49 protein-coding genes, 1 tRNA gene and 2 pseudogenes (1 of these 52 cut by a window edge) are annotated in these 57,244 nt (G+C 71.0%); 17 read left to right on the forward strand and 35 right to left on the reverse strand.

The annotated features are described in order from the left end of the window. From ACIRF9_RS23720 to bldG, 6 genes are all read right to left on the reverse strand, one after another. Positions 1-1,737 (reverse strand): protein kinase (locus ACIRF9_RS23720; RefSeq protein WP_403825584.1); only part of this gene is annotated, 1,737 nt, incomplete at its 3' end. A gap of 182 nt (positions 1,738-1,919) precedes the next feature. Next, complete coding sequence (locus ACIRF9_RS23725; protein WP_403825587.1) at positions 1,920-3,452, reverse strand: methyltransferase; 1,533 nt, start codon at positions 3,450-3,452, stop codon at positions 1,920-1,922. Between the two features lie 208 nt (positions 3,453-3,660). Then, positions 3,661-4,260: a small secreted protein gene (locus ACIRF9_RS23730; protein ID WP_403825590.1), complete on the reverse strand. Its 600-nt coding sequence runs from the start codon at positions 4,258-4,260 to the stop codon at positions 3,661-3,663. A 193-nt stretch (positions 4,261-4,453) separates the two neighbouring features. Further along, positions 4,454-6,859 carry a sodium-translocating pyrophosphatase gene (locus ACIRF9_RS23735; protein ID WP_403825593.1) on the reverse strand — a complete coding sequence of 802 codons (2,406 nt, stop codon included), beginning with the start codon at positions 6,857-6,859 and terminating at the stop codon, positions 4,454-4,456. 309 nt (positions 6,860-7,168) lie between these two features. Continuing rightward, positions 7,169-7,600 carry an ATP-binding protein gene (locus tag ACIRF9_RS23740; protein ID WP_403825597.1) on the reverse strand — a complete coding sequence of 144 codons (432 nt, stop codon included), beginning with the start codon at positions 7,598-7,600 and terminating at the stop codon, positions 7,169-7,171. A 108-nt stretch (positions 7,601-7,708) separates the two neighbouring features. Continuing rightward, positions 7,709-8,050: an anti-sigma factor antagonist BldG gene (bldG, locus tag ACIRF9_RS23745; protein ID WP_403825600.1), complete on the reverse strand. Its 342-nt coding sequence runs from the start codon at positions 8,048-8,050 to the stop codon at positions 7,709-7,711. 80 nt (positions 8,051-8,130) lie between these two features. Here bldG and ACIRF9_RS23750 point away from each other — a divergent pair, with 80 nt between their 5' ends. After that, complete coding sequence (locus ACIRF9_RS23750; RefSeq protein WP_403825603.1) at positions 8,131-10,797, forward strand: DEAD/DEAH box helicase; 2,667 nt, start codon at positions 8,131-8,133, stop codon at positions 10,795-10,797. Here ACIRF9_RS23750 and ACIRF9_RS23755 read toward each other — a convergent pair. The 7 genes and pseudogenes from ACIRF9_RS23755 to ssd all read right to left on the reverse strand — a co-directional run. Next, positions 10,736-11,128 (reverse strand): annotated as a pseudogene (locus tag ACIRF9_RS23755) (Rv3654c family TadE-like protein); the annotation flags it as partial. The gene ACIRF9_RS23750 and the pseudogene ACIRF9_RS23755 sit on opposite strands and share 62 nt — an antisense overlap. Positions 11,129-11,343: 215 nt before the next feature. Further along, positions 11,344-11,715, reverse strand: a pseudogene (locus ACIRF9_RS23760) (TadE family type IV pilus minor pilin); the annotation flags it as partial. Further along, positions 11,702-11,911, reverse strand: a complete 210-nt coding sequence (locus tag ACIRF9_RS23765; RefSeq protein WP_403825606.1) for a DUF4244 domain-containing protein — start codon at positions 11,909-11,911, stop codon at positions 11,702-11,704. The pseudogene ACIRF9_RS23760 and the gene ACIRF9_RS23765, both read right to left, overlap by 14 nt. 150 nt (positions 11,912-12,061) lie before the next feature. Further along, positions 12,062-12,847, reverse strand: a complete 786-nt coding sequence (locus ACIRF9_RS23770) for a type II secretion system F family protein (protein WP_403825609.1) — start codon at positions 12,845-12,847, stop codon at positions 12,062-12,064. A gap of 35 nt (positions 12,848-12,882) precedes the next feature. Beyond that, positions 12,883-13,731, reverse strand: coding sequence for a type II secretion system F family protein (locus tag ACIRF9_RS23775; RefSeq protein ID WP_403826411.1), 849 nt, complete (start codon positions 13,729-13,731; stop codon positions 12,883-12,885). A 1-nt stretch (position 13,732) separates the two neighbouring features. Further along, complete coding sequence (locus ACIRF9_RS23780; protein ID WP_403825611.1) at positions 13,733-14,944, reverse strand: TadA family conjugal transfer-associated ATPase; 1,212 nt, start codon at positions 14,942-14,944, stop codon at positions 13,733-13,735. Between the two features lie 127 nt (positions 14,945-15,071). Further along, positions 15,072-16,172: a septum site-determining protein Ssd gene (ssd, locus tag ACIRF9_RS23785; RefSeq protein ID WP_403825614.1), complete on the reverse strand. Its 1,101-nt coding sequence runs from the start codon at positions 16,170-16,172 to the stop codon at positions 15,072-15,074. Between the two features lie 582 nt (positions 16,173-16,754). Here ssd and ACIRF9_RS23790 point away from each other — a divergent pair. Then, positions 16,755-17,588 carry an HAD family hydrolase gene (locus tag ACIRF9_RS23790; protein ID WP_403825616.1) on the forward strand — a complete coding sequence of 278 codons (834 nt, stop codon included), beginning with the start codon at positions 16,755-16,757 and terminating at the stop codon, positions 17,586-17,588. A gap of 342 nt (positions 17,589-17,930) precedes the next feature. Here ACIRF9_RS23790 and ACIRF9_RS23795 read toward each other — a convergent pair whose 3' ends face one another. Continuing rightward, positions 17,931-18,755: an oxidoreductase gene (locus ACIRF9_RS23795; protein WP_403825619.1), complete on the reverse strand. Its 825-nt coding sequence runs from the start codon at positions 18,753-18,755 to the stop codon at positions 17,931-17,933. Between the two features lie 101 nt (positions 18,756-18,856). On the opposite strand from ACIRF9_RS23795, the gene ACIRF9_RS23800 reads away from it, so the two are divergent. Further along, positions 18,857-19,837, forward strand: coding sequence for an ATP-binding protein (locus tag ACIRF9_RS23800; RefSeq protein ID WP_403825622.1), 981 nt, complete (start codon positions 18,857-18,859; stop codon positions 19,835-19,837). Between the two features lie 15 nt (positions 19,838-19,852). Here ACIRF9_RS23800 and ACIRF9_RS23805 read toward each other — a convergent pair whose 3' ends face one another. Next, positions 19,853-21,115, reverse strand: coding sequence for a hypothetical protein (locus ACIRF9_RS23805; protein ID WP_403825625.1), 1,263 nt, complete (start codon positions 21,113-21,115; stop codon positions 19,853-19,855). Between the two features lie 335 nt (positions 21,116-21,450). Here ACIRF9_RS23805 and ACIRF9_RS23810 point away from each other — a divergent pair, with 335 nt between their 5' ends. From ACIRF9_RS23810 to ACIRF9_RS23835, 6 genes are all read left to right on the forward strand, one after another. Then, positions 21,451-24,645 (forward strand): SulP family inorganic anion transporter, encoded by a 3,195-nt coding sequence (locus tag ACIRF9_RS23810; protein WP_403825628.1) that lies wholly within the window; start codon positions 21,451-21,453, stop codon positions 24,643-24,645. A 282-nt stretch (positions 24,646-24,927) separates the two neighbouring features. Then, positions 24,928-26,883, forward strand: a complete 1,956-nt coding sequence (gene acs / locus ACIRF9_RS23815) for an acetate--CoA ligase (protein WP_403825631.1) — start codon at positions 24,928-24,930, stop codon at positions 26,881-26,883. Positions 26,884-27,116: 233 nt separating this feature from the next. Then, entirely contained in the window at positions 27,117-28,577 is a 1,461-nt protein-coding gene (nhaA, locus tag ACIRF9_RS23820) for a Na+/H+ antiporter NhaA (protein WP_403825634.1), read from the forward strand. 71 nt (positions 28,578-28,648) lie between these two features. Beyond that, the gene (locus ACIRF9_RS23825; RefSeq protein WP_403826413.1) at positions 28,649-29,137 is read left to right on the forward strand and encodes a phage holin family protein; all 489 of its coding nucleotides are present in this window, start codon (positions 28,649-28,651) and stop codon (positions 29,135-29,137) included. Further along, positions 29,134-30,084 carry an alpha/beta fold hydrolase gene (locus ACIRF9_RS23830; protein ID WP_403825637.1) on the forward strand — a complete coding sequence of 317 codons (951 nt, stop codon included), beginning with the start codon at positions 29,134-29,136 and terminating at the stop codon, positions 30,082-30,084. Before ACIRF9_RS23825 ends, ACIRF9_RS23830 begins: the two co-directional genes overlap by 4 nt. A 127-nt stretch (positions 30,085-30,211) precedes the next feature. Then, a complete protein-coding gene (locus tag ACIRF9_RS23835; RefSeq protein WP_403825640.1) occupies positions 30,212-30,394 on the forward strand; it encodes a hypothetical protein in 183 nt (60 codons plus the stop codon). A 28-nt stretch (positions 30,395-30,422) separates the two neighbouring features. Here the strand turns inward: ACIRF9_RS23835 and ACIRF9_RS23840 are convergent, their stop codons facing one another. From ACIRF9_RS23840 to nth, 3 genes are all read right to left on the reverse strand, one after another. Further along, positions 30,423-31,622, reverse strand: coding sequence for a MarP family serine protease (locus ACIRF9_RS23840; RefSeq protein WP_403825642.1), 1,200 nt, complete (start codon positions 31,620-31,622; stop codon positions 30,423-30,425). Between the two features lie 13 nt (positions 31,623-31,635). Then, positions 31,636-32,298, reverse strand: a complete 663-nt coding sequence (locus ACIRF9_RS23845; protein ID WP_403826416.1) for an NUDIX hydrolase — start codon at positions 32,296-32,298, stop codon at positions 31,636-31,638. A gap of 216 nt (positions 32,299-32,514) precedes the next feature. Then, on the reverse strand, positions 32,515-33,333 hold the full coding sequence (gene nth / locus ACIRF9_RS23850; RefSeq protein ID WP_403825645.1) for an endonuclease III: 819 nt from the start codon (positions 33,331-33,333) through the stop codon (positions 32,515-32,517). A gap of 316 nt (positions 33,334-33,649) precedes the next feature. Between nth and ACIRF9_RS23855 the strand changes: the two genes are divergently transcribed. Continuing rightward, positions 33,650-34,324, forward strand: a complete 675-nt coding sequence (locus ACIRF9_RS23855) for a Crp/Fnr family transcriptional regulator (protein WP_029382547.1) — start codon at positions 33,650-33,652, stop codon at positions 34,322-34,324. A gap of 107 nt (positions 34,325-34,431) precedes the next feature. Then, positions 34,432-35,253 carry a nucleotidyltransferase domain-containing protein gene (locus ACIRF9_RS23860; RefSeq protein WP_403825649.1) on the forward strand — a complete coding sequence of 274 codons (822 nt, stop codon included), beginning with the start codon at positions 34,432-34,434 and terminating at the stop codon, positions 35,251-35,253. A 31-nt stretch (positions 35,254-35,284) separates the two neighbouring features. Here ACIRF9_RS23860 and ACIRF9_RS23865 read toward each other — a convergent pair whose 3' ends face one another. The 4 genes from ACIRF9_RS23865 to ACIRF9_RS23880 are packed head-to-tail and all read right to left on the reverse strand — an operon-like array spanning position 35,285 to position 37,667. Next, complete coding sequence (locus ACIRF9_RS23865) at positions 35,285-36,115, reverse strand: MBL fold metallo-hydrolase (protein ID WP_403825652.1); 831 nt, start codon at positions 36,113-36,115, stop codon at positions 35,285-35,287. Continuing rightward, positions 36,112-36,987, reverse strand: a complete 876-nt coding sequence (locus ACIRF9_RS23870) for an NUDIX hydrolase (protein WP_403825655.1) — start codon at positions 36,985-36,987, stop codon at positions 36,112-36,114. The genes ACIRF9_RS23865 and ACIRF9_RS23870 overlap by 4 nt, the downstream gene beginning before the upstream one ends. 60 nt (positions 36,988-37,047) lie before the next feature. Next, positions 37,048-37,512 (reverse strand): RidA family protein, encoded by a 465-nt coding sequence (locus ACIRF9_RS23875; RefSeq protein ID WP_403825658.1) that lies wholly within the window; start codon positions 37,510-37,512, stop codon positions 37,048-37,050. After that, positions 37,509-37,667 (reverse strand): DUF4177 domain-containing protein, encoded by a 159-nt coding sequence (locus ACIRF9_RS23880; protein ID WP_020129281.1) that lies wholly within the window; start codon positions 37,665-37,667, stop codon positions 37,509-37,511. The genes ACIRF9_RS23875 and ACIRF9_RS23880 overlap by 4 nt, the downstream gene beginning before the upstream one ends. Positions 37,668-37,854: 187 nt before the next feature. On the opposite strand from ACIRF9_RS23880, the gene ACIRF9_RS23885 reads away from it, so the two are divergent. Beyond that, positions 37,855-38,832, forward strand: coding sequence for an ArsA-related P-loop ATPase (locus ACIRF9_RS23885; RefSeq protein ID WP_403825663.1), 978 nt, complete (start codon positions 37,855-37,857; stop codon positions 38,830-38,832). A 10-nt stretch (positions 38,833-38,842) separates the two neighbouring features. Beyond that, a complete protein-coding gene (locus tag ACIRF9_RS23890; RefSeq protein WP_403825666.1) occupies positions 38,843-40,192 on the forward strand; it encodes an ArsA family ATPase in 1,350 nt (449 codons plus the stop codon). A gap of 14 nt (positions 40,193-40,206) precedes the next feature. Here the strand turns inward: ACIRF9_RS23890 and wblA are convergent, their stop codons facing one another. Next, on the reverse strand, positions 40,207-40,545 hold the full coding sequence (wblA, locus tag ACIRF9_RS23895) for a transcriptional regulator WblA (RefSeq protein WP_208117087.1): 339 nt from the start codon (positions 40,543-40,545) through the stop codon (positions 40,207-40,209). Positions 40,546-40,952: 407 nt separating this feature from the next. Between wblA and ACIRF9_RS23900 the strand changes: the two genes are divergently transcribed. Beyond that, positions 40,953-43,226 (forward strand): transglycosylase domain-containing protein, encoded by a 2,274-nt coding sequence (locus ACIRF9_RS23900; protein ID WP_403825669.1) that lies wholly within the window; start codon positions 40,953-40,955, stop codon positions 43,224-43,226. Between the two features lie 153 nt (positions 43,227-43,379). Here ACIRF9_RS23900 and ACIRF9_RS23905 read toward each other — a convergent pair whose 3' ends face one another. Next, positions 43,380-43,844, reverse strand: a complete 465-nt coding sequence (locus ACIRF9_RS23905) for a GatB/YqeY domain-containing protein (protein ID WP_403825672.1) — start codon at positions 43,842-43,844, stop codon at positions 43,380-43,382. A gap of 143 nt (positions 43,845-43,987) precedes the next feature. On the opposite strand from ACIRF9_RS23905, the gene ACIRF9_RS23910 reads away from it, so the two are divergent. The 3 genes from ACIRF9_RS23910 to ACIRF9_RS23920 all read left to right on the forward strand — a co-directional run bounded on the left by ACIRF9_RS23910 (position 43,988) and on the right by ACIRF9_RS23920 (position 45,974). After that, on the forward strand, positions 43,988-44,914 hold the full coding sequence (locus ACIRF9_RS23910) for a metallophosphoesterase (RefSeq protein ID WP_403825675.1): 927 nt from the start codon (positions 43,988-43,990) through the stop codon (positions 44,912-44,914). A 158-nt stretch (positions 44,915-45,072) separates the two neighbouring features. After that, positions 45,073-45,858: a Pr6Pr family membrane protein gene (locus ACIRF9_RS23915; RefSeq protein ID WP_403825678.1), complete on the forward strand. Its 786-nt coding sequence runs from the start codon at positions 45,073-45,075 to the stop codon at positions 45,856-45,858. A gap of 42 nt (positions 45,859-45,900) precedes the next feature. Beyond that, a tRNA-Pro gene (locus ACIRF9_RS23920) sits at positions 45,901-45,974 on the forward strand. A 122-nt stretch (positions 45,975-46,096) separates the two neighbouring features. On the opposite strand, the gene ACIRF9_RS23925 is transcribed toward ACIRF9_RS23920, so the two are convergent. The 11 genes from ACIRF9_RS23925 to ACIRF9_RS23975 all read right to left on the reverse strand — a co-directional run. After that, entirely contained in the window at positions 46,097-47,602 is a 1,506-nt protein-coding gene (locus ACIRF9_RS23925; RefSeq protein ID WP_403825680.1) for a LacI family DNA-binding transcriptional regulator, read from the reverse strand. Between the two features lie 692 nt (positions 47,603-48,294). Further along, positions 48,295-49,842, reverse strand: a complete 1,548-nt coding sequence (locus tag ACIRF9_RS23930; RefSeq protein WP_403825683.1) for a YfjI family protein — start codon at positions 49,840-49,842, stop codon at positions 48,295-48,297. Next, positions 49,839-50,111 (reverse strand): hypothetical protein, encoded by a 273-nt coding sequence (locus tag ACIRF9_RS23935; protein WP_403825685.1) that lies wholly within the window; start codon positions 50,109-50,111, stop codon positions 49,839-49,841. Before ACIRF9_RS23935 ends, ACIRF9_RS23930 begins: the two co-directional genes overlap by 4 nt. 77 nt (positions 50,112-50,188) lie before the next feature. Next, positions 50,189-51,097 (reverse strand): bifunctional DNA primase/polymerase, encoded by a 909-nt coding sequence (locus ACIRF9_RS23940; RefSeq protein ID WP_403825687.1) that lies wholly within the window; start codon positions 51,095-51,097, stop codon positions 50,189-50,191. Continuing rightward, positions 51,094-51,897: a hypothetical protein gene (locus ACIRF9_RS23945; RefSeq protein ID WP_403825690.1), complete on the reverse strand. Its 804-nt coding sequence runs from the start codon at positions 51,895-51,897 to the stop codon at positions 51,094-51,096. The genes ACIRF9_RS23940 and ACIRF9_RS23945 overlap by 4 nt, the downstream gene beginning before the upstream one ends. A 149-nt stretch (positions 51,898-52,046) precedes the next feature. After that, positions 52,047-52,355: a hypothetical protein gene (locus ACIRF9_RS23950; RefSeq protein WP_403825693.1), complete on the reverse strand. Its 309-nt coding sequence runs from the start codon at positions 52,353-52,355 to the stop codon at positions 52,047-52,049. Positions 52,356-52,588: 233 nt separating this feature from the next. After that, positions 52,589-54,706, reverse strand: coding sequence for a hypothetical protein (locus tag ACIRF9_RS23955; RefSeq protein WP_403825696.1), 2,118 nt, complete (start codon positions 54,704-54,706; stop codon positions 52,589-52,591). Between the two features lies 1 nt (position 54,707). Then, entirely contained in the window at positions 54,708-56,294 is a 1,587-nt protein-coding gene (locus tag ACIRF9_RS23960) for a hypothetical protein (protein ID WP_403825699.1), read from the reverse strand. A gap of 79 nt (positions 56,295-56,373) precedes the next feature. After that, positions 56,374-56,676 carry a hypothetical protein gene (locus tag ACIRF9_RS23965; RefSeq protein ID WP_403825702.1) on the reverse strand — a complete coding sequence of 101 codons (303 nt, stop codon included), beginning with the start codon at positions 56,674-56,676 and terminating at the stop codon, positions 56,374-56,376. A 29-nt stretch (positions 56,677-56,705) separates the two neighbouring features. Then, on the reverse strand, positions 56,706-57,089 hold the full coding sequence (locus ACIRF9_RS23970) for an RRQRL motif-containing zinc-binding protein (RefSeq protein WP_403825705.1): 384 nt from the start codon (positions 57,087-57,089) through the stop codon (positions 56,706-56,708). Continuing rightward, positions 57,089-57,244: the end of a DUF2637 domain-containing protein gene (locus tag ACIRF9_RS23975; protein WP_403825708.1), read on the reverse strand. Its footprint extends 723 nt past the window's final position; the window shows 156 of its 879 coding nt (coding positions 724-879); the start codon falls outside the window, past its right edge; the stop codon is at positions 57,089-57,091. Before ACIRF9_RS23975 ends, ACIRF9_RS23970 begins: the two co-directional genes overlap by 1 nt.

Genomic DNA, 57,244 nt, shown 5'->3' on the forward strand with positions numbered 1-57,244 from the left:
GACACCCGGCGTGCTCGAGCCAGGCGTGTACGGGCCCGGCGGGACACCCGGCGTGCTCGAGCCAGGCGTGTACGGGCCCGGCGGGACACCCGGCGTGCTCGAGCCAGGCGTGTACGGGCCCGGCGGGACACCCGGCGTGTGAGGGCCAGGCCGCACACCAGGCGTGTTGGAACTCGGTGTGTACGGGCCCGGTGGGACACCCGGTGTGTTCGAGCCAGGCGTGTACTGGCTCTGTGGGACACCTGGCGTGTAGGGCCCCGGCGGCACGCCCGGGGTCTCCGGGCTCGCGGGTCCTGCCGAACCTTGCGAGGGAGCGCCCGCTCCGGCCGCCGCACCCCTGCCCGGCGTCGCTGCCTCTCCGGGCGAGGAGGCCCATCCCGGCGAAGCGCCTCCTGCTGGGGACGCGCCCCCACCCGGCGTGGCACCCCCACCCGGGGTAGCGACCCCACCCGACGTGGCACCCCCGCCCGGGGTAGCACCCCCACCCGTCGTAGCGCCCCCGCCCGGGGTATTGCCCCTACCGGGCGTGGCCGGTCCCTCATAAGGCGCCGGACCACGCCCGGCCAGCGGTGCGGCCGACGCCCCGGGCCCGAGGCCACCGACCCCCGACCCTGGATCACCGACCGCCAGCCCGAAGCCACCAACACCCGCCCCAGGACCACCGACCGCCGCCCCGGAACCGCCAACACCCGCCCCAAGACCACCAACCGCCGCCCCGGAACCGCCAACACCCGGCTCGAATCCGCCGACCCCAGAGCCAGGACCACCACCCCGTGGGCCGCCCCCCGGGCCGCTGTCGGCCGCGGCCGCAGGCGGGTCGGCGTGCCCCGAGGGCCACCCCTGGGCAGCCGCCTCCCCCGCTGCCCGTGCCGCCCGCACCACCTGTTCCAGCCCCCGCCCCACCGCCTCCGGCGACGACCGACGGACGGGGTCCTTGACCAGTAACCCCAGGATGACCGAGGTGAGTTGGCCGGCACGGGCCGGTGGGGTCGGGTCCTCGGAGAGGAGGGCCGTGAGGGTGGCGTAGTCGCCGTGGCGGTCGAAGGGCCCACGGCCCTCGACGGCGGCGTACAGCGTGGCGCCGAGGGAGAACAGGTCGGCGGCCGGGGTCGGCGGCTCGCCCCGTGCCCGCTCCGGGGCGAGATAGCCCGGGGTGCCGAGGATGCCGGCGGTCGCGGTGAGCCGGGGTTCGCGGGACTCGGGCTGGAGGGCGATGCCGTAGTCGGTGAGCAGCACGCGCGCGTAGGAGTCGCCCGTAGCGTCCGGTGAGAGAAGGACGTTGGCCGGTTTCACATCCCGGTGGAGGATTCCGATGCGGTGCCCGGCGGTGAGCGCGTCGAGGACGGCGAGCCCGATGCGGGCCACCTGTGCGGGCGGAAGCGGCCCTGAACGCCGTACGGCCGCCTGGAGGTCGATCGCGTCGGGGACGTACTCCATGACGATCCACGGCAGGCCCTCGTGCACCACCACGTCGTGCACGGTCGCCACGTGCGGATGGCCGCGCAACCGGGCCGCGTGCCGGGCCTCGCTGCGGGCCCGGGCGACGCGCTGAGCCGGCTCGGTCGCGTCCGTGGCCATCTCCGGGAACGCGATCTCCTTCATCGTGACCTCGCAGGCCAGTTCCTCGTCGTACGCGAGCCAGACGCGGCCCATGCCGCCCGCGCCCAGCGTCCGCCGCAGCCGGTACCGGCCGCCCACGATCCGGCCCGCACCCCGGTCCGGCGTCTCCCCCGCCATCGCGCCTCCCCGAGACAGCGCGCCTCCCCCGAGTGCGCGCGAAGTTTGTCCCCTTGAAGGTAGCTTCGCACGCACCACTGACAGGAGCCATTTTCCGCAGCAATCCTGCCAATCCCGTCAGATCGGGCGCAGGGGTATCGGGAGCTCCGATCCGTCTCAGGCGGGGCGGGCGGCGGCCGGGTTCACTGCGCCGGTTCCAGGAAGCCCTGCTCCACCAGCAGCCGGATCTGGGCGGGCGTACGGTCGCGCAGCAGCACCGGGTCCTCGCCGACCAGTTGGGCGATGGCGTCCAGAATGCGGCCCGCGCTCAGCGAACCGTCGCACACGCCCGCGAAGCCCGCGCCGACCGTGTCCACCTTCGTGGCGCGGCGCATCCCCCGGTGCTGACGCAGCACGACGTGCTCCGGGTCCTCGGCGCCGGGCATGCCGACCTGCTCCTGGACGATCTCGCCGGCCAGCCTGAAGTGCCCGGCGAGCAGGGCCGCGTCGTCGTGCGCGCGCAGGTAGTCGAGCCGCTCGAAGTGGGTGCGGACCGTGTCGCCGAGCGGCTGCTCGACCGGGTGCGGCCACTCCTCCACGGTGACGACCGACTCGGCGGCCGCCGTCTTTCGCAGCGTGATCCAGCCGAAGCCGACGGCCTTCACCTTGCGCGCCTCGAACTCGTCCAGCCACGCGTCGTACCGCGCCTGGTACTCGGCCGGGTCTCCCCGGTGGTCGCCGGAGTCCCTCAGCCACAGTTCGGCGTACTGCGTGATGTCCTGCACCTCGCGCTGCACGATCCACGCGTCGCAGCCGCGCGGCACCCACGACCTGAGCCTGTCCTGCCAGTCCTCCCCTTCCACGTGCTGCCAGTTGGCGAGGAACTGCGCGAATCCGCCCTCGTTCAGCCGTTCCCCCGCCCCTTGAACGAGCGAGCGGCACAGATCGTCCCCGCTCATCCCGCCGTCCCGGTATGTCAGCCGGGCGCCCGGCGAGATCACGAACGGGGGGTTGGACACGATCAGGTCGTACCGCTCGTCGTCCCGGAGCGGTTCGAAGAGCGAGCCCTCGCGCAGTTCGGCGGCGGGGGCGCCCGACAGGGCGAGCGTGAGCGCGGTGATGTGCAGGGCGCGCGGGTTGAGGTCGGTCGCCGTCACGCGCGTGGCGTGCTGTGCGGCGTGCAGCGCCTGGATCCCGGAGCCGGTGCCGAGGTCGAGGGCGGACGACACGGGCGTACGGACGGTGATCCCGGCGAGGGTCGTGGAGGCACCGCCGACCCCGAGGACCACCCCCTCGTTCCGGCTGCCGATGCCGCCGGCGCCGCCGACCGCGCAGCCCAGGTCGGACACGATGAACCAGTCCTCGCCGCCCGGCCCGCCGTACGGCCGTACGTCCACGGTCGCGGCCACCTCGTCGGCGCCGACCCGGACCAGCCAGCCGCTCTCCACGCACGCGTGTACGGGAAGGAATTCCTCCACGCGCGCGTGCGGCACGGGCTGCTGGAGGAGGAAGAGGCGGACGAGCGTCTCCAGCGGCGTGTCCCCGCGCGTCGCCCGGAGGGCGGGCACGGTCTCGCTGCGGGCCAGAGCCGCGTACGCGGGGGCGCCGAGCAGGTCCAGCAGGCCGTCGGCGGTGAAGGAGGCCGCGAGGAGCGCCTCGCGCAGCCGGGCGGCCACGTCGGGGCGGTCGGCGGAGGGCAGGGGGGACAGGGTGGCGTCGTCACTCACGCCCCCCATTGTCTCCGCTCACCCTCCCCGGCGCGGCCCCGGGAACCAACTCGCCCCGGCCCGCACTCAGCCCTCACGTCAGCCCTGCGACGCGCACGTCAGCCCTCGGAACGCGTACCTCAGCCTCGCGTCCCGTCCCGGCCGGCGCACACCTCGGCCCCGACCGGCGCGCACCTCGGCTCTCGCGACGCGCGCCCCAGTCCTCGCCCCGCGCCCCTCAGCTCGTCGTCGCGCGGGCCGAAGCGGACGCGGCGACCTTCTTGCAGCTCTCCTGCTTGGCCATGGCGTCCTTGACGTCGCCCTGCTCCAGGTTCTTCAGCGCGGTGTTGCCGGTCTTGCTGAGCGTGCCGAGCTGCGTGGCGATGTCCGCCAGGCCGTCGGCGAACTTCGCCTGGTCCTTGGTGTTCAGCGCGTCGACCTGCTTCTTGAGGTCCGCGTAGGAGGTGGAGAGCGTGTTGAGCGCCGCGACGGCGTCCGTCTGCTTCTTCGCGCCCCCCTCGACACCGGGCGGCGTGCCGGCCTTCTGCACGGCCTGGGCGAGCGCCGCGTAGGCGTCGGACATGTCCTGGAAGGCCTGCGAGTCGGTCTTCTGGACGTTCGCGGGGGCGTTGTTGTCCGTGGCGGCCTGCTTGATCGCCGCGTTGGCCGCGTCGACCTTCGCGTCCTGTGCGGGCAGCGCGTCGCAGACCTTCTTGGCCCAGGCGTCGAGCTCCTTGTTGCCGTCGTCGCTGCTGCATCCGGACAGCGCCAGTACCAGTACCGCACCGCCGGACAGTGCGGCCGCGAGCTTCTTGTTCACCGGTTTGGTCCCTTCCATGGCCCTCGGCCCCGGAACATACACGCCAACCGGGCGACAGCCCCAGGCCGAATGTCCGCTCCATTCGGCTTTGAAGCCATTTGCACCAAGAGAGAGAAGGCTCACGGCCCCGGCACACGAGCACCACAGCGGGCGGGCGACGCGTCAACCCGCGTCGCCCGCCCGCCCTTTGAACTGGGCCCCGGCGGCCCGCCTACGAAACCACCGCAGGATCGGCCGACTTGGACGACGACTCGGCGTTGTCTTCGTCACCCATGGCGATGCCGCGGCGCTTGGAGACGTACACCGCGCCGACGATCACCACGAGGGCGAGGACCGCGATCACGATCCGTACGCCGATGTTCTTGTCGTCGCCGTAGCTGAACTTGATCACGGCGGGCGCGATCAGCAGCGCCACCAGGTTCATGACCTTGAGCAGCGGGTTGATCGCGGGACCCGCGGTGTCCTTGAAGGGGTCACCGACGGTGTCGCCGATCACCGTGGCCGCGTGGGCCTCGCTGCCCTTGCCGCCGTGGTGGCCGTCCTCGACGAGCTTCTTGGCGTTGTCCCACGCGCCGCCGGAGTTGGCGAGGAACACCGCCATCAGCGTGCCCGCGCCGATCGCGCCCGCGAGGTACGCGCCCAGCGCCCCGACGCCGAGCGTGAACCCGACGAAGATCGGCGCCATGACGGCGAGCAGACCGGGCGTGGCCAGCTCGCGCAGGGCGTCCCGGGTGCAGATGTCGACGACCTTGCCGTACTCCGGTTTCTCGCTGTAGTCCATGATCCCGGGGTGCTCGCGGAACTGCCGCCGCACCTCGAACACCACCGAACCCGCCGACCGCGAGACCGCGTTGATCGCCAGCCCCGAGAAGAGGAAGACGACCGCCGCGCCCGCGATGAGGCCGACCAGGTTGTTGGGCTGCGAGATGTCCATCATCAGGCTCATCGGCGCGCCCGCCCCGGAGAGCTTCTCGCCGACGTCCTGCGCGCCGGTCGTGATCGCGTCACGGTACGACCCGAAGAGCGCCGACGCCGCGAGGACGGCCGTGGCGATGGCGATGCCCTTGGTGATGGCCTTGGTGGTGTTGCCGACCGCGTCGAGGTTGGTGAGCACCTGCGCGCCCGCGCCCTCGACGTCGCCGGACATCTCGGCGATGCCCTGCGCGTTGTCGGAGACCGGCCCGAAGGTGTCCATCGCGACGATCACGCCGACCGTGGTGAGCAGGCCGGTGCCGGCCAGGGCCACCGCGAACAGCGCCAGCATGATCGACGTACCGCCGAGCAGGAACGCCCCGTACACGCCGAGGCCGATCAGCAAGGCGGTGTAGACGGCCGATTCGAGGCCTACGGAGATTCCGGCCAGGACGACCGTGGCGGGGCCCGTCAGGGACGTCTTGCCGATGTCCCGGACCGGGCGGCGGGTGGTCTCGGTGAAGTAGCCGGTCAGCTGCTGGATGACGGCGGCCAGAAGGATGCCGATCGCCACCGCGACGAGGGCGAGGACGCGCGGGTCGCCGTCCTTGCCGAGGATCGCCTCGTCGGTCACCCCGTCGAGATCCGCGTAACTGCCGGGCAGGTAGACGAAGACGGCGACGGCCACCAGCACGAGCGAGATCACCGCGGAGATGAAGAAGCCCCGGTTGATCGCGGACATGCCGCTGCGGTCGGTCCGGCGGGGGGCGACCGCGAAGATGCCGATCATCGCCGTGATCACGCCGATCGCGGGCACGAGCAGCGGGAAGCCGAGTCCGGCGTCGCCGAAGGCAGCCGTGCCGAGGATCAGCGCGGCGACCAGGGTCACGGCGTACGACTCGAAGAGGTCGGCGGCCATGCCCGCGCAGTCGCCGACGTTGTCGCCCACGTTGTCCGCAATGGTCGCGGCATTGCGCGGATCATCCTCCGGAATGCCCTGTTCGACCTTGCCGACCAGGTCGGCGCCGACGTCGGCGGCCTTGGTGAAGATGCCGCCGCCGACCCTCATGAACATCGCGATGAGCGCCGCACCGAGACCGAAGCCCTCCAGCACCTTCGGCGCGTCGGCCGCGTACACCAGCACCACACAGGAGGCGCCGAGCAGACCGAGCCCCACCGTGAACATGCCGACCACACCGCCCGTGCGGAATGCGATCTTCATTGCCTTGTGCGAGACGGCGGTGAGATCCTTTTCCGGTTCACCTGGTCCCGGAGTCGCTTCGCGGGCCGCCGCGGCGACCCGCACATTGCTGCGCACGGCGAGCCACATGCCGATATAACCGGTGGCCGCCGAGAACGCCGCACCGATCAAGAAGAACAATGATCGTCCGGCGCGTTGATTCCAGTCGTCCGCGGGTAGCAGCATGAGCAGGAAGAACACCACGACGGCGAATACGCCGAGCGTGCGCAACTGCCGGGCCAGATAGGCGTTGGCGCCTTCCTGGACGGCGGCCGCGATCTCTTTCATGCTGTCGGTACCCTCGCCGGCCGCGAGCACCTGGCGCAGCAGGACGCCCGCGACCACGAGCGCAGCCAGCGCGACGACCGCGATGACCACCACGAGCAGGCGGTTGCCGTCGGTCAGCACTGCGGCTGCGAAGGTTGTGGAGTGGTCCAACCGATGAGGGGTAGAAAGCCCCGCCATTCGTCCTCCTTGACGCTTGGGCTGAGCTCACGATGTGGACGGATTGTAGGTACCGGAACCTGATCAAAACAGTGCGCGGTAAACAGAATTCGCCTACACGTCCAGTAATGCCTTCGAAGCATTCTCCGATCATTGACGAGATCATTGACGGGATGATTGATCGTGAATTACTTCACGAAATGCGTGAGCTGATTCGTCGGCTCATGATTCACTTCGTGGAACAACTGTAAGCACGAGTACCCGGGGGCGCGCATGCCAAAGGGCCCCACCGGAGTGGGGCCCTTGGGGTACGGGGACAGTCGGGTCGGCTCAGCCGAGCGTCGCCGCCGCCGGTGTCCTCGGCCAGGTCATACGGATCAGCCCGCCGTGCTCGCCGGCGGTGACCTCCACGTCGTCGACGAGGCCGCTGATGACCGCGAGGCCCATCTCGTCCTCCTCGGCCTCCGCGTCGTCCGCGGCGGAGCCGGGCACCCGGTCGCCGGGGGCGATACGCGGTGCCTCGTCACCCACCTCGATGGAGAACTGCTTCTCCTCCTCGATGAGCGCCACCTTCACCGGAGCGGTGATGTTGCCGCTCTGGTGGAGGCCGACGGCGCGCGTGCAGGCCTCGCCGACGGCGAGCCGCACCTCGTCGAGGACGGCCTCGTCCACTCCGGCCCTGCGCGCCACCGCTGCCGCCACCAGTCGGGCGGTCCTGACGTGCTCGGGCAGCGCGCTGAAGCGGAGTTCAACGGTGGGCATGCGTCCCCCTCGGAACTACGGGCGTGCTGTCGAGGGGCCGGGCTGCCGAAGCCCGGTCCCCCGGTGTTCAACTGGGCCGTCCGGGCCACAGGGGCCCGGACGGACGGGTCAGTCGGTGGCCGCGACCGCTTCTTCGACCGAGGTGTGAATGGGGAACACCTTGGTGAGACCGGTGATGCGGAAGATCTTCAGAATGCGCTCCTGGTTGCACACCAGGCGCAGCGAGCCCTCATGGGCACGCACTCGCTTCAGGCCGCCAACCAGCACGCCGAGCCCGGTGGAGTCGAGGAAGTCCACGCCCTCCATGTCCACGACGAGGTGGAAATTCCCGTCGTTCACCAGCTCGACCAGCTGCTCGCGCAGCTTGGGCGCGGTATATACGTCGATTTCGCCACCGACCTTGACGATCGTGCGATCGCCGACGGTCTCGGTCGACAGGGACAGGTCCACGGATCCTCCAGCACCTTGCTATCGAGCGGTCGCCCCTCGGGACACCTCGGCAGAGCCCCCTGGACGGTTCGCCAGCCGCGATGGCATTCAATCACTTACCGGCAGGCGTGCACGACGCCTTGGCTCCATTGTCCGTCACGCCAGTGACACACTCGGTGCCGATGGCCAAGAATCACCGATCCGATCGATCCTCGGCACAGCCCGCGCCCCGCCTGTCGCCGGGCGCGCTCCTGGACCGGCTCGCCCCGGGCCCGAGCCGGGCATCGCGCATCACTCATACGGAGCACTTGCCCCCGCGCGAGGGCCGCCATGCAGTCTGGCCTGACCGGATTCGCCCGGAGGTGATCGCGGCGGTCCAGGCATGCGGAATCGAACACCCCTGGGCCCACCAGGCCCGCGCCGCCGAGCACGCCCTGGACGGCGACTCGGTGGTCGTCGCCACGGGGACGGCCTCCGGCAAGTCCCTGGCCTATCTCGTACCCGTGCTTTCCACCCTTCTGGACGGTTCCCAGGCCCCGAACGGCCGCGGCGCGACCGCGCTCTACCTCGCCCCCACCAAGGCTCTCGCCGCCGACCAGCGCCGCTCTGTGAAAGAACTTTCACACCCGCTGGGCAACGCCGTGCGCCCGGCCCTGTACGACGGCGACACGCCGTTCGAGGAGCGCGAGTGGATCCGCCAGTACGCCAACTACGTCCTGACCAACCCGGACATGCTGCATCGCGGCATCCTCCCGTCCCATCCCCGCTGGTCCTCCTTCCTGAAGTCACTGAAGTACGTCGTCATCGACGAGTGCCACACCTACCGCGGTGTCTTCGGCTCCCACGTCGCCCAGGTGCTGCGCCGCCTGCGCCGTCTGTGCGCCCGCTACGGCGCCTCCCCGGTCTTCCTGCTGGCCTCCGCGACCGCCGCCGAGCCCGCGGTCGCCGCCGGCCGCCTCACCGGCCTGCCCGTGGTGGAGGTCGCCGACGACGCCTCACCCCGCGGTGAACTGGTGTTCGCCCTCTGGGAGCCCCCGCTCACCGAGCTGCACGGCGAGAAGGGCGCCCCCGTCCGCCGTACCGCCACCGCCGAGACCGCCGACCTGCTCACCGACCTCGCCGTCCAGGGTGTCCGCACGGTCGCCTTCGTCCGCTCCCGGCGCGGCGCCGAACTGATCTCGGTGATCGCCCAGGAACGGCTGGCCGAGGTCGACCGCTCCCTCGCCCGGCGTGTCGCGGCCTATCGCGGCGGCTACCTGCCCGAGGAACGGCGCGCCCTCGAACAGGCCCTCCACTCCGGCGAACTCCTCGGCCTCGCCGCCACCACCGCCCTGGAACTCGGCATCGACGTCTCCGGCCTCGACGCCGTCCTGATCGCCGGCTACCCGGGCACCCGCGCCTCCCTGTGGCAGCAGGCCGGCCGGGCCGGGCGCTCCGGCCAGGGCGCGCTGGCGGTCCTGGTCGCCCGCGACGACCCGCTGGACACCTTCCTGGTCCACCACCCGGAGGCCCTGTTCGACCGCCCGGTGGAGTCCACGGTCCTCGATCCCGACAACCCCTACGTCCTCGCGCCGCACCTGTGCGCGGCGGCCGCGGAACTCCCGCTGACGGAGGAGGACCTGGCCCTGTTCGGCCCGGAGACCGAGGCCCTGCTCCCCCAACTGGAGGCCGCGAAGCTGCTGCGCCGCCGGACGAAGGCCTGGCACTGGACGCGCCGCGAACGGGCCGCCGACCTCACCGACATCCGCGGCGAGGGCGGCCGGCCGGTCCAGATCGTCGAGGAGGGCACGGGCCGGCTCCTCGGCACGGTCGACGCGGGCTCCGCACACACCACCGTCCACGAGGGCGCCGTCCACCTCCACCAGGGCCGCACGTATCTCGTCCGGTCCCTGGACCTGGACGACTCGGTCGCCCTGGTCGAGGAGGCCGCCCCGCCCTATTCGACGGTCGCCCGCGACACCACGTCCATCTCCGTCCTGGAGACCGACGTCGAGGTCCCCTGGGGCGCGGGCCGCCTGTGCTACGGCTCCGTCGAAGTCACCAACCAGGTCGTCTCCTTCCTGCGTCGTCGGCTCATCACCGGTGAGGTGCTCGGCGAGTCGAAGCTCGACCTCCCTCCTCGTACGCTGCGCACCCGCGCGGTGTGGTGGACGGTCACCGAGGACCAGCTCGACGCCGCCCGCATCAACCCCGAGATCCTCGGCGGCGCCCTGCACGCCGCCGAACACGCCTCCATCGGCCTCCTCCCGCTCTTCGCGACCTGCGACCGCTGGGACATCGGCGGCGTGTCGGTCCCGCTGCACCCCGACACGCTCCTCCCGACGGTCTTCGTCTACGACGGCCATCCCGGCGGCGCGGGCTTCGCGGAGCGCGCCTTCCACACCGCCCGCGCCTGGCTCACCGCCACCCGCGAGGCCATCGCCTCCTGCGAGTGCGACGCCGGCTGCCCGTCCTGCATCCAGTCCCCCAAGTGCGGCAACGGCAACGACCCGCTGCACAAACGGGGGGCAGTGCGGCTCCTCACGGAACTGCTCCGGGGGGCGCCGGAGGAGACTGCGCGGGATGCGGGTGCCGGGGCCGGGGCCGGGGCCGGGTCTGACGCCGGGACCGGGTCTGACGCGGAGGCCGGACTTACGGCACAGGCGGCGGAGGCGGAGACTGTGGCGGACGGGGGGCTGGGGACTGGGGCGGACCAGAGGCCGCAGGCTGAGCCGGACGAGGGACCAGGGGCTGCGATACCGGCCCCGGAGGGCCCGCCCGTGCCCTGACCTCTGCCGTGAAGGGCCCCTGTCCCGACGCCGCCGTCACGTCCGAGATCTCTCCCGCGACGGCGCATCGCACGAGCCTCGCGCCCTGCGCACGGGCCACCCGACCCGCCCGGGCGCAGGCCTGCTCCTCGCCGTCCGTCCAGTGGTCCGCCGCCGCGAGCGCCGCGAGGTCCGCGCCCCCGGCGGCCCGGTGCCGGACCACGACGGCCTGCCCCAGGGCGAGAACCACACCGAACACCACGCACAGCACAGCGATCGCCCCGAGACTCCAGACGCTGGCCGAGCCCCGGTCGCCCCGCCGCCGCAGCCACACCGCGACAGCTCCGGCCACCGTCCCGACCCGGCGTCCGAGGCCCCCGGCCGCCCTCACAGGCCCACGTCCGACACCGCCGGCCGTCCTCACAGGCCCATGTCCGACACCGCCGGCCGTCCTCACGGCCCACCTCCAACCGGCTCCGCCGGTCTCCCTGGCGTCTCCACGGCCGTCTCTGTCCCCAGGGCACCCTCCACGGCCCCTGCCGTCCCCAAGGCGCCCTCCGTGGCCTCCGCCGTCCCCAAGGCCTCCTCAGCCGCCGCCACAGCCTCCTCCCGTACCTCGAACGGCAGCCCTCGCAGCAGTGGTGGCTTCGCAACGACCGTCACCCGTACCTGGTCGCCCTCCCGGCTCACCGTCACCCGCGCACCGCGCGGTGCCGCCGCGCGGGCCAGGTCGACGACCGCGGCGGGCGGGTCCTGCCGAGCCGCCGCGCGGGCGCCGGTCCTGGCCGCGTCCACGCACTGGATCCGAGCGGCCACCACGAGCAACCCCCACACCAGCGCCATCGCGAACGCCACCAGCACCGGCAGCACCACGGCCGACTCCGCCGTCACGAAGCCCCGGTCCCCGCCGGGCCACCGCCGCCGCTCACATCCCCGCACTGAGCGCCCGTTTCACCATGTCATGCAGTTGCGCGGTGACGGCTTCGCTTGTCACCACCTGATAGAGGAGCACGGCGAACCCCACGGCCGCCACCAGCCCCATCGCGTACTCGGACGTCACCATTCCGGCGTCCCTCCGCGCGCTCCGCATCCCACACACCAGGGCACGCAGCCGTGCCCGTACTGCCTTGTACATCTCAACCCCCGTGAGGTTCGGTCCTGCCGGTCTCTCGCTGCTCGGTCTCTCGTTGACGGTCTCTCGTTGCCGATCTCTCGTTGCCGGTCTTCTCTCGTAGCTCGATCCGCGTCGTCGGATCACTCGGCGTCGTCCGCGCTCACCTCCGTCTCATGGCCCGCCTCCTCCCATAGCCCCGCCCGCGAGCCCGATGACGACCGGCAGGACGCCGATCGCGATGAAGGCGGGCAGGAAGCACAGCCCCACCGGTGCGGCGACCATGACGGCCGCGCGCCGGGCCCGGGCCGTCGCGGCCCGTGTCCAGTCGGCGCGGGCGTCCCCGGCGAGCCGGGCCACGGGGCCGGCCGCCGGAATCCCCGTCACGTCGGCCCGTTCCAGCAGCCGTGCCAGGGGCGCCGCACCCGGCATCTCTGCCAACCTCCGCCACGCCGTGGCCGGTTCGCCGCCCAGCCGCACCTCGGCGGCACCGCGCGCCAGCCCTTCCCCCACCGGTCCGCCGAGGGCCTCGCCCACGGCCTGTGCCGCGATCGCCGGACCGGCGCCCGCCGCGATGCACGCGGCCAACAGGTCGGCGGCGAGCGGGAGTTGCCCGGCGGCCAGCCGCGCGTCTGCCTCGCTCACGGTTCCCGCCGCCCGCTGCCGACCGTGCCACCGCCACAGCCCGACCGCGCCGATCGCCCCGACCACGGCTCCCGTGAAGCCCCCGATCACCACCCATCCGACGCCCACCGCGGCCCCGGCCGGCAGCCACGTCCGTACGGCATCCCGCAGCCCCGCGCGCGGGACCTTCCGCGACCGCTCCCGCCCCAGCAACTCGGCCACCCGTCGCCGAACCCTGCGGAGGCGCCGCAGCCTCTCCAGCCACCAGGCCGGCCCCGCGAGGATCAGCACGATCCCCACGGCCGCCCCCAGCCTGTGGACAACTTCCGCGCTCATGCGACCTCCCTTCTCGTCACCCACCGCACGTCACCTCACGCCCCTTCCGCTTTCCGTACGATCCGCAGCGCCCACCCCACGCCCGCGCCCTCCAGCACCCCGCCCGCGAGCAGACAGCCCAGCCCCGGCCCGGTGTGCAGCAGGACGTGCAGCGGATCGGCGCCGAGCGCGGCGCCCAGTAGAAGCCCCAGGACCGGCAGGCCGGCCAGCATCACCGCCGTGGCGCGCGGCCCTGCCAACTGGGCCCTCAGGTCGGCTCGTTGGTCGCGCTCGGTACGCAACGCCCCTTCCAGGCGATCGAGTCCGGCAGCCAGGCCCGCCCCCTGGTCCACGGCCACCCGCCAGCACGCGGCGAGTCCCAGCAGCCCACCGGCTCCCGGTTGCCGTGCGGCGGCCGCGAGCGCCTTGGGTACGTCCCCGCCGAACCGTGCGGCCGCCAGCACCGCCGCCTGCGCCTCACCCAGCCCTCCGGAGTCCCGCGCCGCCCGCTGCAACGCCTCACCGGGCTGCCGGCCGGCCCGCACCTCCCCGGCGAGCGCCGCGCACAGCGCGATCACGGCGTCTCCCCGGCGCTCCCTGGCCCGCCGTGCCCGGGCAGCCCGCCGCACCCGGCGCAGCAGGGGCACCCCGGCCGCCCCCGCGACGACCGGCAGGACCGAGGCGCCCAGTACCGCCAGGACCAGCCCGACGACCGGCGCCCACCACTCGGGCCGCCACCGCCCCCGGAGCCTGCGCAGTCCGAGGGCCAGGTCCTGCCAGGTCGGCGGCCCGCTGCCGACCACCCCGCCCCCGGCGAGCAGCAACTGCGCCCGCCGCGCCCCGGAGTAGGGCCCGCCCAGCAGCCATGCCGCCGCTCCTGCGCAGGCTGCCGCTGCCATCGACATCTCACCCATCACGTACATCGCACTCCCCGTTCCCTTCGCCCGCTCGACCGTCCTGACTCCGCAGCAGCTCCCGCAGCCGCTCCCACCCCCGTTCCTGCGCGAACGCGTCCGGCCGCCACCTCAGTGCCGGCACCGTCCGCACCAGCCCCGAGGGATCCCGCTCCAGCACGTGCACCTCCGCGATCCGCCGCCGCCCGGCCCGGTCACGGACGAGGTGCAGCACCACCGAGAGCGCGGCCGCCACCTGGCTGTGCAGCGCGGCCCGGTCGAGCCCGGCCGCCGTGCCGAGCGCCTCCAGCCGGGCGGGGACGTCCCCGGCGGCGTTGGCGTGGACAGTCCCGCAGCCGCCCTCATGGCCCGTGTTGAGCGCGGCCAGCAGATGCACCACCTCCGGCCCGCGCACCTCACCCACGACGAGCCGGTCCGGCCGCATCCGCAGGGCCTGCCGCACCAGGTCCTCGAGCGTGACGAGCCCGGCGCCCTCCTGGTTGGCCGGTCTGGTCTCCAGTCGGACGACGTGCGGGTGGTCCGGCCGCAGCTCCGCCGAGTCCTCGGCGAGAACGATCCGCTCCCCCGGCCCGACCAGGCCGAGCAGCGCGCTCAGCAGGGTCGTCTTGCCGCTGCCGGTACCGCCGCTGACCAGGAAGGACAGCCGCGCCCGCAGCAGGGCCCGCAGTACCCGGTCCCCGCCCGGCGGGACGGTGCCCGCGGCCACCAGTTCGTCGAGCGTGAACGCCCGCGGGCGTACCACCCGCAGCGACAGGCAGGTGCAGCCGACGGCGACCGGGGGCAGCACCGCGTGCAGCCGCGTCCCGTCGGGCAGCCGGGCGTCGGCCCAGGGCCGGGCGTCGTCCAGGCGCCGTCCGGCCACCGCCGCCAGACGCTGCGCGAGGCGTCGTACGGCCGCCGCGTCGGGGAAGGAGATGCCCGTCAGCTCCAGGCCGCCGCCCCGGTCGACCCAGACCCGGTCCGGAGCCGACACCAGTACATCGGTCACCGAGGGGTCGGCGAGCAGCGGCTCCAGCGGCCCGCTGCCGATCAGCTCGGACCGCAGTTGCTCGGCCGCGCCGAGGACCTCCGCGTCCCCGAGCACCCGCCCCTGCTCCCGCAGCGCCTGCGCCACACGCGCGGGTGTCGGCTCGGCGCCGGTCGCGGCCAGCCACTGCCGTACGCCGTCGAGCAGCGACCTCTCCAGAGCTGGCACGGTGCTCATGCCCCACCTACCCCGGGCAGCTGTTCTGTCGCCTTGCCCCGTTCGACTCCGGGCAGCGTGCTCGTGGGCCAACTGCGACGGTCGGCACCCCGCTCACCCTCAGCTCGTACAGGCCCAGTTGGTGTGTTCACGACCCACCCGCCTCGGTCAGGGCCCGCTCCCAGAACTGCTTGCAGAAACGGCCGAGTGGCCCGCGTGCGGCGGCGCCCGGTGGTGCCTTGCCGCCGTCCGGGCGCAGCAGGCCCTGTTCCACGGGCACCTCGCCGGCCAGGGGCAGTCGGAGCAGCCTGGCCACCTCGCGGTCGTCGAGGCCGGGTGCGTACGGTCCTCGTACCGCTGCTCTGAGGTCGCGCAGGACCATGCCGGCCGCGGAGGCCACCCGGCCTGCCGCCGCGACGGCGCGCAGTTCGGCGGGGACGACGAGGAGGCCGAGATCGATCTGGGCGAGGGCTTCGGCGACCCCGTCGTCGATGCGGCGTGGCAGGTCGACGACGACCGTGCCGCCCCGGCGCCGGGCCGCGGCGAGTACCGCGCGCACGGCCTGCGGCGGAATGGCGACGCAGTCGCCGCGGTCCCAACTGAGGACCCGCAGCGAGTGCAGCTCGGGCAGCGACTCCTCCAGGGCGCCTCCGCCGACCCGTCCGCGTGAGGCGGCGAAGGCGGGCCAGCGCAGACCTTCCGTCGCCTCTCCGCCCAGCAGTACGTCGAGTCCGCCACCCAGCGGATCGGCGTCTACGAGGAGGGTGCGCAGACCTTCGCGCGCGGAGGTGACGGCGAGGGCACACGCGAGCGTGGACGCTCCGGCGCCGCCGCGGCCACCGATGACGCCGACGGTGAGCGCGGGCCGGCCGACGCCCTCGGCGACATCGGCGATGCGGTCGACCAGCCACTGTTCGCCGTCGGGCAGCACCAGGACGTGGTCGGCGCCGATCTCGACGGCTCGCTGCCACACGCCGGAGTCGTCCTGGTCGCGTCCGACGAGGACCACCCCGCGTCTGCGGGCGGCCCCGCGCACCCGGCGCGCGGCGTCGTCGCCGACCAAGATGAGCGGCGCCGCCTCCCAGCCCCGGCGCTCCGGCACGGAGTGGTGCACCTCGGGTGTGGCACCGGCGGCGGCGCACAGGCGCAGCAGGTCGTCGAGGAGGTCCGTGTCCTCCGTGACGATCAACGGCTTGCCCTGCCGGCCGGAAGCGGCGGGCGGCGGGTCGTGTGTGACGGCTCCGGCCATGGTTTTCGTCCCCCTTTGCTGCGGGTCGCGCAGCCCCTGCGGCCCCGCGATTCCCGAACGTGCGAAGAACCGGGCAACCGGTCTCCATATGAACGGCCGACAGAAACCGGCCGCGCGCACCCGGCAAACGGAACCGGTCTCATGAACTCGGCCCGAGCGGACGCGTTGGAATCACGGTGCAGCGAACCGGGAAATCTTGTGGATCTTGGTGGAAAACTGTGGACAGGCAGGCGGTTGTGAATATCGCCGTCACCCATACCGGTGACCCCTGCGCCATCTCCCGTACGACGTCCGCAGAGCAGTCCGACGACTACCCAACGTGACGGATCACGGACATGCCGAAGGGACGGCCCCAGCCACGTCGGAAGCGCGGCACAGCCGTGTACGGAACGGGAAAACCCACCCGGACATGCGACGACCCCCGCCGGGGGGGAGAGCGGGGGTCGTCTCCACGGCCGACTCGGGGGGGGAGGAGCCGGACCGGGTTAGCACGGTCGCGAACGATCCGTGACTTCCATGGTGTACCCGAGAGCCCTCTCAGGCAAACCCACGCGCCCACCTTACGCCGAATGGGCTGCCCCTATGCTCTTGGTTGTGGAAAACCACTCCTTGCCCCGCACAGCCGCCTTCTTTGACCTGGACAAGACGGTCATTGCGAAGTCGAGCACGCTCACCTTCAGCAAGTCCTTCTACCAAGGCGGGCTGATCAACCGCAGGGCCGCCTTGCGGACCGCATATGCCCAGTTCGTCTTCCTCGTGGGCGGTATGGACCACGACCAGATGGAGCGGACCCGCGAGTACCTGTCCGGGATGGTGCGCGGCTGGAACGTCCAGCAGGTGAAGGACATCGTCGCCGAGACCCTGCACGACCTGATCGACCCGCTCATCTACGACGAGGCCGCCTCCCTCATCGAGGAACACCACACGGCCGGCCGCGATGTCGTGATCGTGTCCACTTCGGGCGCCGAGGTGGTCGAGCCGATCGGCGAGCTGCTGGGCGCGGACCGCGTGGTGGCCACCCGGATGGTGGTGGGCGAGGACGGTTGCTTCACCGGCGAGGTGGAGTACTACGCCTACGGCCCGACGAAAGCGGAGGCGATCAAGGAGCTGGCCGCGTCGGAGGGGTACGACCTGGAGCGCTGCTACGCCTACAGCGACTCGGCGACCGATCTGCCGATGCTGCAGGCCGTGGGCCATCCGCACGCCGTGAACCCGGACCGGACCCTGCGACGCGAGGCCGTCGCGCGCGGGTGGCCGATTCTCGACTTCCACCGGCCCGTACGGCTGAAGCAGCGGATCCCCTCGTTCTCCGTGCCGCCGCGCCCGGCACTCGTCGCGGTCGCCGCCATAGGCGCGGCGGCGGCCACCGCGGGCCTGGTCTGGTACGCGAGCCGTCGCCGGGCGGCGACCGCCTGAGCTGCTGTGACCGTTTGAAACCTATTTGGCAGCAAAAGTAAAGAACTGGCGGCAGGGCTTCCGCTTGTCCTGGTCCTGGAGTAGAAAGGACTCAACGGCCCGCGAGACCAAGGACATCCGAAAGGATCACCTTAAATACCGCATTTGGCCCCACGGACCGATGCATGAACATCGAGCACCCACGCGACGTCGACCCGTCGATTACGGGCCAGCCGCACCAGGTAAGGGCAAAGATCCCGGCCTGATGGGCAACATATCGAGGACGCTTGGTAACCCGGTGAACATGCCAGCGGCGGTACGAATTCTCGTACCGCCGCAACCCGTGTGCGGGGATTTCGAGGTCTAGGCCGCCCCGCGCTGCAGCGCCTCGCACACCGCTGTCGACTCACGCGCGCCCAGTTCGACCGCCCTGCCGCAATGGGCGATCCAAGCCGCCATGCCCTCCGGGGTGCCGGAGGCATAGCCGTCCAGGGCCGCCATGTAGGCCGCCCGGCCCAGTTCGGCGTGGCCCACCTCGGCCGGGCAGACCGACTTCGGGTCGAGGCCGCTGCCGATCAGCACGATGCGCTCCGCGGCGCGTGCGACCAGACCGTTGTACGACGTGAAGGGGCGCAGGGCGAGGAGCTCGCCGTGGACGACGGCGGCCGTCACCAGCGCCGGCGCCGAACTGCCCTCGATGATCAGCCCGGACAGCCCCTCCAGTCGGCCGGCCAGCTCGTCGGCGCCGGGCAGCGGCAGCTCGATCAGCGGCTCGTCGACCGCCTCTCCTGCCTGCCGCGGCCGCCCGATGTCGTCCCCGCCGCCCGCCGCGGCCACCAGGTGCAGCCGCGCCAGGACCCGCAGCGGCGACTGCCGCCAGATGGACAGCAGCTGGCCCGCCTCCGCGGTCAGCCGCAGCGCGGCGCCCATGACCCGCGCCTCGTCGTCGACGCCGAAGTCACTGCGCCGGCGGACCTCCTCCAGGGCCCAGTCCGCGCCGGACAGCGCCGCCGAGCCGCGGGCGCCGCGCAGGGCGGCCTCGGAGGTGATCTCGGTGCTGCGGCGCCGCATGACACGGTGCCCGTAGACCCGGTCCACGGCCTTGCGCACGGACTCCACGGACTCGGCCACACCGGGCAGCGAGCCCAGGGCCGCGAGCGGATCGGCGGACGCGCCTGTCGTACTCATGAGTACGACATTACGCAACCCTGGCCCGCACCCCTCGAAGGAGTGGTCTTCTTCACGCACCGTCGCCACGTACAGCTATCTCCGGACTACGCTTCGTGAACATGAAAATTGCTTTCGTCGGGAAGGGCGGTAGCGGCAAGACCACCCTGTCGTCCCTGTTCATCCGCCACCTCGCCACCCTCGGCGCCCCCGTGATCGCCGTGGACGCGGACATCAACCAGCATCTGGGTCCCGCGCTCGGCCTCGACGAGACGGAGGCGGCCGGACTGCCCGCGATGGGCGACCACCTGCCGTTGATCAAGGACTATCTGCGCGGCTCCAACCCGCGCATCGCCTCCGCCGAGACGATGATCAAGACGACACCGCCCGGCGAGGGATCCCGGCTGCTGCGGGTGCGCGAGGACAATCCCGTGTACGACTCCTGCGCCGAAGCGGTGGAACTCGACGGCGGCGCCGTCCGTTTGATGGTCACCGGCCCCTTCACGGACGCCGACCTGGGGGTCGCCTGCTACCACTCCAAGACGGGAGCGGTGGAGCTGTGTCTGAACCACCTGGTGGACGGCCGTGACGAGTACGTCGTGGTCGACATGACGGCAGGCTCGGACTCCTTCGCCTCCGGCATGTTCACCCGCTTCGACATCACGTTCCTCGTCGCCGAGCCGACCCGGAAGGGGGTCTCCGTCTATCGCCAGTACAAGGAGTACGCCCGCGACTTCGGCGTCGAACTGAAGGTCGTCGGCAACAAGGTGCAAGGGCAGGACGACGTCGACTTCCTCCGCGCCGAGGTCGGCGACGACCTCCTCGTCACGGTCGGGCACTCGGACTGGGTGCGTGCCATGGAGAAGGGCCGGCCGCCCCGGTTCGACCTCCTGGAGGAGCCCAACCGTGACGCCCTGCACCTGCTGCGGACCACCGTCGACACCGCGTACGAGCGGCGCGACTGGGAGCGCTACACGCGCCAGATGGTGCACTTCCACCTGAAGAACGCCCAGTCCTGGGGCAACGAGCGCACCGGGGCCGACCTGGCGGCACAGGTCGACCCCCACTTCGTCCTCGGCGAAAGCGTGGCGGCGGCCGCCTAGGACACATGCCCCCTGCTACCGGGCCACCGGCGCGCCGGGTGCGCCCTTCGGGGCGGGGGCGGGGCGGCCGGCCAGGAAGGACGCCCAGCCCTGCTTCGGGGGCTCACCGACTCCCAGCGACCGCAACCTGGCCAAGGTCGCCGGGTCCTGGGCGTCCAGCCAGTCGGCCAACTGCCGGAAGGACACGCACCGCACGTCCGGCTTGTTGCAGACGGTCTGCACGACCTCCTCGACGGCGCGCATGTACGTGCCGCCGTTCCAGGACTCGAAGTGGTTGCCGATGATCAGCGGAGCGCGGTTGCCGTCGTAGGCGCGGTGGAAGCCCCGGAGCAGACCGTCACGCATCTGGTTGCCCCAGAACTCGTACTTGCCGGGGTCGCCCTGGGTCTGGGTGCCGGACTGGTTGACCATGAAGTTGTAGTCCATGGTGAGCTGTTCGTAGGTGTGGCCGGGGAAGGGTACGAGCTGCATCGACAGGTCCCACAGGCCCATTCTCTTGCGGGGCCAGAGCTGGTTGTTGACCCCGCTGGTGTCGTAGCGGAAGCCCAGTTCGCCGGCGGCCCGCATGAAGTTCTTCTGACCCTCGAGGCAGGGGGTGCGGGCGCCGATCAGCTCCTTGTCGTAGTCGAAGGGCAGCGGCGCCGCCTTCGTCAGGCCGGTGTTGGTCCTCCAGGTCTTCACGAACTGCTTGGCCTGGGCGATCTCGTCCTTCCACTCCTCGACGGACCACTCGCCGACGCCGCCGTTCTTCCCGCAGAAGTGGCCGTTGAAGTGGGTGCCGATCTCGTTGCCCTCCAGCCACGCCAGGCGCAGTTGCCTCACGGTGTCGGCGATGCCCTGCTCGTCGTTGAAGCCGATGTCGGAGCGGCCCGGTGAGTGCTGCGGCGGCCTGTACAGATCGGACTTCTCCTCCGGGAGCATGTACACGCCGCTGAGGAAGTACGTCATGGTCGCGTGGTTGGCCTTGGACACCTTGCGGAAGTGGGAGAACAGCTGCTGGCTGTCCTCGCCGGCGCCGTCCCAGGAGAACACCACGAACTGCGGGGGCTTCTGACCCGGCTTCAGGCGCTCGGCTCTGGGCAGGTGGGGCTGTGGTCCGGTGTAGGCGGTGGAGCCGTCCCCGATCAGGCGCATCGCGCTCCTGGGCGCCGGGGCTCCCTTCTGCGGACCCGGCGCTCCCGTCCTCGTACCGTCGGTTCCCGCCGCGCATCCGGCGAGTGATGCGGCGACCGTCGCGGCGGCCACGGCGCCGACGGCGATCCTCTGGTTGGCGGCCATGTCCGCCCACCTTCTTCCTTCTCTCGGCCCACGCCGACGACGGCGTCGTGTTGGTCGCGTGCCGGGGCGAGCCGGCAGCGCGGTCAAGGTCGCATGGGACAGAGAAGGAATTAATACGACAAGCCGATGAAATGCCCACATCACACATGAGAGTGATTCATTGCCCTATTTGCCACATAAATCCATGCCCGACCTTTACTCTGCATTACGATCGTTTTACCGAGCGTTGATTGTTCATCCCGCCGCTGTACGCCGTGACCCACGGCCGCGACCGCCCCCGACTCGACGGGGGACCACCAGTCCCGCGACCGCGCTGCCCCGGAGGAGACGGGAACATGTCAGCCTGCGTCCCCACTCGTACGTCCGACTCGACACGCACGAAGCACGTCCACCCGCCCCACAGCCCCCCACCAGGCCCGCACCGCCGCTTCCGCGTCGCGGGCGCCGACGTGTCCGCCGCGATCGCGGTCTTCCTGATCGCCCTCCCCCTGTCCCTGGGCATCGCCCTCGCCACCGGGGCCCCGCTCCAGGCCGGCCTCGTCGCGGCCGCCGTGGGCGGAATCGTCGCCGGCCGCGTCGGCGGCTCCCCGCTCCAGGTCAGCGGACCCGCCGCCGGACTGACGGTGGTCACCGCCGACCTGATCCAGCGCTACGGCTGGCGGACCACCTGTGCCGTCACCGTCCTCGCCGGCCTCGCCCAACTCGGTCTCGGCTGCCTGCGTGTGGCGCGCACCGCCCTCGCCGTCAGCCCCGCCATCGTGCACGGCATGCTCGCCGGCATCGGCGTCACCATCGCCGTCGCCCAGTTGCACATCGTCCTCGGCGGCACCCCCCAGAGTTCCGTCCTCGACAACCTCCGTGCGCTGCCCGCCCAGCTGGCCGGGCTGCAACCCGCCGCGGTCGCCGTGAGCGCCCTGACCCTGACCCTGCTGCTCCTCTGGCCGCGCATCCCGGGCCGGGCCGGCCAACTCCTGCGCAAGGTGCCGACCGCCCTCGTCGCCGTCGCCGGGGCCACGGTCACCGCTTCCCTCGCCGGCCTCACCCTGCCCAAGGTCGACCTGCCCTCCTGGCGCAGCCACGCCCTGCCCGGACTGCCCGAGGGGCCGGCGCTCGGCGTCGCCGCCGCCGTCCTCACCATCACGCTGGTGTGCAGCGTGCAGTCGCTGCTCGGCGCGGTCGCCGTCGACAAGCTGATCGCCTCCCGGCCCGGCCTCATCTCCTCCCCCTCCGCCCGCTCCCCGCGCGTCGGCCGCTCCGACCTCGACCGCGAGCTGCTCGGCCAGGGAGCCGCCAACATCGTCTCCGGCGCGCTCGGCGGACTGCCGGTCGCAGGGGTGGCCGTGCGCAGTTCGGCGAATGTCCAAGCAGGTGCCGTGAGCCGGAACTCCACGATGCTGCACGGCGTTCTCGTAGTAGTCGCCGCGCTGCTGATGGTCCCGATCCTGGAGCTCATCCCGCTCGCCTCGCTCGCCGCCCTGGTGATGGCCGTCGGCATCCAGATGGTGTCCCTGCACCACATTCGCACGGTGACCCGCCACCGAGAGGTGCTGGTGTACGCCGTCACCACCCTCGCCGTGGTGTTCCTCGGCGTCCTGGAGGGCGTGATGCTGGGGATCGCGGTGGCCGTCGCCGTCGCCCTCAACCGCCTCACCCGCACCCGTATCACCCACGACGAGCAGGAAGGAGTCCATCACGTACATGTACGAGGCCAGTTGACGTTCCTCGCGGTGCCACGGCTCAGCCGAGCCCTGCATCTCGTGCCCCAGGGCACCCCTGTCGTGCTCGAGTTGGACGGCTCCTTCATGGACCACGCGGCGTACGAGGCACTGCAGGACTGGCAGAAGACACACACCGCCCAGGGCGGCACCGTCGAGCTGACCGGCCGCCGGCTCAGCACGGGTGCCACCACCCAGCCCCAGTCCGACGCCTACGCCTACACCGACGCCGGCGTGGATGCCGGAAGAGCCGAAGCGACCGCCGCGCCCGCCCCCGACTCCCCACCCACAGCCGGGACCCCGTTCGCCGACTGCCGCTGCCGACCCTGGACACCCTGGCGCAACCACCAGTGCGAGGCCCCGCGCTCCGCGCCCTTCTCCGACACCTCCCCCGGTGGGTCCCCGGGAGAACGGCCGGACGGAGAGCCTGGCGCGCTTGCCGCCGGACACACCGCAGAACCCTCTGCGGGGCTTACGGAGCCCGCCGCGGCGGAACGGGCGGACGGGCCGACCGGGGCGACCGGACCGACCGAGCCGACCGGGGCGAATGGGACAGCTGGAGCAGCCAGGGTGACTGGGGCGGATGGGCAAGCCAGGCCGACGGGAGCGGGCGGGCATACCCAGGCAACTGGAGCCGACGGTCAGGCCGGAACGGCCGGGTCAGACGGCCCCGGCCCCAACGGCTCCAGACGACCCGACGCCGCGTCGACCAGACCCGCATCAACCGACCCTGCAACCACCCACCCTGCACCCACCGGAGCAGGACCGGCCGACCCCGCGCCTGCCGGACCCGACCCGACCGACACCACACCTGCCGGACCCGACCCGACCGACACCACACCTGCCGGACCCGACCCGACCGCCCCCGTGCCGGCCGGACCCGGATCCGACAGCGCCGCATCCACCCATCCCGGACCCACCGGACGCGGTCCGACCGACACCACCTCCGCCCACCCCACGACCACCGGCCCCAACTCCACCAAATCCACAACCACCGCCCCTGGATCGACCGCCCCTGGCGACACGATCTCCAGGGACCCCAATGGCACGCCCCCCAGCGGCACGACCCTCGGTGGCACGATCCCCGACCGCCCGATCCCCGGTGGCACAGCCCCCGGCGCTACAAACCACCACACTCTCGAACCCAGCAGTCACCAACTCGTCCGCGGTATCAGCGCGTTCCAGCGGAACACCGCGCCCCTGGTGCGGGGGGAGCTGGCGCGGCTGGCCAGGGAGGGGCAGCAGCCGACTCAGCTTTTCCTCACCTGCGCCGATTCGCGGCTGGTCACCTCGATGATCACCTCCAGTGGTCCGGGCGACCTGTTCGTGGTGCGGAATGTGGGGAACCTGGTGCCGCCGCCGGGCGAGGAGAGCGGGGACGACTCAGTGGGGGCAGCGATCGAGTACGCGGTGGACGTGCTGAAGGTGCGGTCCATCACGGTGTGCGGGCACTCGGGATGCGGGGCGATGCAGGCGCTGCTCAGTTCCGAACCGGGTGGTGAGCAGACCCCGTTGAAGCGGTGGCTGCGGCACGGGCTGCCGAGCCTGGAGCGGATGGCCGACGACCGCCTCCCCTGGGCACGGTTGGCCGGGCGGGCGTCGGCGGACGCGGTCGAGCAGCTCTGCCTGACCAACGTGGTCCAGCAGTTGGACCATCTGCGCGCCCACGACTCGGTCGCGCGAGCCCTGGGGGCCGGGGAGCTGGAGCTGCACGGGCTGTACTTCCATGTGGGGGAGGCACAGACGTATCTGCTCACCGAGAGAAGCGGGGGCGAGCTGTTCGATCATGTGGGGGTGGCGCACCTGACGGTGTGAACGGCGTCGGGTGGTGCCCGCCGAGCCCCTCTCCGCGGCGAGCACCACCCTCACCGGGCCGCCACCACCGGGCCACCCCCATCGGGCTGCCCGGGCAAAGAGTGTGAAAGGCGTTACACCGGCTGAACTCCGTTCGGTCCCGGGCCGTGGGTACGGATGAGTCCGGCCCACTCCGAGACCGACAGGTCTAAACCAATTTTCCGTCGACCCTTGTCACCGGCCCCCCGGTTCTGATGAGCTGTGGCCTGGGACACAACGGACACCCTTCGAGAGGGAGATGTCGTGAGCAACGAGAGCCTGGCCAACCTGCTCAAGGAAGAGCGCAGGTTCGCGCCGCCCGCCGACCTGGCCGCACACGCCAACGTCACGGTGGAGGCGTACGAACAGGCCAAGGCTGACAGGCTCGGCTTCTGGGCCGAGCAGGCCCGTCGGCTGACCTGGGCCAAGGAGCCGACGGAGACGCTGGACTGGTCGAACCCGCCGTTCGCGAAGTGGTTCAAGGACGGTGAGCTCAACGTCGCGTACAACTGCGTCGACCGGCATGTGGAGGCCGGGCGCGGCGACCGGGTCGCGATCCACTTCGAGGGTGAGCCGGGCGACGGCCGCGCCATCACCTACGCCGAGCTCAAGGACGAGGTGTCGAAGGCCGCCAACGCGCTGCTGGAGCTGGGCGTCCGCAAGGGCGACCGGGTCGCGGTCTACATGCCGATGATCCCGGAGACGGCGATCGCGATGCTGGCGTGCGCCCGCATCGGCGCCGCGCACTCCGTGGTCTTCGGCGGCTTCTCGGCGGACGCGCTGGCCACCCGGATCCAGGACGCCGACGCCAAGGTCGTGATCACCTCCGACGGCGGCTACCGGCGCGGCAAGCCGTCCGCGCTGAAGCCGGCCGTCGACGAGGCGATCGCCAAGGTCGACAACGTCGAGCACGTGCTGGTGGTCCGCCGTACGGGCCAGGAGGTCGCCTGGAACGACGAGCGGGACGTGTGGTGGCACGAGATCGTGGAGCGGCAGCCGGCCGAACACGCTCCCGAGGCCTTCGACGCCGAGCACCCGCTGTTCATCCTCTACACGTCCGGTACGACGGGTAAGCCGAAGGGCATCCTGCACACCTCCGGCGGCTACCTGACGCAGGCCGCGTACACGCACCACGCCGTCTTCGACCTCAAGCCGGAGACCGACGTGTACTGGTGCACCGCCGACGTCGGCTGGGTCACCGGGCACTCGTACATCGTCTACGGGCCGCTGGCGAACGGCGCGACGCAGGTCATGTACGAGGGCACGCCCGACACCCCGCACCAGGGCCGTTTCTGGGAGATCGTGCAGAAGTACGGGGTGACGATCCTGTACACGGCGCCGACCGCGATCCGTACGTTCATGAAGTGGGGCGACGACATCCCCGCGAAGTTCGATCTGTCCTCCCTCCGTGTCCTCGGCTCGGTCGGTGAGCCGATCAACCCCGAGGCGTGGATCTGGTACCGCAAGCACATCGGTGCCGACCGGACCCCGATCGTCGACACCTGGTGGCAGACCGAGACCGGCGCGATGATGATCTCGCCGCTGCCGGGTGTCACCGCCACCAAGCCCGGCTCCGCCCAGACTCCGCTGCCCGGCATCGCCGCCACCGTGGTCGACGACGAGGCCAACGAGGTGCCCAACGGTGGCGGTGGCTACCTGGTGCTGACCGAGCCGTGGCCGTCGATGCTGCGCACCATCTGGGGCGACGACCAGCGGTTCCTCGACACGTACTGGTCGCGGTTCGAGGGCAAGTACTTCGCCGGCGACGGGGCGAAGAGGGACGACGACGGGGACATCTGGCTCCTCGGGCGTGTCGACGACGTCATGCTGGTGTCGGGGCACAACATCTCCACCACCGAGGTGGAGTCGGCGCTGGTGTCGCACCCGGCGGTCGCCGAGGCGGCCGTGGTCGGCGCGGCCGACGAGACCACCGGACAGGCGATCGTCGCGTTCGTGATCCTGCGCGGGACGGCCGCCGAATCCGAGGACCTGGTCTCCGAGTTGCGCAACCACGTCGGTGCGACGCTCGGCCCGATCGCCAAGCCCAAGCAGATCCACCCGGTGACCGAGCTGCCCAAGACCCGCTCCGGCAAGATCATGCGCCGGCTGCTGCGGGACATCGCCGAGAACCGTGAGCTCGGCGATGTGACCACGCTGACCGACTCGACGGTGATGGACCTGATCCAGGCGAAGCTCCCGGCGGCACCGAGCGAGGACTGAGGCCCGGCACCCCGACAAGGGCCTGCGGCACCCCCGCCCAGGGCCCGCGGCACCCCGCAAAAGGACCGCCCGGCACATCGCATGCCGGGCGGTCCTTTTGTGCATAACGTGAGATTCACCGGATACCTCCCACCCCACCTTAGGTAAACTAATAAAAACAACGTCAACCTCAGGTGCGCCGGGAAGTCTGGTCGGCATGTGCTCAGTGCTGCCCGCCCACCGGAGGTCTCCCCGTGACCGCGCCCCGTACCACCACCGCCCGCAAGGTCTTCGAACGCCTCTCCCTCCCCGAGCGGACCTTCGTCGCGGACGCGCTGCGGACCGAGACCGTCGGCGGTGTGCTGCTGCTGATCGCCGCGGTGGCCGCACTGATCTGGGCGAACATCCCCGCGCTGCACGACAGCTACGAGAGCGTCAGCCACTTCCACCTGGGCCCCGAGGCCCTCGGACTCAACCTCTCGATCGAACACTGGGCGGCCGACGGCCTCCTCGCGGTCTTCTTCTTCGTCGCGGGCATCGAACTCAAGCGCGAACTGGTCGCCGGGGATCTCAAGGACCCCCGGGCCGCCGTGCTGCCCGTCGTAGCCGCGCTGTGCGGGATGGCCGTACCGGCGCTGGTCTACACGCTCACCAACCTCACCGGCGGCGGCGACCCGGGCGGCTGGGCCGTGCCCACCGCGACGGACATCGCCTTCGCGCTCGCCGTGCTCGCCGTCATCGGTACGTCGCTGCCGAGCGCCCTGCGCGCCTTCCTGCTCACACTCGCCGTCGTCGACGACCTGTTCGCGATCCTGATCATCGCGGTCTTCTTCACCGACACCCTCGACTTCGCCGCGCTGGGCGGGGCGGTCGTCGGCCTCGTCGTCTTCTGGCTGCTGCTGCGCAGGGGTGTGCACGGCTGGTACGTGTACGTGCCGCTCGCGCTGGTCGTCTGGGCGCTGATGTACAACAGCGGCATCCACGCGACGATCGCCGGCGTCGCCATGGGTCTGATGCTGCGCTGCACCACCCGGGAGGGTGAGGAGCACTCCCCCGGCGAGCACATCGAGCACCTGGTGCGCCCTCTGTCCGCGGGCCTCGCCGTACCGCTGTTCGCGCTGTTCAGCGCCGGTGTGGCGATCTCGGGCGACGCGCTGGCCGATGTGTTCACCAAGCCGGAGACCCTCGGGGTCGTCCTCGGTCTCGTCGTCGGCAAGACGATCGGCATCTTCGGCGGGACCTGGCTGACCGCCCGCTTCACCCGGGCCTCCCTCAGCGAGGACCTGGCCTGGGCGGACGTCTTCGCCGTCGCGTCGCTCGCCGGCATCGGGTTCACGGTCTCGCTGCTGATCGGCGAACTGGCCTTCGAGGGCGACCAGGCCCTGACCGACGAGGTCAAGGCCGCCGTCCTGACGGGTTCGCTGATCGCGGCGACGCTGGCGACCGTGCTGCTGAAGCTGCGCAACGCCAAGTACCGCCGGATCTACGAGGCCGAGGAGCGCGACGAGGACAGCGACGGCATCCCGGACGTCTACGAGCAGGACGACCCGGCGTATCACCTGCGGATGGCCGAGATCCACGACCGCAAGGCCGCCGAGCACCGCCGCATCGCCGAGGAGATCGCCCGGGAGAGGGCCGCGGAGAAGGATCCCGCCCGTCGCATGGAGGCCGAAGTACCGGGCGGGGCAGGCGAGGACGGCGACGGTCCGGCATGATCTGACGGGACGGTACAAAAGAAGTCAGAAACATGACCAGCAACACAGAGCAGCAGAAGAGGGAGACCGCGATGAGCGCACCCGACGGCAGCCCGGTCGGCGCCGAACGCAGCATCGGCCAGCTGTTCGCCTCGGCGACGACCGAGTTGTCGGCGCTGGTGCACGACGAGATCGCGCTGGCGAAGGCGCAGCTCAGGCAGGACGTCAAGCGCGGCGCGGCGAGCGGCGGGGCGTTCACGGTGGCCGGCGGAGTCCTGTTGTTCTCGCTGCCGATGCTGAACTTCGCGCTGGCGTACGGGATTCGGACCTGGAGCGACTGGAACCTCGCGATCTGCTTCCTGCTGTCCTTCGCCGCGAACGTGCTCGTCGCGCTCATCCTCGTGCTGATCGGCACGGTCTTCGCGAAGAAGGCCAAGAAGAGCCAGGGCCCGCAGAAGGTGGCCGCGTCGATGAAGGAGAGCGCGGGCGTCCTGCAGAAGGCCAAGCCGCACCCCCGCCCGGAGCTGCCGCAGGACCGGGTGCCGGAGGCCATCGAGGCTGTGGCACGCTCGTCGTCATGACGGACCCCGCCACCCCTTCGGCGCAGCCCACCTCGGTCGTACGGCCGGAGGTCGCCGCCGGCACCAAGGTGACCCACCGCGAGGTGGCCGCGAACGGCGCCCGCTTCCACATCGCCGAGGCCGGTGACGGGCCGCTGGTCATGCTGGTCCACGGCTTCCCGCAGTTCTGGTGGACCTGGCGGCACCAGCTGGGCGCGCTCGCCGACGCGGGCTTCCGGGCCGTCGCCATGGACCTGCGGGGCGTGGGCGGCAGCGACCGTACGCCCCGGGGCTACGACCCGGCCAACCTCGCCCTCGACATCACCGGGGTGATCCGCTCCCTCGGCGAGCCGGATGCCGCGCTCGTCGGCCACGACCTGGGCGGCTATCTGGCGTGGACGGCGGCCGTGATGCGCCCCAAGCTGGTCCGGCGGCTCGCCGTGGCCTCCATGCCGCACCCCCGGCGCTGGCGCTCGGCGATGCTCGCCGACGTCCGGCAGTCCACCGCGAGCTCCCACATCTGGGGGTTCCAGCGGCCGTGGATCCCCGAGCGGCAGCTCGCCGCCGACGACGGTGAGCTGGTGGCCCGGCTGATCCGAGACTGGTCCGGGCCGCGGCCGCCGGAGGACGAGGCGCTCGAGACGTACCGGCGCGCGATGTGCATCCCCTCCACCGCGCACTGCTCCGTCGAGCCGTACCGGTGGCTGGTGCGCTCGATGGCCCGGCCGGACGGCGTCCAGTTCTACCGGCGCATGAAGCGGCCCGTGCGCGTCCCCACGCTCCACTTGCACGGCTCCCTCGATCCGGTGATGCGCACCCGCAGCGCGGCCGGCTCCGGCGAGTACGTCGAGGCGCCGTACCGCTGGCGCCTCTTCGACGGCCTCGGCCACTTCCCGCACGAGGAGGACCCGGTGGCGTTCTCCACCGAGCTCGTCAACTGGCTCAAGGATCCCGAACCCGATCGGTGACCGTGCCGTGGCGCCCGGTATCCGGAGTGGAACGTCTGTACTACGAACGGCCAATTGCCCGGCGCATAGGCCAATTGGCGGGCCTCGGGGCGGTTATCGACCTTGGGGCGGGGGCAGACGTCGGGGTATGGGCTGGACGCACGACTACAGTGACGCAGCACGCAACCGCCGCTCGGCCAGTGGCCTGAGCTCCCACCAACGAGGCGCCGACCCGCAACTGCCGGGCTCCGACCTCCGGGTGGGCATTCCGCGCATCCTGCGCCGCCGGGCCCGCTGGGTCTCGGTACGCCTGCGTCACCCGCGAGGCTGACGCCCCCGTCCCGCCTGGAGGGCCCCGCCTAGAGGGCGCAGCTGTCGCTGTCCACCTGCTGACCGGCGGTACGGCCCTCGAGGATGTCCCGCTGGATCTCTTCCGCGGTGAGCGCGTATCCGGTGTCCGCGTCGTCGAGCGACTTCGCGAAGACCACGCCGTACACCCGGCCGTCGGGAGTGAGCAGCGGGCCGCCGGAGTTGCCCTGGCGGACGGTCGTGTAGAGCGAGTACACCTCACGGCGCACGGTGCCGCGGTGATAGATGTCCGGGCCGTTGGCCGTGATGCGGCCGCGCACCCGCGCGGCACGGACGTCGTACGACCCGTTCTCCGGGAAGCCGGCGACGATCGCGTCGGCGCCGCTGGCCGCTTCGGCGGTGGTGAACCGCAGCACGGGCGCGTCGAGGTCCGGTACGTCGAGTACGGCGATGTCGCGCTTCCAGTCGTACAGCACCACCGTGGCGTCGTACTTGCGGCCCTCGCCGCCGATCTGCACGGTGGGCTCGTCGACGCCGCCCACGACGTGCGCGTTGGTCATGACGCGGCGCTCGCCGAAGACGAAGCCGGTGCCCTCCAGGACCTTGCCGCAGCTCTCAGCAGTGCCCATCACCTTGACGATGGAGCGCTGCGCGCGCGTGGCCACGGCGCTGTTGGCCAGGGCCGGGTCGGGCGGCTGGACGTCGGTGATCGGCTCGTTGGAGAACGGGCTGAAGACCTGCGGGAAGCCGTTCTGCGCGAGGACGGAGGAGAAGTCGGCGAACCAGGTGTCGGCCTGGTCGGGCAGCGCCTCGGCCACCCCCTGCAGGACCGTGGAGTTGCGGACCTCCTTGCCGAGGGTCGGCAGGGTGGTGCCGGCCAGGGCGGAGCCGATCAGCCAGGCCACCAGCAGCATCGCCACGACGTTCACCAGCGCGCCGCCCGTCGCGTCCAGGGCGCGGGCCGGGGACCAGGTGATGTACCGGCGCAGTTTGTTGCCGAGATGGGTGGTGAGGGCCTGGCCGACCGAGGCGCAGACGATCACGACGACGACAGCGACGACGGCCGCCGTCGTGCTCACCTCGGAGTTGTCGGTGAGCCAGTCCCAGATGACCGGCAGCAGGTAGACGGCCACCAGGCCACCGCCCAGGAAGCCGATCACCGACAGGATTCCGACGACGAAGCCCTGGCGGAAGCCGACCACCGCGAACCACACGGCCGCGACCAGCAACAGGATGTCCAGCACGTTCACGGGGTTCACCCTGTCATGACCGCCAGTCGAGCGGGACCTGCTTCTCCCGGTCCCAGGGGCGCTCCCAGCCCGCGAAGTGGAGCAGCCGGTCGATGATGCCGGCCGTGAAGCCCCAGACGAGGGCGGATTCGACCAGGAATGCCGGGCCGCGGTGGCCGCTGGGGTGGACGGTCGTGGCGCGGTTGGCCGGGTCCGTGAGATCGGCCACGGGGACCGTGAAGACCCGGGCCGTCTCGTTGGGGTCGACGACCCCCACCGGGCTCGGTGCGCGCCACCAGCCCAGGACGGGCGTCACGACGAAGCCGCTGACCGGGATGTACAGCTTGGGCAGGACGCCGAAGAGCTGGACGCCGGACGGGTCCAGGCCGGTCTCCTCCTCGGCCTCGCGCAGCGCGGCCCGCAGTGGCCCGTCGCCCTGCGGATCGCCGTCCTCCGGGTCGAGGGCGCCGCCGGGGAAGGACGGCTGGCCCGCGTGCGAGCGCAGCGAGCCGGCCCGCTCCATGAGCAGCAGCTCGGGGCCGCTCTCGCCCTCACCGAAGAGGACGAGGACCGCCGACTGGCGCCCTCCGCCGTCCTTCGGCGGCAGGAAACGGCTCAGCTGGCGCGGCTGGACCGTCTCGACGGCGTGCACGACCGGGTCCAGCCAGGCGGGCAGGCCCTCCTTGCCTAGCGGCACCGGAGCAACCCGCACACCGCTCGCGGTGCCGCCGGCCGCGTCACCCGCCGTATCGCTCTCCGTATCGCTCGCCGTGTCCCTTGTCGTGTCACTCACCCGTGTCATCACCACACCACCCCCCGTTCTGCCGGGTCCAACGCGCGAGGACCCGTAGATCGTTCCGCCGGCCGTGCCTGCGCGGTCGCTCCGCCGGCCGTGCCACCGTCGCCGTTCCCCTCATCCGGCCCCCAGCGGCGGGGCCGCCCGGCCGCCCGCGTCCAGATAGGCCTGCGGCGGGTTGAGCCGCTGGCCGGGGAAGCCGCCCTTCTCGTACTTCAGGAGCTTCTTCGCCTTCTCCGGGTCCGTCTCGCCCTCGCCGTACGCCGGGCAGAGCGGGGCGATGGGGCAGGCGCCGCAGGCGGGCTTGCGGGCGTGGCAGATGCGGCGGCCGTGCCAGATGACGTGGTGGGAGAGGTCCGTCCAGTCGCTCTTGGGGAAGAGCGCGCCGATCGCCGCCTCGATCTTGTCGGGGTCGGTCTCCTCGGTCCACTGCCAGCGGCGTACGAGCCGCATGAAATGCGTGTCCGCGGTGATCCCGGGGCGTCCGAACGCGTTGCCCAGCACCACGAACGCGGTCTTGCGGCCCACGCCGGGCAGCTTGACGAGGTCCTCCAGCCTGCCCGGGACCTCGCCGTCGAACTCCTCGGTGAGGGCCTTGGACAGCCCTATGACCGATCTCGTCTTGGCGCGGAAGAAGCCGCAGGGGCGGAGGATCTCCTCGACCTCCTCCGGGTTGGCGGCGGCCAGGTCCTCGGGGGTGGGGTACTTGGCGAAGAGGGCGGGGGTGGTCTGGTTGACCCTGAGGTCGGTGGTCTGGGCGGACAGGACCGTGGCGACCAGGAGCTGGAAGGGGTTCTCGAAGTCCAGCTCGGGGTGGGCGTAGGGGTAGACCTCGGCGAGTTCGCGGTTGATGCGGCGGGCGCGGCGGACGAGTGCCGTACGTGACTCGGGTTTCTTGATTGCCACGGGTTTATTGCCGGGAGTCTTTTTAGTCACCTTTGCCGTTTTCCTACCGTCGCCGGGGTCCTGTTCGCCCACAGCGGAATTGCGACGTACAACCACCCGCCCAGCCCCCTTGGCCTGTGCTCTCACCGGCGATTTGGACACCCGGCCAGCCTAAAGCCCGGCACCGACATCCGCCCCGGACCCCGAAGATCGGAGCCCAATTGGCCCCCTGCCGCTTACCTCGGGACATGTGTGCGGCATCCTTGTGACAGATCACACTGTTTGGACCGTCCGGCAAAATGGGGAACACGGTCCCCTGGTAAGCGGGGGACAAGATCCCCTGAGCAGGTCGACAAGGAGAGAACTCGTGGACGACGTTCTGCGGCGCAACCCGCTCTTCGCGGCACTCGACGACGAGCAGGCCGCGGAGCTGCGCGCCTCCATGAGTGAGGTGACCCTCGCCCGTGGCGACTCCCTGTTCCACGAGGGCGACCCGGGCGACCGGCTCTACGTCGTCACCGAGGGCAAGGTCAAGCTCCACCGCACGTCACCCGACGGCCGCGAGAACATGCTGGCCGTGGTCGGCCCCGGTGAGCTCATCGGCGAGCTGTCGCTCTTCGACCCGGGCCCGCGTACGGCGACGGCGACCGCCCTCACCGAGGTCAAGCTTCTCGGCCTGGGCCACGGCGACCTCCAGCCCTGGCTGAACGCACGCCCCGAGGTGGCCGCCGCGCTCCTGCGCGCCGTCGCCCGGCGCCTGCGCAAGACCAACGACGCCATGTCCGACCTGGTCTTCTCGGACGTCCCCGGCCGTGTGGCGCGCGCCCTGCTGGACCTCTCCCGCCGCTTCGGCGTGCAGTCCGAGGAGGGCATCCACGTCGTCCACGACCTGACGCAGGAGGAGCTGGCGCAGCTCGTCGGCGCGTCGCGCGAGACGGTGAACAAGGCGCTCGCCGACTTCGCGCAGCGAGGGTGGCTCCGCCTCGAGGCGCGGGCCGTGATCCTGCTGGATGTGGAGCGGCTGGCGAAGCGTTCGCGGTGACGGGAGCGCTGCGGCTGCACTGGGGGCTGCGCCCCCAGACCCCCCTTCGGCCCTGAACGGGCCTCGTCCTCAAACACCGGACGGGCTGGACTTGGGACAGTTGTCCCATGGCTGAAACGGTTCCCCTCAGAGGTCTCGACCCCCAGGGCTACATCGCCCGCGAAGGCTCCCTCTCGCACGTGCCGCACGCGTTCCGGCCCCTCGTCGCGAGCGCCCGGGACCGGATCCTGGACCTCTTCGGGACGCGGCTGCACAGCGCATACCTCTACGGGTCGATTCCGCGCGGCACCGCGCGCGTGGGGCGCAGTGATCTGGACGTGGTGGTCGTCCTGTACGACGAACCGGCCGCGGCGGACCGGGCCGACGGGCAGGCACTGATCGAGGCCCTCGACAAGGAGTTCCCGCAGATCGACGGCGGCGGAACGCTCCTCTACGGCCGGGCGCGGCTTCTGAGCGACCTGGAGACGTACGACCTGGGGTTCTTCGTCGCGTGCCTGTGCACGCCGCTCCTCGGGGACGATCTCGCCGAGTACCTCCCCCGCTACCGCCCCGACTCCCTCCTCGCGCGCGAGACGAATGGCGACCTCGGCCTGCTGCTGCCGCGCTGGCGCGAGCGGATCGAGGAGGCGGCCGACTCCGCGGAGGCCCGCCGGCCGCTCGTCCGGTTCATGTCCCGCCGCTTGGTGCGCACCGCGTTCACCCTGGTCATGCCCCGTTGGAACGGCTGGACCAGCGATCTGCACGAGATGGCCGAGGCGTTCGCCGCCTACTACCCCGAGCGGGCGGAGCAGGTGCGCGCGGCGGCGGCGCGCGGACACGAGCCGACCGGCGACGCGGCTGTCCTCACGTCGTACGTCGACGACCTCGGTCCATGGCTCGCGGACGAGTACGCGCGCGTGCACGGCATCAAGGCGCCGCGCCCCGACTAGGGTCTCTCCGGCATGATCCGCCGGACAGGCCCTAGATCAGCCCGTGCTCCTGCAGATACTCCATCTGCGCCCGTACGGAGAGTTCCGCCGCCGGCCACAGGGAGCGTTCGACGTCGGCGTACACATGGGCGACGACGTCGGCGGCGGTGCCGAAGCCGTCCTCCACGGCCGTCTCGACCTGGGCGAGGCGGTGGGCGCGGTGGGCGAGGTAGAACTCGACGGCGCCCTGGGCGTCCTCCAGGACGGGTCCGTGCCCCGGGAGGACCGTGTGGACGCCGTCGTCGACGGTGAGGGACCTCAGCCGCCGCAGGGAGTCCAGATAGTCGCCCAGACGGCCGTCGGGGTGCGCCACGACCGTCGTGCCGCGGCCCAGGATCGTGTCGCCCGTCAGCACCGCCCGGTCGGCCGGGAGGTGGAAGCAGAGCGAGTCGGCGGTGTGGCCCGGGGTCGGCACGACCCGCAGCTCCAGCCCGCCCAGCGTGATCACGTCACCGGCGCCCAGGCCCTCGTCCCCGAGCCGCAGCGCCGGGTCCAGGGCCCGCACCTTGGTGCCGGTCAGCTCGGCGAAGCGGACGGCGCCCTCGGCGTGGTCGGGGTGGCCGTGGGTCAGCAGGGTCAGCGCGACGCGCTTGCCGGCCTCCTCGGCGGTGTCGACGACCGTCCGCAGATGACCGTCGTCCAGCGGACCCGGGTCGATCACGACCGCCAGCTCGGAGTCGGGCTCGGAGACGATCCAGGTGTTGGTGCCGTCCAGGGTCATCGCGGAGGCGTTGGGCGCCAGGACGTTCACCGCGCGCGGGGTGGCCGGTCCGGACAGGACTCCGCCGCGGGGCTGGCCCGGGAGGGCTGCTGCGTCGGTCATGCGGGGCCTCCCCCTGCGCCGATCGGGATGTGCTTGGTGAACTCGCCGTGGCCCGGCCAGGACAGCACGATCTCGTCCTCCGTGAGACGGGCCTCGGCCAGGACGGGCGTCAGATCACGGCGGGGGGCCGCGGCGAGCGCCTCGGCGGCGGTGGCGTACGGGGTCAGCTGGCGCAGGGTCGCGATGGTGGGCGGCATCATCGTCAGCTCGCCCTTGTCGTACCCGGTGGCGGCCTCCTGCGGGCGGATCCACACCGTGCGGTCGGCCTCCGTGGAGGCGTTGCGGGTGCGCTGCCCCTCGGGGAGGGCGGCCACGAAGAACCAGGTGTCGTAGCGACGGGGCTCGAACTCCGGGGTGATCCAGCGCGTCCAGGCACCGAGCAGGTCGGAGCGCAGCACCAGGCCACGGCGGTCGAGGAACTCCGCGAAGGACAGGTCACGGGCGGCGACGGCGGCGCGGTCCGCCTCCCAGTCGGCGCCCGTGGTGTCCCCGACGACGGAATCGGCGGTCGGCCCGGCGAGCAGGACGCCTGCCTCCTCGTACGTCTCCCGTACGGCCGCGCAGACGATCGCCTGGGCCGCCGCCTCGTCGACGCCGAGTCGCTCGGCCCACCACGCGCGCGTGGGGCCCGCCCAGCGCACCAGGCGCTCGTCGTCGCGCGGGTCGACGCCGCCGCCGGGATAGGCGTACGCGCCTCCGGCGAAGGCCATGGAGGCGCGTCTGCGCAGCATGTGGACGGCGGGACCCCCGTCCGCGTCTCTCAGGAGCAGGACGGTGGCCGCGCGCTTGGGGGTGACGGGCGTCAGCGTCCCGTCCGCGAGCGCGCGGATGCGTTCCGGCCAGTCCGAGGGAAACCACTGCCCATTCGCCATGGGCGCGAGGCTATCCCCTGGTGAGCGAATGTTCGAGAGGTACCCGAGGTCAGGGTGCCTCTACGGGACGAGCTCGACCTGGATCTCGACCTCGACCGGAGCGTCCAGCGGCAGCACCGCGACGCCCACCGCGCTGCGCGCGTGCACGCCCTTGTCGCCGAGGACCTCGCCGAGCAGCTCGCTCGCGCCGTTGAGGACGGCGGGCTGGCCGGTGAAGTCGGTGGCCGACGCGACGAAGCCGACGACCTTCACCACACGCGCGATGCGGTCCAGATCACCCGCGACCGACTTCACGGCGGCCAGGGCGTTCAGGGCGCAGGTGCGGGCCAGCTCCTTGGCCTCCTCGGGGGTGACCTCGGCGCCGACCTTGCCGGTGACCGGCAGCTTTCCGTCCACCATGGGCAGCTGGCCGGCCGTGAACACGTACGGCCCGGACTGCACGGCGGGCTGGTAGGCCGCGAGCGGCGGCACCACGGCGGGCAGGGTCAGGCCCAGCTCGGCGAGCTTCGCCTCGACCGCGCTCACGCCTTCGCCCGCTTCAGGTAGGCGACGAGCTGCTCGGGGTTGTTCGGCCCGGGCACGACCTGGACGAGCTCCCAGCCGTCCTCGCCCCAGGTGTCCAGAATCTGCTTCGTGGCGTGGACGAGCAGCGGCACGGTTGCGTATTCCCACTTGGTCATGGGGCGACTGTATCCGCTGTGGCCCGAGGGGCCTTCGCAGGCCATGTGGCCGGTCGCACACCCGGCTGCACACCCGGTCGCACACCCGGCTGCACACCGGTTGTCCACAGGCCAAGTGGCCGATACCCGCCTCCGTTGTCCACAGCCTCCCGATTGCCTCGGGCGCGGACTGGTTACGCTCGAAGACGTGAGCAGGCTCCAGGTCGTCAGCGGCAAGGGCGGGACCGGAAAGACGACGGTCGCCGCAGCCCTCGCGCTGGCCCTCGCCACGGCAGGGAAGCGGACGCTTCTCGTCGAGGTGGAGGGCCGGCAGGGCATCGCGCAGCTCTTCGAGACGGAGGCGTTGCCCTACGAGGAACGCAAGATCGCCGTCGCGCCGGGCGGTGGTGAGGTGTACGCCCTCGCCATCGATCCCGAACTGGCCCTTCTGGACTACCTCCAGATGTTCTACAAACTGGGGGGCGCCGGACGGGCCCTGAAGAAGCTGGGCGCCATCGACTTCGCCACCACCATCGCACCCGGCCTGAGGGACGTGCTCCTCACCGGCAAGGCGTGTGAGGCGGTGCGCAGGAAGGACAAGAACGGGCGGTTCGTATACGACTACGTCGTCATGGACGCACCGCCCACCGGACGCGTCACCCGCTTCCTGAACGTCAACGACGAGGTCGCGGGCCTCGCCAAGATCGGCCCGATACACAATCAGGCACAGGCCGTGATGCGGGTGCTGAAGTCGCCGGAGACGGCCGTGCACCTGGTGACGCTGCTCGAGGAGATGCCGGTCCAGGAGACCGCCGACGGCATCGCCGAACTGCGGGCGGCGAAGCTGCCGGTGGGCCGCGTCATCGTCAACATGGTGCGGCCCGAGGTGTTGGACGCGGATGAGCTGGAACTCGTACGAACCGTGACACGTTCCTCCCTTGCGCGGTCGTTGTCCGCGGCCGGGCTGGGCGGGGCGCGGCGCGGCGGGCACGCCGAGCGGCTGGTGGACCCGCTCCTGCAGCAGGCCGAGGAGTACGCCGAGCGGCACGCGCTGGAGCACGAGCAGCGCGGGGTGCTGGGCGAGCTGGGCCTCCCGCTGCACGAACTGCCGCTGCTCGCCGAGGGAATGGACCTGGCGGGCCTGTACGAACTCGCCACCGAGCTGCGGAAGCAGGAGATCGCATGAGGGGGACCGTATGAGTCGCGACCAGGGCCAGGCACAGCACCGGATCTCCCCCACACGCGTACTCGACCTCGACCCGCTGCTCGACGACCCGGCGACCCGCATCGTGGTCTGCTGCGGTTCGGGCGGGGTCGGCAAGACGACGACGGCGGCGGCGCTGGGACTCAGGGCCGCCGAGCGGGGCCGCAAGGTGGTCGTCCTCACCATCGACCCGGCGCGCCGGCTCGCCCAGTCCATGGGCATCGACTCGCTCGACAACACCCCGCGCCGCGTGAAGGGCGTCGAGGGCGACGGCGAGCTGCACGCGATGATGCTCGACATGAAGCGCACCTTCGACGAGATCGTCGAGGCGCACGCGGACCCGGAGCGGGCTGCCGCGATCCTGACGAACCCGTTCTACCAGTCGCTCTCCGCGGGCTTCGCCGGCACGCAGGAGTACATGGCGATGGAGAAGCTGGGCCAGCTGCGCGCCAGGGACGAGTGGGACCTGATCGTCGTCGACACTCCGCCGTCCCGTTCGGCGCTGGACTTCCTGGACGCGCCGAAGCGGCTCGGCTCGTTCCTGGACGGCAAGCTGATCCGTGTCCTGCTCGCGCCCGCCAAGGTCGGCGGCCGCGCGGGCATGAAGTTCCTGAACGTCGGGATGTCGATGATGACCGGCGCGCTCGGCAAGCTGCTGGGCGGGCAGCTGCTGAAGGACGTACAGACGTTCGTGGCGGCGATGGACTCGATGTTCGGCGGGTTCCGCACGCGCGCGGACGCCACGTACAAGCTGCTCCAGGCGCCCGGGACGGCATTCCTGGTGGTGGCGGCTCCCGAGCGGGACGCGCTGCGGGAGGCCGCGTACTTCGTGGAGCGACTGGCCGCCGAGGACATGCCGTTGGCCGGTCTGGTGCTCAACCGGGTCCATGGCAGCGGCGCGGCCCAGCTGTCCGCCGAGCGGGCGCTCGCCGCCGCGGAGAACCTCGACCTGGCCGACGCACCCGCCGACGCCGCTGCCGATTCCCCCGCGGCGGAAAATCTTGAAGAGCCCCGCATTGTGGATCAGGACGGCGGGAAAGCTGGACTTCGTAACTCTCCCGACACGTACGCCAGTTCAGAATCTCCCGCAACCGATCCGGGGCCCGAATCCCACACTGCCGATCAGCTGACCGCAGGCCTGCTGAGGCTGCACGCCGAGCGTATGCACCTGCTCTCCCGCGAGCAGCGCACACGCGACCGCTTCACCGCCCTCCACCCGGAGGTGGCGGTGGCCGAAGTGGCGGCGCTGCCCGGCGACGTACACGACCTCGCGGGACTGCGGGACATCGGCAGCCGGCTCGCGGCCAACCGGCCGGAGCTGCCCGAGGCTGCCGACAGCTGAGCGAAGCGTTCGCCTCAGCTCACCGCCGCGTAGTTCTCGTACATCTCATCGTCGTCGAGCGACACGATGCCCGCGCCGCGCTCGTACTCCGAGCGCGCGGTCTCGAGCAGCCGGCGCCACGAGGTGACGGTCGGCCGCCTGCGCAGCAGGGCGCGGCGCTCGCGCTCCGTCATGCCTCCCCACACACCGAACTCGACGCGGTTGTCGAGCGCGTCGGCCAGACATTCGGTGCGTACCGGGCATCCGGTGCACACCGCCTTGGCCCTGTTCTGCGCTGCTCCCTGAACGAACAGTTCATCCGGATCGGTAGTGCGGCAGGCAGCCTGCGCACTCCAGTCGGTAACCCAGCCCATACCGGCGCCGTCCTCTCCCGAATCGAGGCTCCCCCACGGCGGCAGCGGCATATTCACCGCCGCCAGTTGAGGACGTTACGGAAGGTGGGCACAGCGCAACACCCCCTTCGGGCCCAATCTTGAATGGCCCGAACGGACTATGGGTAAGCGGCAGATCACCCGGGGGAGTGAGCCTGCGACATACATGACTATCCCGGCAATCAGGACAGTTCTGTTGGGTCACAACGGACGCCGACTGACACACAAGGCGGATTCGGGCACGCCCCCACCAAAAAAGTTGGGGAACCTCCGGAACGATTCGGGGTCGCCGGACGTATTGATACGTGGCCCTACTGCTGTGACAGTTGAGAGCAGCTTAGGCCAAGGCATATACGCGTGTCCGGCGAATGAGAACGTAGGCTGCCCTCATGCCAAACAAGCGCTCGGGCGGTGGCCTGTCCGCCACGCAGCAGGCCGCCAAGTTCCTCGGTGTCAGTGTGCTCTCGGGAGCCGTACTGGCGGGCATCGCGCTGCCCGCGTTCGGCGCCCTGGGACTGGCCGCCAAGGGGTCGGTGGAGTCGTTCGACGAACTCCCGGCCAACCTGAAGACGCCGCCGCTGAGCCAGCGCACCACGATCCTGGACTCCAAGGGCTCCCAGATCGCGACGGTCTACTCCCGTGACCGCACGGTGGTCGACCTCAAGAACGTCTCGCCGTACATGCAGAAGGCGATCGTCGCGATCGAGGACTCGCGCTTCTACCAGCACGGCGCGATCGACCTGAAGGGCGTCCTGCGCGCCCTGAACAAGAACGTGCAGAGCAACGGCGTCTCCCAGGGCGCCTCGACGCTCACCCAGCAGTACGTGAAGAACGTCTTCGTGGAGGAGGCCGGCGACGACCCGACGAAGGTCGCGCAGGCCACCCAGCAGACCATCGGCCGCAAGATCAAGGAGCTGAAGTACGCGATCCAGGTCGAGGAGGAGCTCGGCAAGAAGAAGATCCTCGAGAACTACCTGAACATCACGTTCTTCGGCGAGCAGGCCTACGGCGTCGAAGCGGCCTCCCAGCGCTACTTCTCCACGCACGCCAAGGACCTCACCCTGCCCCAGGCGGCCCTGCTGGCCGGCATCGTCCAGTCCCCGAGCCGCTACGACCCGGTCAACGACGCGACCGAGGCCACCAAGCGCCGTAACACCGTCCTCCAGCGCATGGCCGAGGTCGGCGACATCTCGGAGGCCGAGGCCGCCAAGGCGCAGCAGGCCCCGCTGGGCCTGAAGGTCACCCAGCCGAAGAACGGCTGCATCACCGCCGTCCAGGGCGCCAGCTTCTTCTGCAAGTACGTCGAGCGGGTCTTCCTCAGCGACCCGGTCTTCGGCAAGACCAAGGAGGCGCGGGCCAAGCTCTGGAACCAGGGCGGTCTGACCATCCGGACGACGCTCGACCCGCAGTCCCAGCAGTCCGTCCAGTCCTCGCTGAAGGACCACGTCTACAAGTCGGACAAGGTCGCCGCGGCCTCCACGCTCGTCGAGCCCGGCACCGGCAAGATCCTCGCGATGGGCCAGTCGAAGCCGTACGGCTACGGCAAGAACGAGACCGAGTACAACTACTCGGTCAACGCCTCCATGGGCGGCTCGAACTTCGGCTTCCCGACGGGTTCGACCTTCAAGCCGTTCGTGGCCGCGGCCGCGATCGAGGAGGGCCGGCCGGCCAACCAGACCTACTCGGCGCCGTACTCGATGCAGTACCCGGCGACGGTCCAGACCTGCAGCGGCAACCCCTGGGTCAACGACGGCAACTACAAGCTGGAGAACGAGAGCACGACCGAGAAGGGGCCGTACGACCTGAAGACGGCCATGAACAAGTCGGTCAACACCTACTTCGTGCAGATGCTCGCAGACATCGGCATGTGCCCGGTGGTGAAGATGACCAACGCCCTCGGCGTGGTCCAGGGCAACGGCGACAAGGTCCCCGAGGTCCCCTCGTCGATGACCCTCGGCTCCACCGGTCTCTCCCCCCTGACGATGGCCAGCGCCTACGCCGCCTTCGCCAGCCGCGGCATGTACTGCACCCCGATCGCCATCGAGTCGATCACCCAGACCACCAACGGCAAGAAGAAGTCGCTGGAGGTCCCGAAGTCGACCTGCTCGCGTGCGATGAGCGAGAAGACCGCGGACACCATCAACACCCTGCTGAGCGGTGTGGTCGACTCGGGTACCGGCCAGCAGGCCGGTCTGTCGGGCCGCGCGAACGCCGGTAAGACGGGTACGACGGACGAGCGCAAGAACGCCTGGTTCGTCGGCTACACCCCGAACCTCTCGGGCGCCGTGTGGGTCGGCAGCGCCACCCAGAAGGTCAAGATGACCAACATCAGCATCGGCGGCGTCTACCACGCCCAGGTCTACGGCGGTGACACCCCCGGCCCGATCTGGCGGGACGCCATGACCGGAGCCCTGCAGGGCAAGGAAGCCCCGAGCTTCAACCTCGTCAACATCCCGAGCAACAACCCGGGCCGGGGCAACGACGATGACGACGACGATGACGACAACAACAACGGCAACGACGACGGCTTCATCGGCGGCCTCCTCACGGGTGGCACGAGCGACGGCGGCACGACCGGCGGCGACAACTCGACGGGCGACATCGGCAACCTGTTCCAGGGCACGAGCAATGGGAACGGGAACGGGAACGGGGGGCGTGGCTGAGGTGCCACGCCGGGGCCGGTAGGCGCATCGGGGACGGGAACGGCCCCTGTCTCCTCGTACCGCGGAGTGAGTAGCGGTACGAGGAGACAGGGGCCGTGCTGTTGCGGCGACTGTGGGCCGGTGTGCCCGGGGCTCAGCCGGTGTGCCCGGGGCTCAGCCCGCGAGGAGCTTCTTGACCGTCGCGGCGACGCGGCCGCCCTCGGCCTGTCCCGCCACCTTCGGGTTGACGATCTTCATGACGGCGCCCATGGCCCGCGGCCCCTCGGCGCCGGCCGCCTTCGCCTCCTCGACGGCCTGGGCGACGATGTCGTTCAGCTCCTCGTCGCTGAGCTGCTTCGGCAGGTACGCGGCGAGCACCTCGCCCTCCGCCTTCTCCCGCTCGGCGGACTCGGCGCGGCCACCCTGCGCGAAGGCCTCGGCGGCCTCCCGGCGCTTCTTCGCCTCGCGGGTGATCACCTTCTGCACCTCGTCGTCGGAGAGCTCGCGCTTCTCCTTGCCCGCGACCTCCTCCTTGGTGATCGCGGCGAGCGTCAGCCGGAGCGTCGAGGAGCGGAGCTCGTCGCGCCCCTTGATCGCGGCGTTGAGGTCTTCCTGCAGCTTCGACTTGAGCGTGGTCATGCAGGTGATTGTCGCAGGTGTGGCGGCCCCGACGCCCGTTCATTTAGGGAGCGATGGGGACGGACACCCAAGGGACCCCGGCGGACGGGCACTCAAGGGCCTGCGGGGAAAGAGCCGCCGACGGAATCTGACACGATGGAGGTATGCGCGCGCGATACGGAGTACCTCTGTCCATCGCGGCGGCTGGCGCCGCCGGTCTGGTGTACGCGGCGGGTTTCGAGGCCCGCTCCTTCCGACTGCGACGGGTGACAGTCCCCGTCCTCCCCTCCGGAATGCGCCCCCTGCGCGTGTTGCAGGTCTCCGACATCCACATGGTCGGCGGCCAGCGCAAGAAGCAGCGCTGGCTGCGCTCGCTGGCCGGCCTGCGCCCCGACTTCGTGATCAACACGGGCGACAACCTCTCCGACCCGGAGGGCGTGCCGGAGACCCTGGACGCGCTGGGCCCCCTGATGGAGTTCCCGGGCGCGTACGTCTTCGGCTCCAACGACTACTACGGCCCGAAGCTGCGCAACCCCGCCCGCTACCTGCTGGAGAAGACCCAGGGCCGCCACGGCCTGAACGGCAACCCGCCCGCGGTCGACGTCGTCCACAACCCGTGGGAGGACCTGCGGGACGGTTTCGACGCGGCGGGCTGGCTGAACCTGACGAACACGCGGGGCGTGCTGAAGATCGACGGCGTGTCGGTGGAGCTGACGGGACTGGACGACCCGCACATCAAGCGGGACCGGTACGCCCAGGTGGCCGGCGGACCCTCGGCCTCCGCCGACTTCTCCATGGGCGTCGTCCACGCCCCGTACCTGCGCGTCCTGGACGCGTACACGGCGGACGACTACCCCCTGATCCTGGCCGGCCACACCCACGGCGGCCAGATCTGCATCCCCTTCTACGGCGCCCTCGTCACCAACTGCGACCTCGACACGGACCGCGTCAAGGGCCTGTCGACGCACACGGCGGAGGGGCGTACGTCCTACCTCCACGTCTCCGCGGGCTGCGGGACGAACCGCTACACAGCGGTGAGGTTCGCCTGCCCGCCGGAGGTGACGTTGTTGACGTTGGTGGGGAGGGAGTAGGGGGAGGGGCTGAGGGGGCGGGTGTTTCTGGGCGGGTGTGGCTGGGGCCGTGCGTGGCGGGAGGCTTTGCGTGGCTGGAGGCTGTGCGTAGCTGGGGGCACTCCCCCGTACAGCCCACCCACATCGCCCCTTTTGCCCCACTTGCCTAGCGTGAGGGCATGATCGCGCCGATACCCAGGGACATCCCGGACCTGCCCCCGATTCCGCGGACCCACAGGCTCCTGCCGTCCTCCGTCCCCGCCTCAGCGGTGGTGACTCCCGTACGCCGCCCCCTCGCCGCCGCCCTGCGCCTGCTGCTCGCCGTCACGGCGGCCACGGGCGTGACGCTCGCGCTGCTGACCGGCAGCCCCCTGTGGACACTGAGCCACTTCTCGGTCCAGAGCAACCTGCTGCTCGCCGTCGTCGCCTTCCTCTCCGCCCGCCGCGCGTGGTCGGCCCGCACTCCCCTCCCCTCCGCCCTGACCGGCGCCACGCTGCTCTACGTCACGTTCACAGGCCTGGCGTACCACCTGCTCCTGGCGGGCATGACGCCCCCGTTCTCGGTGACGGACTCGACGACCGCCCCCACGGGCTGGGCAGCGGCGGCCCACCACCTCCTCCATACGGTGACGCCCATCGCCGCGGTCCTGGACTGGCTGCTCCTGACCCCGCCCGCCCGCCTACGCCTGCGCCAAACGGCGACCTGGATGCTCTACCCCGCGGTCTACCTGCTGTTCTCCCTCACCCGAGCCGAGTTGATCTCCTCCGGCACCCCGGGCCGCTACCTCTACCCCCTCCTCGACGCCGAGGCCCACGGTTTCCAGCACACCCTGGCCAACGCCCTCCTCCTCGGCCTCTCCTTCTACGCCCTCGCCGTCCTCCTCGTGGCCCTCGACCACATCCGCCCCCACCCGTTCCACCACCGCGCCAAAACCGGATTTCGTCTCCAGCCACCAGTGGGCTAAAGTAAACGACGTCGCCGCGACAAGCAGGACAAGCAGCGACATCGGGGTGTAGCGCAGCTTGGCAGCGCGCTTCGTTCGGGACGAAGAGGTCGTGGGTTCAAATCCCGCCACCCCGACAGCTAAATAGCAGGTCAGGCCTGGTGCTGAGAGATCAGCACCGGGCCTGTCTCGTTCTCCAGAGGATCTCTGGAGAAATCCTGGAGAAGATCTTGGAATCTGCCCCCAGATCAGCGCGCTGCTAGCGAGCTTTCAGCAGCGCATCCAGAGCGGTCACGGGCGAGCCGAGACTCATGGTCCGACGCACGTCCAACGCTTCCTCCCACATCCCGGTGAGCGCAGTCATGAGCGCCTGTCGCATCCCTGGCGTGATGTGGTCATAGCGCGACTGGACGGAGCCGTCCTCGTGGCCCATGCGTTCGTCCATGAGCTTTGGCGGGGTCCCCACTTCCCTCATCAGGGTCTTGTGAGTGTGGCGCAAGCCGTGCGGAGTAAGCCCCGGAGCGATCGGCACCCAGCACGCCTCAGCCCGCGTGGCGGCTCCTCGCCCGCGGGCCGGGATGCCGGGCCACGGCTCAGCAACGACAGGCACCGGCCGCTCTTCCTGACTGCCTCGCCCGGGATACCGCCCCGTCGCGGCCGGCCGAAAGAGCCACGTGGCGAAACCGGAGCGCCGCCAGTGAGCAGCCAACTCCCCCGATGCGGCGTTACGGATGTACCCGAGAGCACTGACGGCTTCCAGCACCTTCAGGCGCGTCGGCTCCGCCACGGCATCAGGGCGGTTGAGGACGTTGGACACAGTGCCGGTTGATACGCCGCAGCGGCGCGCCACGTCGACGAGCTTCGCACCGGGGCGGCTTACGGCCCCGTTGGCGGTGCCATGACCGCGGAAGACGTAGGCCAGTCCGTGACACTCGCAAGGCTTCGGTCTCGTCCGGGCCACGTGACCGGCCAGCAGCGAGGCGAGGAAACCCGGGGTGTCGATGTCGCGATAGGAGTCGTCCTTGGGCGGACAGCGGTGCAGTTCGCCCGTGTCCAGTTCGTAGAGCTGCCACTCCACGCGGATGCTCTTCGGTCGAACGAACTCAGGCTCAAGGCCGACGATCTCGCCCCAGCGCATGCCGGTGTAGCCCTTGAGGATGCCGGCAACGAACTCGTCGTCGCGGCCGGACAGCAGCGCCATTCTCTCGGCGAGCAGCAGGATGCCGAGTGCGGTCGTAACTGCCTTCTCCGGGCCACGGTTACGTGAGCGGCCGGCACGCTTCCCTCGTCCGCGGCGCTTGGTTGCCGGATTGGAGTCGCGCAGCCCCTCGTCAACAGCGTCGGCAAGGATCAGGTGCAGCGTCGCCCGCCACGTCTTGACGCTGGATGTCGCATAGGGCACCGCGCGTTCACGCTTCTCCCAAGCGGCAATGTCGGTGCTCAGGATGTCGGCGATGGCGAAATCCTCGAATGCTGGGAGCAAGTGCTCTTCGATGTGCCGCCGGTAGTTCTGCATGGTGGATGCCGCCAGGTCTTGTGCGGCATACCAGCGGTTGACGTAGGCACCGAAGGTGATGTGCTCACGAGGCGCCTTCTTCGTTCCGGCCAACAGCTTCGCTTCCTCGGCGTCTGCTGCCTTCTTTGCCGCGGCCTTGGTCCGGAAGCGGATGGCATCGCCATCGGCATCGCGGACAGTGGCGTACTTGCCCGGCGCGAGCTTGTACCGCCCGCGCCAGTAGCTGCCGAGGCTCTCGGCATAACCCACCTTGTTCTCCTATGTACGGGTGTGCCGCCCGGCTGGAGAGCCGAGCGGCACACGGAATCAGGCTGCGTTGGACTGTGGTCGACCGCCCTGCGCCCTGCGCGGGGTCCTTGCCTTCAGGGAGGGGACGGACGCCACCGTTGTGATCGTCCTGCGCCGGGGTGCTCGTTTTGCTGGCGCGGGAGCGTCATGCCTTTCGGTAGGGCGGCTCTCGAAGATGTGCATGATCTCGGCGAAGTGCTCGGCCGTGAACCGGTAGCTCCCTGCGAGCTTGGTGAAGGGAATGCGTCCCTTGCGGGCTTGCTCCTTCACCCACCACTCCGAGCAGTGGAGGGCCTTGGCTATGTCGCTCGGGAGGTAGACAGGAGGAAGGGTTGGGGGGTCCAGTCGCGGAGCGGTGCTCATGTGGCGGTGACTCCTCACGAGGAAGCGGGATCCCGTGACAGAACTGACAGAACCTCGCCTACAGGCCGCTGACCTGCATCTTTGACGCGTTCTGGATCTTTGACAGAACTGAATTAATTGCTGACAGAACCCCGCCAGGGGAGGTTCTGTCACAGGACCCCCGACGGTGGTGTCGGGGGTTCTGTCGAGTTTTAATTGGGTTCTGTCAAAACCGTGATCATGGTCGTTCGTGCAGGTCAACGGCTTGGGTGGGGGGTTGTGTCAGTTCTGTCGGCGGTCTGGGGGTTGTGTCAGGCTCCGCGGGTGATGCGCGGGTGGGTCTCGTAGCGCGGAGACGGCGGCCGGCCGCCGCGACCGGTGCGCGGGGGCGGCGGGAACTGGCGGATCCAGCCGTGCTCTTCGAGCAGGGCGAGGGCGGGGTCCAGGTCGCCGATGGCGGAGAAGTCGGCCCGGCGCAGCATCCGGAACAGCTCGCGCTTGGTGAACTGCGCGGGGTTGCTGGAGACGAGCTGGGCAAGGACGGTCACAGCGGATTCGTGGGCGGGGTCGGCGCTCATGACGCTGAACACGTCCAGGGCGTGCGCGGTGAAGTAGTCGCCCAGTTCGGTGGCGGCGGCCATGGTGGACGCTTCGATGGGCTTGTGCCAGCCGTCCTCGGGGTGGGCGGCGAGGTGGAGGAGTCCGGCGATGCGGGCCACGGCTCCGTCCCGCTTGGACGCCCATTTCACAATCGGCGCGAAACTCCCATCCGGCCCGAGACGCGACTCGGTGACCTTCTGAAAGGCCAGCAGGACCGCGTCGGCTTCGGCGGTGAGCTGGATGAGGGCGGGGTCGGTCCAGTCCGCCAGGGCGAGCGTCAGGCCCGCCAGATGCTTGGCGTAGGTGGCGGCGACCTGCTCGTCCAGCAGGGCGGGGGTCAGGTTGCGGGAGCCGACCAGGGACAGGGGCTTGGAGTAGAGGAAACGTGCGAGGAGCCCGCGCCCGTCAGCTCCGTCGATGCGGCTGAGCGCGTCCAGGACTTCCGGCTGCACGGCCAGACCGATCGTGACGGCGGGTGAGTCGACGTGCTGGGCACTACGGCCCTGCCGGTTGACCCTGAGCATGTCCCCGGCGTGGCCCTTGAGGAACATGCCCATGTTGGGCTTGCCCGTGTAGCGGCCGGCGATGATGTCGAACAGCTCCCCCTCGGCGCTCAGGCAGGAGATCCGCCCGCCTTGCTCGTCCAGGAGCGTCCCGACGTTCTCCGGCGTCACGTCGTCCGCGACGAGTTGCGGTTCGGCAGGAACCCGCATCGCGTCCGCTTCCTGAGCCAGCAGGACGGCTTCAGCAGTCAGGGTGTCGCGGTGCTCAGGCTCCGCACCGGCCGCCTTTCCCTGGGCTTTCTCGGCGGCGGACTTGGCCAGCCTCGTCAGGGTCTCCGCCTCAGCCCTTACGGGCCCGGAGAGTTCGATCAGAGCCTTCTCCGCATCGAGCAGCGGCTTGACCATGAGGTCGAAGACGGCGGACTTGCGGTTGCCGGGGGGCAGGGCGACGGCGGTGTAGATGTTCACAGGCTCACGCCAGTGCCCGCGTACGCACACCTTGACCCGCCCGCCGGCGGCGGTGGCCAGCACTGCCAGGGCCAGGCATCCGGCGAGGTCCGCCGGGGTCTGCGTCTCCTCGGCGACACCGCGCACCATGGCGCCCAACCAGTCGGGCAGGACGTCCACAGGGAAGTGCGGAAGCGGCGGGCGGGCCCGCAGGGGAACGGGTTCGTCCCAGGTGGGGCCGGTGATCTGCTCGGGTTCGATGTGATCGAACCCTTCCCACAGATCCGCGCCTGCGTCGTGGGTCGTCATGCGGCGGTCCTCCCTTCCGAAACGGGGTTCAACAGCGGGCATGCGGTGCGGTGTTCGCCGTGAGCGGCGATCAGTTGCAGGGCGGCGGCGCGGCCGATGGCGTGGCGCTCGTAGCCACAGGTGCACCAGGAGCGGGCGGACGGGGTGACGCTCCAGGACGGCGGCGCGGTGATGCGGAGCCAGGCCACGGGGCGGCGCCCGTCGTCCCGGCTCGGGTCAGGGCGAACAGCAATGGGGACGCCTTCGGCGGCGCCTGTCGGCTCGCCCACGGCCGCCGTGTCCACAGGCTGTGGAGCGGCGACCGGTCGGCAGGTGCGGGGGAGGCTCTTAGTAGGCGGTGGTGTGGTCATGCAGCTCGCCTGCCGGCCGTGTTGCGGGCGATGGACCAGTCCAGCCCGCGGGTGATGACGTCGTCGTAGTAGCGCTGCGACTGCGTGGCGTTGGCCGATGCCGCCCTACTAAGAGCCTCCTCGACCTCCTCACGGTCGAGGTCGCCGGACGCGACCAGCCGACCCAGAGCGCGAGCGGCCCGCAACAGTACGGCGTTGCGGGCGCCGTCCGCGGCGTGCGCGACGTTGTCGACTTCGCCCCGCAGCGCGGCGGCGGCGTACCCGCTCGCACGGGTCGTGACGGCGAGCGTGCCGCCCTGGGCAGGCCGTGGGCGGGGCGTGAGCGCTGCGTGCAGCCAATCCGGCAGGGGAGCCGGTGCACGGTCGTCCAGGACGGTGTAGGTGCCGTCCGGGGTGGTGCTGCCGACGGCGACGACGTAGCCGCCCCACCCTCGTGTGTCGATCTTCTTCGCGAGCCGTCCGGCGGTGGAGTGCAGCCGGGCGCCGGGGGGTTGGGTGAAGTACAGGTGCTCTCCGCCGCGCGCGGTCCGCACCCGGTAGGTGTCGGGGACGGTGTGCCCGGCGCGCTCGCAGAGCGCTGCGAAGTTGGCGGCGCCGTCAGGCGTTCCTTTCGGCTCTTGGGGCTTGAGGGTGTCGAGGTCGACCACGAGCAGCCCGGCCGGGCCGGTCGCGATCCCAACGTTGTACGGCTGCTGCGCCCACGCGGCGGCCAGCAACTCGGGATCGGTGGTCGCGCGCTGCTCGGGGGTCTTGTGTCCGTCGGCGCAGCGACCGGTACCGGGGCAGTACTTCTCCGCGTGGCCGGCCGGGCGCTTGTCGCCGGGGCGGAGGGGGATGATGTGCCAGCCGCGGGCGGCGGCGTCCAGTGCCGCGCGCAGCAGCACGGATCGGGGGGTCTGGTTCATGCCGCGCTCCTGTCGGTGAGCAGCGTTTGGCAGTGGGTGGGGATGGCGGCCAGGACGCGGCCCCGCCAGCGCATGGCGTAGTCGAAGCAGTTGGCACAGTTCTTGTGGGTGTGGCCGGGCAGCGGGGGCCGCCATCGGGCGTGGGAGCTCCAGGCGGCGGAGTCAGCCGAGGCGAGCAGGTGGCCGACGCGTTCCAGGCCGAGAATCTTGAAGCCGAACCCGTGCAGGCGCAGCCCGTGGGCGGCCATGGCGGTGACGATGGCGGCGCCTTCGCGGGTGGACTGCAGGCGGCATACCGAGCCCAGGCCCACGGTCGGCTCACGGCGCAGGTCGACCCCGGCCCGCTCGTACAACTCCACGCACCGCTCGTACTCGGGGACGGTGCGGCCCTGGAGAACGGGGACGATGCGCAGGTCGGGGGCGAGGGAACGCAGTTCGAGGAAGTTGGCGACCGTGCGCCGCTGGTGTTCGGCGACGCTGAGGTGCGTGCCGGCGAACACGTTCGGTCCGGCCTTGCCGCCGTGGATGATGAGGTCTTCGCACATCCAGTCCTGCGGGGCGGCCCAGTCGTACGGGCCGACGCATTCCCAGATCCGCCGCAGGTCGCCGATGTACTGGCGAGGGGTGCGCGTCCACTCGCCGTGGCGCTGGAGTTCCGAGAATCCGCCGGAGTCGACCGCGTACGGACCGAGCGCGGGGTAGAGCTTGGCAGCGGCCGTGAAGTGCTCGGACTTCAGAAACAGCGGCTTGTCGGTGAGTTTGATCCAGTGCCGTTTGTGGGTGGTCAGGTAGAACCGCATGCGGCCCACGGCAGGAACTCCCACCGGTAAGGCTCGCCGGACGGGGGTGGGTTCGGTCATGCTGGATGTCCTCCAGTTCGTCGTTAGCGTGCTGGAAAGCAAGGGCGGCCCCGTCTTCATTGGCGTGAGGGGGGCCGCCCTTGGCGTAGCTAGGTGTTCTTGCTGCGGGCGAGTCGCAGGGTGATTCCGCCGATCCCGATGGGCCCCGCGGCCCCGGCGATGACGGTGACGGTGTGGGCCGCGGCGTCCAGCAGGAAACACAGGGCGGCGACCAGTCCCCAGCCGCCGACGACGGCGGCGCCGGTGATCGCGAACGGGATGAGCAGGCGCCGCCACGGGACACCGGGCGCGGTGGTCGCGACGACGATGACGACCGGCTGCCCGGTGGCCTGGGCGCGGCGGTAGTCGTCGGCGGGGATGTGCGGGGCCATCTGGCCGGGCGGGGTGTGCTGGCTCATTTCTGGCTCCCTCGGGGTGTGCCGCGGGCCCGCGCCAACAAGTGGCGCGGGCCCGTGCGGATGGGTGGGTTGCTTGTCGTGTTGCTTGTCGTCTCTCTTGTCGCGTGCTTGTCGCCTGGCTTGTCGCTTGTCTTGTCTTGTCGCTTGTCGCCTCCCAGCTCACAAGCCGTTTCCACGCCCCACGGACCGCTCAGACGACATGTGGAGGAGCGGGGGCGACAAGCGACAAGCGATCAGTCGTCGGGGGCGTGCGAGTGGTGAACGTAGCGAGCTTTGGTGCCCTCTCCGACGCGTACGCAGGTGCCGTCCTGCATCCACGTTTTCAGCCAGCCGACGACCGTCTGACGCGTCGTGCCGTAGGAGTCCGCGAGCGCGCGGGCGATCGCGGACGCTCCAGTGCCCGTAGCGCCGGCAGCAAGCAGCGCCGCAAGCGCGGCCTGTTGCGCGGGACTGTCCTGCTCGGCCTCACCCCGCAGCGCCGACAGATTCAACCCGCCCCCGTTGGCCGGGGGCTGTTCGGTAGTGGCGGTGTTCGGGTCGGGGGTGGTGGCGAACTGGGCGTCGATCTCCGCCCGGAAACGGGCCAGCATCTCGTCCTCCGGCGAGACCCGTCGCCCCTCCCGCCCGCTCAGCGCGGACAACCGCAGACCTGAACCCGCACCGGACGCACCGGTGTCGGTGTGGTCGTCGTCGGGGGTGTGGTCAAGCATCCACGCGGTGCGACCGGTGTCCCAGCGGCGGGCGTAGGCGGGCCCGGCGGCCTTGGCGGAGATCTCGTCCAGGCGTGGATGCCGGTCGGACGTGGCGGCGGTGATCTCCCGGATCTGATTGGGCAGGATCCGCCACGCCTTGAACAGCGCCGCCGGAGACTCCGGCGTGCCCATGAACCCGGCCCCCTTGTACGGCGCCTGCTCCACCCGCAGACCGCGCCGTCCGGGGAACAGCTTGCCCAGGTCCATGCCCTCGGTCTCACCGCCGGTCAGCGCGACGCGCACCTTGCCCTCACGGCGGATCATCAGGTTCCCGAGCACACTGCCGGTGGCCCCGAGAGCGGTCAGCACGGTGCGCACGCCCATGGCGCGCAGCATCCGGATGACTTCCAGGATCTTCTTCGCCAGTTCCTTCATCTGCCGGTCGGTGCTCACCAGGATCTCCGCACCCTCGTCGATCACCAGCAGAATCTGAGGAATCTTCGCGCTCACCGGCAGCAGATCGGTGTTCGCCCTGGCCAGCACATCCTGGTACGCCTTCTTGCGATGCAGCCCCACCGCGAGGGCGGCGTCCAGCATGGTGAGGGCTTCCTCGTGGGTGCCGGCGAGCCAGTCGATGCCGGGCCGCACCGGCTTGCCGTCCTCCCCCTTGATCTCCCCTTTCAGTGCCGGGAGGACCCAGGGCAGTCCGGCGGATCCGGCGTTGAGGTCGATGACCCAGGTGAGGACGTCCTCGGCGCGGGCGAACCCGGCGAGGATCGTGTGGACCATGTTGGTCTTGCCCGACCCGGTCGGCCCGACGACCAGCGCGCACTGCTCGCGCAGGTAGGCGGCCACCGTCTCACCGTTGGTCCGCACCCCCCACGGCAACCCGGTGAGTACCGAGAGCGGGCCGTAGTCGTCGGGGTAGGGGCAGTCGTCCTTGAGGACGTTGACCGTGGTCACGTCCAGGATGATGCGGCCCTGGTGGACACCAGGGCCGGCGGTGGCGGTGCAGCCGTGCGGCAGCTTCGCATCCGCCGACAGCGCTACCGAGTGCTGCGCGATGCGGTCGTAGGTGATGCCGCCCTGGGGTTCGAGGTCGAGGGAGTACCCGGCCCCGGTCTCCCACCTCTCCACCCCGAGCACCCGCACGCTGATGTGGCAGATCCGCTGAATCCGCTCGATCCATTCGGCGGCGATCTCGCGCCGCTCAGCGGACAACTCCTGCATGATCTGGCGCTGTTCGAGGGCGATCGCTTCCTCCTCGCGTGCTTCCTCGTAGAGGGCGGCGGAGCGGGCGGCGGCGCCGATCCCGACCCCGATGGCGGCCAACGACCCCAGAGCGGCCCAGGTGAGCGGACCGTTCGTCATGGCCCACGTCGTCCACCCCGCCCCGACGAGCCAGGAGGCGGCGCGGGTGGCCAGGGTGCGGCCGGCGTTGCGCACCCGCAGACCGGCGACGGTGTGACCGAGAGCTCCGGCGGCGCCGACGGCGAGCGCCCAGCCAGGCGGCATGTGGGTGGCGGCGCCGGTGGTGGCGACGGCGAAGGCTCCGGTGGTGGCGGACAGAGCGCCGGTCACGGGTCCGTGACCGGCCGCCCAGTCCAGCACCGGACCACTGCTCGCGACGTTCTTCTTTGCGGTGGCGGTGCTGCTCATGTCAGACGTTCCATCCCTTCTCGGCCTCGGGGCCGTTGCGGGGGTCCTCGTGGCGGGCGATGTCCTGCTCGTGGACCTGCCGGAACAGCGGCCCCATGTCCTCGGCCACGGCCACGGCGCTCATGACGGCGCCGAAGATGTCGTTGAAGCCGTCCGCGACTTCCTTCTCCAGCGGGAACTCCGAGTCGGAACGCTCGGCGAGGATCTTCATGACGTTCGCCACGGACGTGAGCGCGGCGGGCAGTCCCTCGACCATGGCGAGGATCTCCATGGCGTTCTCGGGCTCGTAGGCGTTGGCGGCCTGCTCCATCTCCTCGGCCGCCTCTTCGAACCGGAAACCAGACACGTTCTCTCCTTCACTGACCTGGGATGTTGCAGGGGTAGGGACGTTCGCGGCCGGTCGCTCGACCTGGTCGGCGATCCCGCCGGTGCCGTCCTCGGCGGCCTCCGCATCGGCGGCGGCCTCCTCCCCGCGCAGCTGCGCGCGGGTGGCTTCGTCCCGCTGTGCCCGCTGCTCGGCAGCTCTGGCGACCATGCGCCGGTACAGGCGACGGCCGGGGTTCATCAGCCACCCGATGCCGAACTTGCGGCCGATCGGGGTGGTCAGGCAGCCGAGCAACCCGACCGGCAGGGCGAGCAGCACGGCGAGCAGCCGACGGCCCTGGAACCGGGCCGCCGAACGGCGCAGCGCGCGCCGCGCGGCCTTGCGAGCCGGAGCCTTACGCACGGCGGCACGCTGCGCCTTCACGGCGGCGCCGGTCTTCGCGTCGCGCTGAGCACGGGACTTGGCGACAGCGGCGTCACGCGCGGCCCGCGCCTTCCGGGCGGCGCCGCCCATCAGGCGACCGGCCAGCCCCGCCCGCTTATCCGAACCGGACCTACCTGCGGCTGCCTTGGCGTTGCGGCGGGCGTCGGCGACCGCGCGCCGGGCGGTGGTGGTCTGCGCCCGCTGCCCGGCACGCGAGCCAGCGGCGGCCTTCTGCGCGGCGCGCAGTGCTTTGATCTGCCCAGCCGCCTTGCCCGCTGCCTTCCCGGCGCCACCGGGCTTGTGCTTGGCGGGGTTGTTGCCGGGCTTGCTGTGGGTCTTCCCGCCGGTCGCGGTGCTGGCGTGACCGGCGGTGGGGTCGGTGGGGCGGCGGTGCTGGCCGGGCGCCTTGCCCGACCGGCCACCGGCCCCACCGGCACGGGCACCGATCGAACGGCCACCGGCACCGCGGGTGCCGGTGCCGGTGCCTCGCAGACCCGCGCTGCGGGCGGCGTTGCGGCCTGCCGTGCGGGCGGCGGCCCGGCGGGCGTCGCGGCGGGGATTGGGGGTGCGGGAACGGGCGGCGGCGACAGTGCCGAGGACGACCATGCCGGTCGCGGCCACCATCGCGGCGATCGGGCCGCCCACCAGGGAGGCAGCGGCGACCGTGCCCACCGTGCTGTTCGCCCCGGACAGGGCCAGCGGCACGATCGGCCAGCCGCCGGGCGTGTGCTCCACCTCCTTCGCTTCCTTCACTGGCGCGGTAGGCGGGGTGTCGGGCGGCGGGGGCGGGGTGGCCGGTACCGCCTGAACGGCTACCGGCTCGGTGCTGAGTTCCGTCATGCTGAGAGCACTCCTTAGGGGAGTAGGGCCCGGCCGAAGCTGTAGGAGGCGATTGGCCGGGCCCGCCGAATGCGGCAGGTCAGGTGCGGTGCGGGTGGCGGGCGGCGATCTCCTGCCAGCGCCGGTTGTCCGCAGCGTTCGCGCGGGTCAGGCTCACCCGGAAGTCGCAGCCGGGCCGCGTGCAGCGGTGCGTGGTCGTCGACCACGCCTCGACCAGCCGGAACAGCAGGCTGGAGAACGTGGCCAGACACGAAGCGGTGCAGGCGAACAGCAGCAACAGCGGCACGCCGTAGCCGGACAGTCGCACGCCGATCGCGGCGGCCAGGGCCCCGCTGACGGCGACCGCACCGACGGTGAGGATGCGGTGACGTGGGTCTTTCACTCGTGAACTCCCCTGCTCAGACATGGTGTTCAAGCGGCGCGCTGTTCGTCGTCGGGGTAGGCACACAGCACGCACATCCCGAGCGAGACGGGGATGACGTAGCCGGCGTCAGTGCGGCACTTCGGGCAGAGGCGGCGGGCGGCGTTCGCCTTGGCGAGCGCCGCCCACTTCGCCGGCGTCATCGGCCGCACGGGCTTCGCGGCGTCGATGCGGTAGAGATAGGCGACCAGCGGGCCGCGCCGGTAGCGCGGGCGCAGCACCTGCCCCGTGACCGGCTGGCCACCGGGCCGTAAGCCGCGGGCGCGCAGTTGGCGGCGGGTGGCGTAGCCGTCAGGGGCGCACCGCCACGGGAACGTGGGTATCCCGTGGCGGGCACCGGTGGGGTCGAAGCACTTGGCGTGCCCCCAGCCCATCACTCGCCCCCCACGGCGACCAGGTGCGGCCGGTCGTTCTCGTCGGCGTCGCGGACGGCGAGGATCTGCTTACGCGCCCACGACTCGCTCATGCCGTACGCCTCACCGAGTGCGCGTGCGGACAGGGGGCGTGCGGCCTGTACGGATTCGGCGTA

The sequence above is a fragment of the Streptomyces sp. NPDC096132 genome (assembly GCF_044763345.1).
GTDB lineage: Bacteria > Actinomycetota > Actinomycetes > Streptomycetales > Streptomycetaceae > Streptomyces.

Bases quoted from the DNA above. Each gene is read 5' to 3' on its own strand.
- ACIRF9_RS23960 (WP_403825699.1), bottom strand. From the start codon at position 56,294: ATGACGGAACTCAGCACCGAGCCGGTAGCCGTTCAGGCGGTACCGGCC.
- ACIRF9_RS23950 (WP_403825693.1), bottom strand. From the start codon at position 52,355: ATGAGCCAGCACACCCCGCCCGGCCAGATGGCCCCGCACATCCCCGCC.
- ACIRF9_RS23790 (WP_403825616.1), top strand. From the start codon at position 16,755: ATGCTCTTGGTTGTGGAAAACCACTCCTTGCCCCGCACAGCCGCCTTC.
- ACIRF9_RS23945 (WP_403825690.1), bottom strand. From the start codon at position 51,897: ATGCGGTTCTACCTGACCACCCACAAACGGCACTGGATCAAACTCACC.
- ssd (WP_403825614.1), bottom strand. From the start codon at position 16,172: ATGGCCGGAGCCGTCACACACGACCCGCCGCCCGCCGCTTCCGGCCGG.
- ACIRF9_RS23830 (WP_403825637.1), top strand. From the start codon at position 29,134: ATGACGGACCCCGCCACCCCTTCGGCGCAGCCCACCTCGGTCGTACGG.
- ACIRF9_RS23750 (WP_403825603.1), top strand. From the start codon at position 8,131: ATGGCATTCAATCACTTACCGGCAGGCGTGCACGACGCCTTGGCTCCA.
- ACIRF9_RS23890 (WP_403825666.1), top strand. From the start codon at position 38,843: ATGAGTCGCGACCAGGGCCAGGCACAGCACCGGATCTCCCCCACACGC.
- ACIRF9_RS23970 (WP_403825705.1), bottom strand. From the start codon at position 57,089: ATGGGCTGGGGGCACGCCAAGTGCTTCGACCCCACCGGTGCCCGCCAC.
- ACIRF9_RS23730 (WP_403825590.1), bottom strand. From the start codon at position 4,260: ATGGAAGGGACCAAACCGGTGAACAAGAAGCTCGCGGCCGCACTGTCC.
- ACIRF9_RS23765 (WP_403825606.1), bottom strand. From the start codon at position 11,911: ATGTACAAGGCAGTACGGGCACGGCTGCGTGCCCTGGTGTGTGGGATG.
- ACIRF9_RS23800 (WP_403825622.1), top strand. From the start codon at position 18,857: ATGAAAATTGCTTTCGTCGGGAAGGGCGGTAGCGGCAAGACCACCCTG.
- ACIRF9_RS23865 (WP_403825652.1), bottom strand. From the start codon at position 36,115: ATGACCGACGCAGCAGCCCTCCCGGGCCAGCCCCGCGGCGGAGTCCTG.
- ACIRF9_RS23955 (WP_403825696.1), bottom strand. From the start codon at position 54,706: ATGAGCAGCACCGCCACCGCAAAGAAGAACGTCGCGAGCAGTGGTCCG.
- ACIRF9_RS23915 (WP_403825678.1), top strand. From the start codon at position 45,073: ATGATCGCGCCGATACCCAGGGACATCCCGGACCTGCCCCCGATTCCG.
- ACIRF9_RS23870 (WP_403825655.1), bottom strand. From the start codon at position 36,987: ATGGCGAATGGGCAGTGGTTTCCCTCGGACTGGCCGGAACGCATCCGC.
- ACIRF9_RS23860 (WP_403825649.1), top strand. From the start codon at position 34,432: ATGGCTGAAACGGTTCCCCTCAGAGGTCTCGACCCCCAGGGCTACATC.
- ACIRF9_RS23825 (WP_403826413.1), top strand. From the start codon at position 28,649: ATGAGCGCACCCGACGGCAGCCCGGTCGGCGCCGAACGCAGCATCGGC.
- ACIRF9_RS23725 (WP_403825587.1), bottom strand. From the start codon at position 3,452: ATGGGGGGCGTGAGTGACGACGCCACCCTGTCCCCCCTGCCCTCCGCC.
- ACIRF9_RS23770 (WP_403825609.1), bottom strand. From the start codon at position 12,847: ATGAGCGCGGAAGTTGTCCACAGGCTGGGGGCGGCCGTGGGGATCGTG.
- ACIRF9_RS23905 (WP_403825672.1), bottom strand. From the start codon at position 43,844: ATGACCACGCTCAAGTCGAAGCTGCAGGAAGACCTCAACGCCGCGATC.
- ACIRF9_RS23805 (WP_403825625.1), bottom strand. From the start codon at position 21,115: ATGGCCGCCAACCAGAGGATCGCCGTCGGCGCCGTGGCCGCCGCGACG.
- ACIRF9_RS23740 (WP_403825597.1), bottom strand. From the start codon at position 7,600: ATGCCCACCGTTGAACTCCGCTTCAGCGCGCTGCCCGAGCACGTCAGG.
- ACIRF9_RS23775 (WP_403826411.1), bottom strand. From the start codon at position 13,731: ATGTCGATGGCAGCGGCAGCCTGCGCAGGAGCGGCGGCATGGCTGCTG.
- ACIRF9_RS23810 (WP_403825628.1), top strand. From the start codon at position 21,451: ATGTCAGCCTGCGTCCCCACTCGTACGTCCGACTCGACACGCACGAAG.
- wblA (WP_208117087.1), bottom strand. From the start codon at position 40,545: ATGGGCTGGGTTACCGACTGGAGTGCGCAGGCTGCCTGCCGCACTACC.
- ACIRF9_RS23780 (WP_403825611.1), bottom strand. From the start codon at position 14,944: ATGAGCACCGTGCCAGCTCTGGAGAGGTCGCTGCTCGACGGCGTACGG.
- ACIRF9_RS23735 (WP_403825593.1), bottom strand. From the start codon at position 6,859: ATGGCGGGGCTTTCTACCCCTCATCGGTTGGACCACTCCACAACCTTC.
- ACIRF9_RS23930 (WP_403825683.1), bottom strand. From the start codon at position 49,842: ATGACGACCCACGACGCAGGCGCGGATCTGTGGGAAGGGTTCGATCAC.
- ACIRF9_RS23835 (WP_403825640.1), top strand. From the start codon at position 30,212: ATGGGCTGGACGCACGACTACAGTGACGCAGCACGCAACCGCCGCTCG.
- ACIRF9_RS23940 (WP_403825687.1), bottom strand. From the start codon at position 51,097: ATGAACCAGACCCCCCGATCCGTGCTGCTGCGCGCGGCACTGGACGCC.
- ACIRF9_RS23910 (WP_403825675.1), top strand. From the start codon at position 43,988: ATGCGCGCGCGATACGGAGTACCTCTGTCCATCGCGGCGGCTGGCGCC.
- ACIRF9_RS23795 (WP_403825619.1), bottom strand. From the start codon at position 18,755: ATGAGTACGACAGGCGCGTCCGCCGATCCGCTCGCGGCCCTGGGCTCG.
- ACIRF9_RS23900 (WP_403825669.1), top strand. From the start codon at position 40,953: ATGCCAAACAAGCGCTCGGGCGGTGGCCTGTCCGCCACGCAGCAGGCC.
- ACIRF9_RS23880 (WP_020129281.1), bottom strand. From the start codon at position 37,667: ATGACCAAGTGGGAATACGCAACCGTGCCGCTGCTCGTCCACGCCACG.